Genomic DNA, 53,274 nt, shown 5'->3' on the forward strand with positions numbered 1-53,274 from the left:
GAAGGCCGGTGAGTGGTTCCGGCGGGGTCGTCTGCTCATGGTCTCTCCTGATTCGCGGGGCCTATCGTGCCCGCCGTCAGGCAGAAACTCCACTTAGCGTCCTGTGCAGATTTCCGGGACCGGCTCTCTTCGAGCACGGCACCGGCGCAGTTACTGTGACAGTGCACTCAACTGGCCAGATTGAGTGCACTGTCACCGTAATGCCGGATCACGACGGTTCTTTCAGGATTGGTGCACCCAGCTCATCGAAACGAAAGAGCTGAAAGATGCGCTGGCCGTCGAAGTCGAGGATTCTCAAATCATCGGTCTCCTGCAGATTGCTTTCGACCGCTTGAAAGTGCCCGCCGTAGCGCGCCTTGGCGAGCGACAAGGGAACCTCGAACGCGACGAACTTGCCGATCCCCTTGTGCCTGAGCACCTCAAGGAGCTTCTGGTCGTGCAGCGACTCGTGGGATGTGAGAATGAGCAACGGGCCGCTCGCCGTGAGCAGCAAAAGCGATTTCATCGGATCCTCCTTTGCAGGAAGCGTAGCCCGGATGACCCGACGGGTCGGCGCGAAGCGCCGCCCGATGATAGGCTCCGGAATTACGGTGCACCAAACCCCGAACCGTCTGACCTCCCCGACGATCAACCTGACGCCGACACACTAGCCCGTAGCATCAATTACGGTGACAGTGCACTCAACTGGCCTATCCATTTGGATTGAATGCACTGTCACCGTAATCGTGCGTAATCGTAGCTCAACGCGCGAAGGTGGAAGCAATACCCATCAATCTGGCAGAGCCAGAATTAGCCGAGGTCGTAACCCGCCAATCTCGCGAATGGCAGGTTACTGTTGTGCCCGTCAGTACTTTGGCGCTGTGCTCGTGCCCGACTTTGGCATTGTGCTCGTGCCCGTGGTTTGAGACTTTGTGCTCGAGCCGGTGGTTTGACCGGGCGCGTAATTGGACGCGCCGGCGCTGGTCTTTTTCGAGGCCTTCGCATGGTGCATCGCATGGTGCTTCTTGTGTCCAGGAGCGTAGCTGGAAGCGCCCGGCTCGCCCGTCTTGGAACCCATTTGCTGCATCTCGTGGCCCGGCGTCTTGCTCGATACGCCCTGAGCAAACACGGCTGGTGCTGTTGCCATGAGAATAGCAGCAGAGAGCGCAATGATCTTTGATTTCATGTCGTCCTCCTCCCGATACCCCCTCAAAGCAACGAAATAGATCAAGCCCCGTTCCCCTGAACGAATGTTCATAATGAGCCAGCATTTCGGTGACAGCTCGGATGGGTGGAGCCCTTGCGAAACCCATCATTCGACGATCGACGTTGATGGGTTTCGCTCCCGCTCTACCCATCCTACGGGCTACGAACGGTCACCCCCGAGCCCGCCATAATTTCTCCTTCGCACGCGCGTTGTGTTGGACAGCGGCGAGACCTATCCTTCCAACGATCGGACTGCCGCATTCCCATTGACGCCCGACTGGATCGAGAGCGCATCGGTGCCTGAGACCAATGACCCCAAGCCTGATGCGCTCAAGCCTGATGCGCCCAGGCCTGATGCCCCCAAGCCGGACGAGGTGCGCGCCGATGGCGGGCTGGCGCGAGCCTACGACCAGATCAAGAGCGCGGAGGAAGACCTTGCGCGGCTGGACCGGCTGGTTTCCGGAATGGAACGCGGCAGCGAAGGCCCACGGGCCTCGCAAGCAAGCGCCGGTGCGGAGGCAGCCAAGACTTCCGAGGACAAAACTTCCAAGGACAAGGCACCGGATAGCAGGGGTCGCGATCAAGGCCTGAAGCGAGATCGGCCCATGCTGCGCGCTCTGATTGGCCTCGTGCTGGCGATCGGCATTCTCGGTGCCGCCTTCGCTTCGCACTATCGCGATGAGGCCAGGTCGATCATGGCGCGATGGGTTCCGCCGGCCGCGAGCGAGCCTCCGCAAGCGTCCGCGGTTGAAAGTCCGGCGCAGCCACAGGCCATGCAGCTGGCTGCTGCGGATGAACCTGGTACGGTGCCCGCGCCGCCGATCGGCAAGGAAACGGAGAGCGCTCCAAGACCTGATACTCCAAGACCTGACGCTTCAAGACCTGACGCTGCAAGAACTGGCGCCACGACACCTGACCCGTCATCGTCCGATCTCGCGCAATCGCTCAAGGCCATCACCAACGAGCTTGCGAGCATCAACGGAAAGCTGGAACAACTGAAAAGCCGCAACGAGCAGACGCTGCACGAGCAGGCCGACACCATTCAACAGCTCAAGGCGGCGCAGGAGAAGGATGCGGCGGACAATGCGCGCCTCGCCGCACAGGTCCAGGCGTTGCAAACGCAACTGACGACTTCATCCGCATCTGCATCCGCGAAACCCGCCGCGCGGAACGTGTTGAACAACGATACGGCTGCGCCTGCACGGCCGCACGTGCAAGCGGCCGCACCTCGGCGGCCCCGGCCGTCGCGAGGACCCTGGATGCCCCCGCCCTATATGGTCGACCCCTACGGCGATCCGGATTGGTGAGCTCGCAGGGCGGATTCAGGCGGATGACGGAGATTAGATGACGGGGTTCGCAGACCGTAGGATGAGTGGAGCGACTTGTCCGCCGTAGCTCGACGGAAGCGACGCATCGACGCTGCGCGCGACGATCGCAAGAGCTCAACCCATCCTACGAGCTACGATCTACGCCCGCCTCACCGTATCTCGCTCATCGACACCTTGGCGGCGATCCCGCTCAGCTCGGGCTCTTGCGACGCAAACTCCTCTTCGGACGATGGGCCTACCGAGACTTCGACCATCCTGCGCTTGACCTGTTCGCATGTCTTGCGGACGTCTTCGGTGAACAGCGCGCATTCTTCGATGCGCTTGAAGATCTTGCGTCCCTCTTCACGATACCCCGCCGCCGTTTCTCGCATGAAGGCGATCGCATCATGGACCTGGGCTGTCAGCGCCTCGCATTTTTGCGCGGCGTCGATCAACTCGGTGCCCATCGACTCGATCTCTTTTGCAGCGGACTCATAGTCCCGAACGACCGCCTCTGCACTGAGCGCACCGACGCGCGTCACGCCCGCGGTGTGCTCGACGTAATCAGGCAGAGCAATGGAAGCAATAGAGCTTCCCGAGCGTACCGATGCAATGTCCGCCTCGAGTTGGACCAAGTTCACTCCTTCACGCCTGCGCAATTGTTCAACACTTGCCATGACTGATCCTCCCAATACGCACCCAGAACCCCAAACAGTATTGGGTTTATTACGGGGATAAGCTCCGTTCTACCCTGATGTATGCTTGACAGCCTCAGCTTTGCCACTTTTTCCCGGTCTCTGATGCCGCACGCAGCGATGGACTTGTGGGCGTTCAACCTCTCCTGGTGGCGGTGGGGGAAGATGGTAGGTTTCGCAAGAACTCGTCGAGCGCCTACCCGCGCCGCCACTTTCAGATGATGGCCGGCGAACGCCGCGGCGATCACCTCGTTGCAAGCTATGTATTACGGGTCAACGCGATGAAGCGGCAGCTTCAGCGCCTTGCCGCGAATGACGGCAACTAGCCCGTAGGATGGATGGAGCACTTGCGAAACCCATCATGCCATGACGGCTGCTGATGGGTTTCGCTGTCGCTCTACCCATCCTGCCTGCTCAGACCATCGCTTCGGTATCTGCCACTGAACGTTTCCCGCCGTCTGAATCTCCAGACCGACGGGTCCGGCTTCCGGCCGCGAAAATGTCGTGCACCAGCCCGAGCTTCCCGAGCCCGAGAATGATCAGGCCGTTGATGTCGATCTCGTACCAGGCGTGCGACAGATAGGCGTCGCGCGGAAAGCGGTGATGGTTGTTGTGCAGGCCTTCACCGAAGGTGAGGATCGTGGTCACGAACTCGTTGGTGGTGCCGTCGTCGAGCTCGAAGCGGCGGTAGCCGTAGCGACCGTCGCTATGGCAGACCGAGTTGACCAGCGAAGTGGCCATGGTCATGAGGTAGCTGCGAAACAGGCCGGAGAACAGGATGCAGCCGGTCATCGCGTGCATGCCGCCGAACGCGTAGCCGATCGCGCCCGGAATGATCACCGCCGAGAGCGCGTACCAGTACCAGCGCGTCCTGGTGAAGAACATGGCAATCGGGTCGGCCAGAATATCCTTGGCGTAGTATTCGGCATCGGTGGTGGCCTGGTCCCACACCCAGCCGCCTTGCGCATGCATCATCCCCTTGGCGAAGGTGACATAGCGGTTGCCGTCGCCGTCATAGTAAGGGCTGTGGACGTCGCCGGGCTGGTCGGAGTGAAGATGATGGCGGCGATGATTGCTCACCCACTTCAGGATCGAGCCCTGCACCGCCATCGTGGCGATGGCCGCGAACAACGTCCGCATCACCGGACCGCAGCGGAAGCTGCGGTGGACGAAGTAGCGATGCATGAAGCCGATCCCGACCGTGGACAGCGCAAACGTGCCGGCGAAGACCGCAATCTCCACCCAGCCGATGCCTTGCCAGAAGGCCCAGACCAGCGCCGCGATCGAACCTCCGATCATGATGACGAAGGAGATGTAGGAATCGCGAAACTTGGCGTCGACCACCGGACCTGCGAGAAGCACGCCCGGCGGCATTTTCCGCTCCGCACTTTCCGCCGACACCACGCCCTCGATTACGGTCATTTCAGCCGATCCATTCACGAAAAATTAACCCTGCTGCGGCGCACCATACAACCTCGGGTTACTTCTATCAAGGATTCGAGCTGCCGTAGGGAGCCCGGAGCGGCGACCTGAAAAGACGCGATCAGAGGGAAATCAAGCTGGATTTCAAGGCCTGGCGGACAGCGTTAACTAACTACAAAGTCTCCGCCATGCACTCCCACAAGAGCGATGCCAAGACAAGCAAGCGCCTTCCCCCTCTCCTTCGCAGCGTCCGACGTGGCGCGCGGTGGGTGCGAAAGAATTGCGCGCGCGCACCGCGGATGCTTCGGATCGCGGGTGGCGTGGCGATGGTGCTTGCGGCCGTCTTGCTGGTGAACATCGCCTATCAAACGATCCGCAAGCCGACCGAGCTGTTCGTCCTTGTCGGCAACGCCCTCGACAAGGATCCATCCGAGACTTGGCGGCAATACGGGCCGCTCTTCCGCACCTACTCCACCGCGACGATCACGCCCGAACTGCTGGCGGCCCTTGCGCAGGTCGAGAGTTCAGGCAATCCCGTGGCGCGCACCTACTGGCGCTGGCGATGGAGCCTCAATCCGCTCGCGATCTACCGGCCCGCCTCCAGCGCCGTCGGCCTCTACCAGATGCTGGACGCAGCCTACGCCGACGCCGCGCGGTTCTGTGTCCGTGACAACGCGGTCACGGAGATCGGTTGCGGGTCTACCTTCCTCTACATCCGCGCGATCCCGAGCCACGCCATCGAGCTGGCATCGGTGTATCTCGACCGCAATGTCACGCTGGTTCTCAGTCTCGCGGGCGATGCAAAGGCCAATGCGCAGCAGAAGCAGGATCTGGCCGCCTTCATCCACCTCTGCGGCGCCGGTCCCGCCACGGCCTACGCGCGCCGCAAGTTTCAGATGGTGCCCAATGAGCGCTGCGGCGATCACCTCGTCGCCAGCTATGTCGCCAGGGTCAACGCGATGAAGCGGCAGTTTCTGCGGCTTGCGGCGGATGACGGCGGCTAGCAAAGAAGCATTCCCGGATGAGCGAAGCGACATCCGGGAATGCTTCGGCAACGTCCCTGGATATCGCTTCGCTCATCCGGGCTTCAGGCTCCAATCAGTTCCGCGTCCGTCGGTGGCCTTCACCACCAGTACGGCCAGCGCCAGCCCTCATAGCGGACCCACGAGGACACCAAAGGCGGGCCGTAGGGATCGACCCGGTCGTCTTCAGGGCGATAACGATAGCGTGGAACAATATTGTAATCCCACGGCGTCGGCCTGAGCACCGGGACGTCCACCCTCAGCCGTGGTTCAGCAACCACTCGAGCCTTCCGCGCCCGGGCTTCGGCACCTGATATCCCGAGGTTGCACAGCACCAGGGCCGTGCCGAGCGCACACGCGACAGTCATGATCTTCATGCGTTGGTCTCCTTCCCCCAAGAGTGCAAAAGGACGCCAAGCAAGGCAAGCTGAATTCGTGGTCGGCTTGCTTGCATGACTCTGGCGGACTTTGGCGGACTGGACTTGGCTGCCGCGCGCACCCTACTCCCGCGCCCGGCGCACCGCCTCCGCCAGCTTGATCCTCTGCTTGTCCCACCGGCTCTGCTCGGCCTCGGCGCGCTGATCGAGCGCGGCGCGCTCGGCTTCGATCGCCTCCGCCCGTGCGTCGTGCTCGCGCCTCGCCTCGTCGAGCGCCGCCTGCGCTGTCGCGACCGCCTTATCCCGGCGCGCGCGCTCCTTGGCGCGGGCGGCCTCTTCCTTGCGGCGCTCGGCTTCCCGCCGCCGCTCTTCCTTCTCGAATGCCGCGGCGGCCTTGCGGGCTTGTTGATCGTCAACCTTGCGTGATTGCGTGCGTGCGGTCGTGGCCGGACGCTTTTGGGGCTTGGACTTAACTTTGACCTTGGCTTTGGACTTAGCTTTTGACTTGGCTTTGGATTTGGGCTTGGCCTCGTCGTCAGCGAGATCGGTCGGCAGCGCGGCGTGCTCGGTGAACGGGCCGTTCGATCCGACCGGACGCCTGAGCACGACACCGGGGCTTGCCATGGTCGCGGCGACGATGTCGGGGTCGTCGGTCTCCTTCGCGGCGCCCTGATGGAACAGGTTGGACCTGGCGCCCCAGGCGTCCAGCGCCGCCTTCATCGAGGGCGCGGCGACCGCCTGGTCGTAGAAGCCGAGCGAGGTCTGGTAGGTCTTGAGTTTTCTTTTCAGTGTCTTCGGCATGTCGCCCCACGGCCCGGCGAGGCACCATCACGCAACCTTCGCCACGATGCCATCATGCCCCTGTTTTGCCCGCCGGGTCAAACGGCTTTCGGTATCGCCGAAGTCGGCACGGGCATCGATCGTGGATTTTTCGGACTTGCAGAACTTTGAAATCGCTGGGGATTTCTACTGTGCATGGGGTTGTTTTCGACGTTTTTGTTCTGGGGTGGTGCCAACTACGCCGCGTCGACGTCCTCAGGCGCCGGGCCCGCGACGAGCCCGTCGAGACCGACCATCAGCAGATCGGCGATGTGCATCAGCTGGTAGAGCGGAATGTCCGCCTCGCCCTGCTCGGCCAGCGACACGAAGGCGGTCGTGGCGCCGATGAGCTCGGCGAGCTGCGCGTCGGTGTAGCCGCGCCTCTCGCGCGCGGCTCTGACCCGCGCGCCGATCCCGAGCCGGTGCCGGGACTGCTCGTCCGCGGTCATCATGACGGCCTGCTCATCCGCGCTCGCATAGCCCTCAGTGAACGCGCTGCCGATCAGCCTGCCTTTGCGCCAGGCGACCCGGCAGTCCTTGCGCAGGCCGCTGCTGAACACCAGCGTGAACTGCTCGGCGACCCAGAGCGAGGCGTTGAGGCCGAGACGAGCGCCGGTGCCCGAGACATCGCGGATCGTGCAGGGCGCGCTGATGATCTTGCCGGTGCCGTTGTCGAACTCGACAATGCCGGTCCGCAAAATGTGATGTCTGACTGCGGCGCGATGCTCGCTCATGACCAGGACGCTCCTCGCGGCGACGTCGACCGGACGCAGCCGTAAAACCCGGACCTCAATACCGCAGAATTTTTCCCGAACTCCTAAGTTTCCCCTGGGTTCGACCGGGACCGGAAGCCATGGTAAAGGATTTGCTCCCAATCCATCTTTTTCCGGCGGAATGCGTACGGCGCGCCCGTGACGGCGATGAGGCGAACGATGACCGACGCGATGAAATGCCCGACCTGCAACTCCGAGCACGCCTATCAGGATCGCGGCCTCTGGGTCTGCCCGGAATGCGGCCATGAATGGAGCGGCACGGCCGACGCAGCCGCGGACGCCGCGCAGGACGCCGGCGTGCGCGATGCCAACGGCAATGCGCTCGCCGATGGCGACAGCGTCATCGTGATCAAGGACCTCAAGGTCAAGGGCTCCTCCTCGGTCGTCAAAGGCGGCACCAAGGTCCGCAACATCCGCCTGCAGGACGCCACCGACGGCCACAACATCGCCTGCAAGATCGATGGCATCGGCGCGATGAATCTGAAATCGGAGTTCGTGAGGAGGGCGTAAGCCGAGGCCCGGAGGTCTACCGCTGCCGCTGCGCCAGATAGAATCCGCACAGCACCGTCACGAGCCCTGCCGCCTGCAACATGGTTGGCATTTCGCCGAGCAGGAGCCAGCCGGTGAGCAGCGTCAGCGCCGGCACGCAGGCGGGAAACACGGCGGCGCGGGCGACGCCGAGGCGCTGGACCGAGACGGCGTAAAGGTAGAGCGCGGCGGGGCCCGCAAGCACGCCCTGCGCCAGCGCCTGGATGGCGTTCTCGCTGACACCGATCGCCGCGACCCGCGCGAGCCCGCCGGTCATGAGGTAGATCGGCAACAGCAGCAGCGACAGCACGTTGATGACGAGCGCGGCCGACACGGCGGAGACACGCCAGTGGCGCAGCAGTGCGCCGAAGCACGCGAACATCAATCCGGTCAGCACGAAGGTCAGATCGCCGAGCACGCCGTCGGTGCCGATATGGCCGATCGATTCCGCGCCGATCACGCCGAGCCCGCCGACGATGACGAAGGCGCCCGTGAGGCGCGAGGCGGAGATATGTTCCTTCAGGAACACGGCGGCGAGCAGCAGGCCGCCGAGCGTCGCGCAGGAGGGCTGGATCACGCTGCCATGGCCGAGCGGCACGAACAGAAAACCGGTGTAGGAGATCAGCGACATCACGGGGCCGCCGAGCACCATCAGCGCAAGGCCCCTGCGCCAGCCGATGCCGCAGAGATCGGAGATCCCTGCGCGCATCACCAGCGGCAGGAACGCGATGCCCGACCAGACATAGCGATGCACGAGCAGATCGACCGGCGTGAAGCCGAGCTTGAGGCCATGCCGCGTGCCGGCAAAGCCGAGTGCCCAGAACAGCGCCGCGGCGAGGCCGCAGACGACGCCAAGCAGCGCCGTCGCCTGATCGTTCTTCTGAATGAGAGCGTCAGCGCTCGTTCGCTGATCCATGGGCAAGCCTTATGTCAGCGCGCGACGAGGCTCAACCCACGCGGTTGCAGGTCTGGCACGCGGCGGAGAAGCAGGGACTTTTGTCGTCCGGATGAGCGCAGCGATATCCGGGACTCGTCACGCCTCCTCTCCAAACACCATCTGCCACCCCTTGCGCGTGTCCATGTATTCCCGCACCTCGCGGATCTTGCCGCCGGCCACCGTGAACACGAAGCAATAGTCGTTCTCGTAACGCGCTCCCCTGGCAAGGGTGGCGCGCATCCGCTCCTCCACGATCACGACATCGCCGTCGGCATAGACGCCGCGAAAGGCGATATCGACATCTGAAAACATCCTGTGCATCTCCTGCGCAATGAAGCACGCGATCGCTTGCGCGCCGATCATGTGATCGGTGTGATCGAGCGCGACCGCGGTGGCGTTGCCCTTCGGCGCGATCCATTCGGCATCGTCCGTGAACAGCGCCGCGATGCGCGTCGCGTCGCGTGATGGAAAAATCTTCCAGGCGTTGAGGACGATGTCTTTCGGGCTGGTCACGGCGGGCTCCAAAACTGGCATTGAAGGGGGCTTGCATGAAACGAGGGCCGCCTTCTACGCCGCCCTGCGCGTCGCGGCTCGCCGCAATCGGACTCGGTCATCCCGCGGCACTTCCCGCAGCGCCTGCATGCGCTATTATCAGGCCATGCTGAGTTTTGATGTCTGCAATGCCGCGCGCCTGCGCCGGGATCCCCGCTATGACGGCCGCTTCTTCACGGCGGTGAGGACCACGGGCATCTATTGCCGCCCGGTCTGCCCGGCCAAGCAGCCGCTGACGCGCAACGTTGTCTATCATCCGACAGCCGCGGCGGCCGAAGCCGCAGGCTTCCGCCCTTGCTTGCGCTGCCGCCCCGAGACCGCGCCGTTCTGCCCGGCCTGGAACGGCACGCGCTCCACGGTCGCGCGCGCGGTGAAGCTGATCAACGAGGGCGCGCTCGACGAGGATTCGGTGGTGTCTCTCGCGCTGCGGCTCGGCATCTCCTCGCGTCATCTGGCGCGATTGTTCGAGCGCCACGTCGGCGCGACGCCGCAGCAGCTTGCGAAGACGCTGCGCGTTCAGCGCGCAAAACGCCTGCTCGATGCCGGCGATCACACCATGACTGACATTGCATTCCAGGCCGGCTTCGGCAGCCTGCGCCGTTTCAACGCCGCGTTCGCAGAGCTCTACGGCCGCTCGCCGTCGAGCCTGCGCTTATCGAAGCGTGCGTAGGCCGCTCAGAAAAACCCCGGGCTGAGATCGAGCCCGATTCTTGGCTGCTCAATAAGCGGCGCCCGCATCAAGCGCCCCGATCTGCAAAGCAACTATTAAAGAGATCACACTCGCTTTGAACCGCCGTACACAACCGGCGCGCGACGTCGATTTTTCTTGGATTTTTCTTGGATTTTTCTTGCCGCAACTTTCTCAATCCGCGCACCGCCGCGCCAGGTCATGACTCGCTCCGCCAAAAAAAAGACCGCGCTCCCGAAAGGGAACGCGGTCCGCGCCGGCTCGGGAGGAAACGAGCCTGCTTCATGTTTTCTTGAGGCGAGTTCAGATCAACGGGCGGTGCCCGTCGTGACATCAGCGGTCTTGACCTTGCGCGGTGTCAGCACGCGGGTCTGGTGGACCGAAGCGACAGTGGTCGGCGCCGAGGCCTGCTGCTCGACATGCGCGGCACCGAGCACGCGCACCTGCATCGGGGAGACCGGAAAACCGTTGGCCTCATAGGTCGGCAGCTCGGCGGCGAAAGCCGCGGTGCTGCCCGCGATGGTCAGGATGGCGGCGGCGATCGACAGAGTCTTCTTGTTCATTGGTGATGCTCCTGAGTGAAAGGTCGGAGCACATTTAAGCCTGTTTTGCTGCATTGCGACATACGTCGCTGCATTGCAACATCGCACGTAGCGCATAGCAATATGTTTAATGCGCGCAAGGCCTTGGCCGAATCGCCGCCGGGCGCGACATGACACTTTTATGGGCGGTGATCAGCCGCCGAGCACATTGCCCCAGCCGTCGAAGACGTAGACCTTCCAGGTCACCGTTCCGTCCCCGCCCGGTCGGCTGGCGCGGCGATAATCGTCGGCCTCCTCAGCGGTCCAGGTGACGATCGTATCGGAGAGCAGGTCGTGCAGGATGGCGGGCTCGGTGGGGTCGAAGGCATCCATGGGACGAAGCGAGGAATGGGTCATAGGCGCCCAACGCGCCGGCCGCGGCAAGGTTGCGCAATGTGTCCAGAAAGATACGTCAAAGCCGCCCTCGCCAAAAATATTTGTCTTTACCGAATTTTGCGCAGCGCCGGTGGCATCGCCTCCCATGGAACCGCAATGGAACCCGCGTTGCACCTCGGCAACACCCGCCGAAAAAGCCCTTTTTCGCCGAATTGCGCCATTGCGCCGCCACACCGTCCTCCGAACAATCGACGCGCGGCGTGCCTTTTCGTGCAAGACTGTCTGGTCAAGACTGTCGGCATCAAGACTGTTCGAACAAGACGAGGTTCAAACAGAACCGTTTGGGGGCAGGGATCATGAATGATCGGCGGTCTCTTCTGGTGGCGGTCTCCTGCCCCTCGGCGGTTCTCGCAGGCTGGCTGGCGCTCTCTTTGTCCTCCTATGCCCCTGCCCTCCTCGAGAACAGCGGCGCCAATGCTTCTGCCGTCTCGCGCGCGAAGGATCTTGGCCGGCTCGACCTCGCCGACATTCCGCATGCTGCGGCCATCGAGGACGGCGTCGCCCTGACCGCCGATATCGCGGCCGCGGTCGCTGCGACACCGAGCCTGGTCACCGCCGAAGCGGCAACGCCCGAGGCGCCAACTCCCGCCATCAAGCTCGCCTCGGCCGATTCAGTGCTGATCTTGCCGACCGAGGCGCCGCCCGCGCCGCAGATTTCGCCCGAGCCGACACCGTTCGCCAGCGAGGTTGCTCCGGCTCCGGCGTCGGAGCCCGCGATAAAACTCGCATCGGCCGATCCCACCGAGATCGTGACGACGGACGCGCTATCCCCCGCGACGATCGTGAGCGGACCGACGGCTGCCGCGAGCAAGGCCTCGCCGTCCGCGGACACCGTCGCCGTGCTCGACGAATGCTTCGTCATGGAAGCCTGCATCGACCGCTATCTCTGGGCGCTCTACCAGCGCACGCCCAAGGAAGACTCGATCAAGGTCGAGGATCGCCGCGCCGTCACCGTCAAGCGCAAGGGCAAGACGGTGACCGTGATGCGCAGCTTCACGAAACTGGTCGACGAGGATTTTGGCTGGAAGGATCCGAAGGCGGCCGACCACGCCGGCATGCCGATGATGGACTACGTCATCGGCGGCATGGACAAGAGCTTTAAGCAAAAGCTGTTTCGAACGCTGCTCGCTGCCGAAGCCGCCGGCCTCTCGCCGGGCATCACCAGCGCGTTCCGCGACGACTATCGCCAGTCGATCGCGAGCGGCCTGAAGGCCGCCTCCGACCGCTCCTATCACGGCGGCAGCACGCGCGGTGGCTACGGCCACGGCATGGCGGCCGACATCGTCAGCACCAAGGGCGACAACCGCGCGCAGCGCTGGGTCTCGACCGAGGTGCTGTGGAAGTGGGTCGACGCCAATGGCAAGGCGCTCGGCATCGGCCGGCCCTATCTCGGCCGCGATCCGCCACATGTCGGCCCGATCGACGGCGCGGAATATGTCTCGAAGCGTGGCTCGGCGGACCGCAGGGAAGCCGCCAACGCCAGGCCGAAGAAGATGCGGGCCATGGCCAGCGCCAAGCCGCCAAAGGCACAGGCCGCGCGTGAGCAGAAGGCCAAGTCGCAGAAGTCGGCGCAATCGGCCGGCAAGCGGGCGACCTGAACCGTTACGGCTTCCGCGTCGGCAGCGGCACGAGACGCATCTCGGCTGATCCCGCCTCCTGCGTGCGCACCAGCACGGCAAAGATGGTCTCGACCGCGAGCCGCACCGCCGCCTCCATTGCCTTGCCTTTGGCGAGATGCGCCGCGATCAGGCCGGTGAGGAGATCGCCGGTGCCATAGGGCCGGATCGGCAGGCGCGGCGTCGCAAAGCGCGACAACTGACCGTCGGCGCACAAGATCGTCTCCACCTGCCCTTCCGCCGTGTCGGCGAGCGTGCAGCCGGTGGCGACGACGTCGATGCGGCCGGTCCCGGCCAGCGCCGCGCACGCCGCGCGCAGGCCCGGCGCATCCGCGATAGCGTGGCCGGAGAGCAGCTCGAGCTCGAACTGGTTCGGCGTGGTCAGGTTCGCGGCCGGCAGCAGCCGGTGCCGGACCACGTCCAAAATGCCGTCGGCGACATAAACCCGGCCGTCATCGCCGATCACGGGGTCGCAGAGATAGACGAGCTTCGAATTGCGGGTCAGCGCCCGCTCGACGAAATCGGCAATGACAGCGGCATTGCCGGGCGAGCCGAGATAGCCGGTGACGAGCACCGCGGCCTCATCGACGAGATCGCGCTCCTCGAGGCCTCTCAGGAGATCGGCGACGAGCTCTGTCTCCAGCACCCGCCCGCGCAGGCTCGGATAGCGCGGATGGTTCGACAGCAGCGTCGTCGGCACAGCCGCGACGTTCACCCCCTCCGCCTGCATGGCATAGGCGGCGGCACTGTTGCCGACATGGCCGTGGACCACTTGGCTTTGAATGGAGATGACGAGCATGAAAGAAGTCCGTAGGGGCAAACGCTGGATGTGGCAAGCGTAGCCCGGATTACGCTGCAAGCGACATCCGGGAATGGTGCCCGTGCACTCAGACGCCGGATTTCGCGGAGCCTGTCATCGGGCGGCGCTTTGCGCCGACCCGTTGGCTGCATCGGGGCTACAAGATTGCGGCATCTCAGGCCAGCAATGACTCAGCGCCGCGCCAGCCTCGCAAGATAGGCGCAGAACATGTCGGCCATGGCCTCGGCATAGGCTGTGATCTCCGCCTCGCTCCGCGCCTCCTCCGAAAAATTCTTGCCGACCTCGCTCAGCGTCGTCGTGATCAGCTCGCCGGCGAGGGTGCGCGTCGCATCCGAGGCCTTTGGCAGCGCCTCCCGCATGAACGCTGCGACGATGCCTTCGCCGGCCGCCCGCGCGTCCTGCGCCTCGGGCGCGTCACGATAGAGCGGTGCGGCGTCGCTGAGCGCGACGCGGATCGCAGCCTCCTCGCACTCGGAGCCAATGAAGGCGTGGACCAGCGCACGCAGCCGCGCCGGCGGCGGCTTCGCGCGGTCGGCGAGAATGTCGCGCAGGAGCTCGCTCGTGCGCCGCCACTCGTCGCTCTGGAGGCGGAACAGGATCGCCGCCTTGTTCGGAAAATATTGATAGAGCGATCCGACGCTCACCCCCGCTCGCTCCGCCACCCGCGCGGTGGTGAAGCGCTGCGCACCCTCCTTCGTCAGGACCTGAACAGCAGCATCCAGAATGGCGGCCACAAGCCCGCTCGATCGGGCCTGTTGCGGCTGTTTTCGCGAGGAAATTGAACGACTTCGACGATTGGCCATGGTGCGCCCGGGCAATGCGAATAGGAAATGCGACGAATTAGTCGTATTTCAGCATCCAACGCAAGCACGCGTTTTACCGCGAACCCCGGAGACATCGAATGACCACCCCAGCCATCACAACGCTGACGCCGCTGCTGGATCGCCTGTTCCTCGAGGCCGAAGCAACAAGAGACGCCGCTCACGCCGCGGTCGCCGATTTGTCCGACGCCGACCGGGCGCGGATGATGCGGAGCAAGACCGATTACCGCGACCTCTACGGACGCCTGAAAGATGCACCGCTCGCGGTCTCACGCCAGACCGGTACGCTGCTCTACATGCTGGCGCGCAGCTCTCGCGCCAAGGTGATCGTCGAGTTCGGCACATCGTTCGGCATCTCGACCCTGCACCTTGCAGCGGGCTTGCGCGACAATGGCGGCGGCCGCCTGATCACAAGCGAGTTCGAGCCGTCCAAAGTGGCGCGGGCACGGGACAACCTTTCGGCTGGCGGGCTGATCGACATCGTCGAAATCCGCGAAGGCGATGCGCTGAAGACGCTCAGCGCCGATCTGCCTGATACGATCGATCTCGTGCTGCTCGACGGCGCCAAGGCGCTCTACCCCGACATCCTTGATCTGGTCGAAGACCATCTCAAGCCGGGCGCGATCATCGTTGCCGACAACGCCGACTTCAGCCCCGACTATCTGGCGCGCGTGCGCACGCCTGCAAACGGCTATATGTCCACGGCCTTTGCCGAAGACGTCGAGCTATCCGTGCGGATCAACTGACGCCGCACCGAACTCCCGCCCGGGGCCGCCGCACGATTCGTCGCGCGGCGGCTTCGGGCCGTCGACTTCACGTTGTCGCAGGCTCGTCACTCACTCGTGATACCGGTTCCCGGCAAAAGCCATCCCCGCATGCTAAACATACCTACCGCGCGGTATCTTTCGCGCTACGTTCGAGTTCGCCATGACCTCCGCCTTCAGTGCCTACGCAGCGCTTGCCCTCGCCATCGTCTTGGAGGTCACGGCGTCCGCCTTCCTCCAGCAATCCGCGCAGTTCACGCGGCCGTGGCCGACACTGGCGATGGTGCTGTTCTACGTCGCCTCGTTCTACGCGCTGTCGGTCGCGATCCGGGTCATCCCCCTGAGCATCGCCTATGCGATCTGGGGCGGCGTCGGCATCATCCTGACTGCAACCGTCTCCTTCGTGCTGTTCCGCCAGATGCTCGACGCCGCGGCCTTCGTCGGCATCGCGCTGATCGTGTCCGGGGTCGTGGTCATCAACCTGTTCTCGGGGACCACGGTGCATTGATGCCGACAAGCGCCTACACCCGTGCCAAGCAGCCCGAGCAGGTCCGGCGGGCCCTACTCGACTGCGCCGCAGCCATCGCCATGGACCATGGCGTCGCTGGCGTCACGGTGCAGGCGGTGGCGGCGGCGGCTGGGGTCACCAAGGGCGGCCTGTTTCATCATTTCGGCAGCAAGCAGGCGCTGATCGAGGCCCTGTTCGCCGATCTGCTCGCGCGCGTCGATGCCGAGATCGACGCCGCCATCGAGGCCGATCCAAAGCCGCGCGGCAGCTTTACGCGCGCCTACGTGAATGCGGTGTTCACCGGCAAGGCCTTCGGCTTCGCGACACCCTGGGCGGCGCTGAGCATGGTCGTCGTCACCGATCCGCCACTGCGCCGGCTCTGGAACGACTGGATCAAGGCACGGTTGAAGCGCCACCATGCGACAGACGGCACGCCGGAGCTCCACGTCGTCCGCCTCGCCGCCGACGGCGCTTGGCTGTCCTATGTCACGACCGGACAGACGCGCATGAGCGCCGACCTCCGCGCCGTCCACGCAGGGCTGCTCGCGCAGACTTATCGACGCGCGTAGCCGGCAGCCGGCTCGCGCCTATTGGCTTTGCAACGGCTTGGGCGGGTGCGGCGCGGATCGCTTCGCGCCAGGCTTGGCCGCAGCCCGCGGGGGCGGCGTATCGACCGATTCAAGATAGGCGGCAAGCGCCTTGGCTGTATCGGAACTGGTCGCGTAATGGTCCTTCAGGAACCAGGACAGCGTCAGGTTGAAGCGCCCCTTGGCCAAGCCGCGCGGGCTGCGATGGCAGGTCGCGCAACCATCGGCGAAGAGCCTTTGCGGCGACTTGCCGGCATCGAGATTTTGCGCGGCGGCAACTGTCGCCGTCAGGACCACGGCGGCTGTCAGAGTCATCAGAGGCGCGATCAGGTCGCGCCCCGGTCGAAATAGCGAAATCAATGTCGTCCCCTAGCCCCATCTTGCGGTCAGGCCGCCAATAGCTGATCGAATTCGGGCGGCGCGTAGGCCTTGCCGTCCTGGTCGGTGATGACGACCTTCCACCCCTCGCTCGCCCAGACCTTTGCCTTCGCCACGATGAGCAACCGGCTCTCGCGGGCATAACTGCACTTCTCATTGTCGCGTTCTGCGACCATCTTATAGGCCAATGCGCATCCCCTTGCGGTGCCCTGCACCCGTTCTCCTCGTGGCAGCGGGCTTTGGCCGCAATTCGCCGGGAGCGTGGCAATTTGATGCCATCCACGGCAGCATTGTGCTTGGTTCCGGCCGAGCGAGGGAGGTTGATCGTGCGCCGCATCATCAATGCGATTCTGCTTGTCGCGGGCTTGCTTGGTGCGGGCCTGCTCGGCGCCGCGCCGACAGCAGCGCAGACCTACGATCCGCGCTATCCCGTCTGCATCGAGATCTACACCGTCGACGGCCGCAGCGTCGATTGCAGTTTTGCGACGATCGCGCAGTGTGCCGCGACCGCCTCCGGGCAGTCCGCTCAGTGCTACGCCAATCCTTATGCCACGCGGAGCCGGCAGCGCAGCCCGGTTCCGTCGCCGCCGCGACGAAGCCGATAGCATCAGGTCTTCGCGCCGATCAGTGGACGCGGATGATGTGGGGACGGCCGAGATCGATCAGCCCCTGCACCGCGGAGAGGCGGTCGTCGAGGGCTGCGATGGTGAGCAGCAGATTGTTGCGGCGCTCGTCGAGAAGGCCCATCTCGGCGCCGGAGAGTTTTGTGCTCGACCGCTCCTTGTGAATCCCGTCGAGGGATTGGCGCAATCCGGCAATCAGGGCGGACAGCTGCTTGGCTTCTTTGGTCATCGACCGCTTCGCGACATTTTGGCGGCGCGTCTCCGCCTGGTTCTGTCTCATCGTCATCCTCCCGTGCCCCGCTGCCCCGAGTGGAATGCTTACAGCTTTGAGTAGACATCTTACGATCGATGAAATCTGCCCGCGAAGAACTTTCTTAAATTGTACGCGCAGGGAACCGGTCCGGATCAAGCAGAAAGCCCGGCGCGAGGGCTGGGCTTTCATTAGTGAATCTAGTGCTTCTGGTGGTCGCCACCGGGGCCGCCAGCCGGCGCACCGCCGCCGCGTGGCGCGGCGTTCACGTGAGGAGCGCCACCGCCGCCGCCATGCGGCATCGCGGGCGCAGCCGCGCGCGGCGCCGGCATCTGGGCGTGAGCATTCATCGGCGAGCCGTGGCTCACATTGGGCTGGGCCACATGCGGCATCGCGGGCCGGCTCGCGGGCGCGGCCGATACACGCGGCGCCTCGTGTGCGCGCGCCGCTTCGCGTGCGCGCCCCATAGGCTGCTCACGCACAGCGGTGCGGTGTGCGGCTGGCTCGTGCATGATGCGGGCCTGTGCATCGCGCGGATTGCGGCTCTGCACATTGGTCCGCTCATGCGCGATGCGCTCGCTTCGTCCGGCGCGGGTCCGGTCGGTCGCAACCGCAGTGTCGCGCCTGGCGATGGCGGCGTCGTGCCGTGCCGTCGCGGCATCACGGCCGGAGACCGCGGCCGCGCCCTTAACATTCTCCTTAACATTCCCCTTGGCGTTCGCACCGTTGCGTCCGAGCGCAATCGCCGCATCGCGCGTTGCCGCCCGGCCGATGCGAGCCGCGCGCGGATCGATCGTCATCCGCGTCGCGACGCTCTGATGCGAGCTCCAGTAGCTATTCCAATAGGCATGCCGCCGATACCAGGGCCGCCCCTCATAATAGCTCGACCAGTACGAGGTCAGCACGAAGGGGACGATGGGCACGTCGATCTCGTCAACATAGTCGGGGAGATAGACGTAGTGATTGCGGTAGAGATATTCGAGATATTGCGACGACACCCAGCCACGGTCATCCGAGAAGCTCACGTCGCACCAGGCGTTGCCGCGCAGGCAACCATGGATGTTGACGCGGGCCCCCCCGGGGATGCGATCGACCAGCGGAAAGCCCGAACCCGGCCCGGCGCGCAGGCCGGTCGAGACGGTGACCATGCCCGGTGCGGCCAGTGCAGCCGTCGGGGCGAGCAGCAATGCGGCAACCAAAACGCTTTTGAATCTCATGGCGTATTCCTCCTCGTTCGAGTTGGAACGCGCAAGCCAAACGGGCGTTCCGCGTAGGATGGTCTCCTCCGTCGAAAGATCGACACGGATGCCGCGCGCGGTTCAATATTCATGCGCCGTTCATCGACGCAGCGCGCAAGAGAGTATGTGCGCGCTGCCAGCCCGTCAGTTCGCTTGCAGCATGAAGGCGTCGAAGTACGCAGCAAGCGCAGCAAAATCATCGAGCGGCAGCACCGTCGCGACATACTGATCCGGCCGCACCACGACCATGCAGCCAGCCTTGCGATCGATGCCGCGCATGGCGAAAACGTCGTGACCATTCTTGAGGTCCGGACAAAACATCTTCTCGTAGTCGATCAAGCCGTAGCGGCCCTTGCGCGGGAGCAGCAACGACGGCATCGCCGCGACGGCGAGTTCGCGATGATCCTGCTGGAAGACCGCCCGCAGGTCGATCACGCTGTCGATGTCGACGCCAACAGGCGTATGGCGCCTGACCGGAGAGTCCCGGGTTTCGCCGAGGAAATCGCACAAGGCGCGAATGGCCGAGCCGGCTGCTGTCGGATCCTCCGCGCCAGAGAACGCGTAGATGCGGAAGCGGCCATCCGCCTGCGCGGCGTGACCGAGATGCACCGGCTTGGCATCCGCAAGCCGGATCACTGGCGCGGAATGAAAGCGCGTGCCAATGACGAGGCCTTGCGCGAGATGCTGGTGGGGCGTCGCTCCGGTCAGAACCGACGGGCGGTAATGCGTCGCCGTGCCCGCGGTGTAGCGACCGTGCCTCACAAAATAGTCCTGCGTCCTCGCGGCATCGGCGCCGCCGGCCTTGGCGGCGGACGCAAGAATCCCCGCCCATTCGCGGTCGAAATCGATCAGCTCTTTCGCAACCGCCTGGCGCTCCGCCGAATAGGAATGCAGCAGGCTCGGCGCAGACCGCTTCCGCAGAACGGCGGCGAGCTTCCAGCCGAGATTGAAGGCGTCCTGCATCGAGACGTTCATGCCCTGCCCCGCCTTCGGGCTGTGGGTGTGGCAGGCATCGCCGGCGATGAAGATGCGCGGCAGCCGCGCAGCGACCTCGGTCTCCGGCACGTCGTCGAACTTGTCAGTCAGGCGCTGGCCGATCTCATAGACCGACCACCACGCGATCTCCTTCACCTCGAGCGTATGCGGCCTCAGAATCCGTTGCGCTTTCGCGATCACGTCATCGGCGGTGATGTTGCGATTGGCGACGCGCTCGCCGATGTCGAGCTTGGCGAGCTCGACATAGAGGCGGACCATGTAGCCGCCTTCGCGCGGAATGATCAGTAGGCTGCCGTCCTTCGCCGACTGGATCAGGGCCTTGAAGCGGATGTCCGGAAAATCGGTCACCGCCAGCACGTCCATCACGCCCCAGGCATGATTGGCGGAATCGCCGAGCAACTCGCGGCCGATCGATTTGCGTACCGTGCTGCGCGCGCCGTCACAACCGACGACGTAGCGCGCCTTGATTGTCTCGACCCTGCCCTCGTTCGCGGCATCGACCCGTTCGAGCCGCACCGTCACGGCATGGTCGGCGGGACCTGCGGCCGGATCGACCTGAAGATCGAGCAGGCGCCGGCTGTAATGGGGCTCGAGCCTGGCCGGCGCTTTCCGCATGATGTCGAGAAAGCCGTCATGGATGCGCGCCTGGTTGAGGATGACGTGCGGGAATTCCGACAAACCGTCCTCGACGTCCTGCACCCGGCCGCTGCGGATGATCTTTTCCGGCATCCGCTCGTCCGGCTTCCAGAACGTCGTCTCGTTGACCCAACAAGCTTCCTTCAGAACGCGCTCGCTGAAGCCGAAGGCGTGGAACATCTCCATGGTGCGGCAGGCGATGCCGTCGGCCTGCCCGACCAGCAGCCGCCCCGGCTTCTGCTCGACGATGCAGGTCTTGATGTCAGGAAATTGCGCTAGCTGGGCGGCGAGCGTCAGACCCGCAGGGCCACAGCCGACGATGAGGACATCGACCTTTTCAGGCACGCCCCCCGCCGCGCCGGAGGCCTGAATGCGCGCGGCGGGATCGGCGATTTCAGGGTCGCCCGGCTGAAATCCATTGAGATGGAATTGCATGAGCACCTCTCCCGCCAACGTTCTGTTTGGATATTGATCAGTATGCTGACTATCAGTATACTTGTCAACGACGGCGCGCCCTCCCTACCTCCGAGGAGACTTCGGTGAAAGACAACAACGACATGCCCGGGCACCTGGCGCGCCGGTTCCAGCAGATCGCGGTGGCGGTGTTTCTGGCCGAAGTCGGGGATGCCGGCTTCGACCTCACACCGGTACAATACGCTGCGCTTGCGACCATCAAGGCCAATCCGGGGCTCGACCAGGTGACGCTTGCGGGATTGATCGCCTACGACCGCACCACCATCACCGGCGTGATCGACCGCCTCGTGCAGAAGGGACTCGCGGAGCGCCGCGCCTCGAGCCGCGACCGCCGTGCCCGCGAGCTCGAGATCACCGACGAAGGTCGCCGCACGCTGCGCAAGATCACGCCGGCCGTGGAATCCGCGCAACGCATCATGCTGGCCGGCCTCAGCGCGAAGGAAGGTGAGGAGCTGATGAGGCTGTTGCACAAGGCCATCGCCGCCGGCAACCAGCTCAGCCGCGCCCCGCTACGCGAGGTGCAGGCATAAGCCCCGCATTTCTATCCGTAATTGTCGCAGGATCGCGAAACCAGGAACTAACCTTCGGCTGCTACGGTCGGCAGCATTCGGCGTTTAACGCGCGATTAACTTTGCCGTTCGGGAGTTTCGGATGTTCAGGTTCCTCATTGCGGCCGCGGCCATCGCGCTCTCGACCGTTCCTGCGCTCGCGAACGGCCATGGCGGCGGCGATGCCCCTCCTCCGCCGAAGTCCGAGACGACGACCTCACCGGCGAAAGTGATCCTGACCAAGCAGGGTCCAACGCTGGTCGACCCCAAGGGCATGACGCTCTACTATTACGAGCGCGACACCACCGGCAAAACGTCGAACTGCAACGGCAAATGCGTCGAGAGCTGGGTGCCGCTGCCCGCAACGGCCGACGCCAAGGCGATCGGCGACTTCACCGTGATCAGCCGCAACGATGGCAGCAAGATGTGGGCCTACCGCTATCGCCCGCTCTACACCTCGCCGGCCGACAAGGCGCCGGGCGAGGCCAACGGCAATGCCACGACGCTGCAATGGCGCATTGCCCGGCCTGAGAACTAGGGCGACCTCACCCGCGCCAGCTGGGCCTCGCCTCGACTTGGGCGTTCTGTCCGGGCGGCAACACCACGACCGTTGAATTGAGCTTCACCCGGTCATAGAGATCGATCACGTCCTCGTTGCGCATCCGGATGCATCCGGAAGAGATCGCCTGCCCGATATACTCCGGCTGGTTGGTGCCGTGGATGCGGTAGAGCGTGTCCTTGTTGCCGGCGTAGAGATAGATGCCCCGCGCGCCCAGCGGATTGGCGGGGCCGCCGGTGACGCGCGCTGGATAGGGTCCGAGCCGCGCCTGGATATCCGCTGTCGGAACCCAGTCCGGCCATTCCGCCAAACGGCCGACCCGCGCGACGCCGGAGAATGCCATGGCTTCCTCGCCGACTGCGACCCCATAGCGGATCGCCTTGCCTTCGGGCAGCACGAAATAGAGGTAGCGCGCATCGGTATCGACCAGGATCGTGCCCGGCTGCTCCTTGCGTGGGTAATCGACGATATGGCGGAGATATTGCTCGGGCACGTTCGCCTGCGCGTAAGGCGTGTGCGCAAGCAACTGCCGGTCGCGCGGCGTCATGCTCGCATCCGTCGATGGCGAAAGCGTCGTCTGCATGCAGCCGCCCAGCGGAAGCATGGCAACGACGAAGAGAGCGAAAAGAGATTTTGGCATCGCCGGCCCCGATAGCGATAGCACCCCCAGCGTCACCAGATGTTGCCCAAATCGTGCTGAAAACAAGGCACCGCGGAACACGTGCGCGTGTTTGATAAAGCGGGTTCCATCACCACAAAGGGCAGAAGAGCGTCGCACAGTCTCCATCCCCTCGCCTTGCTTTGGTCAAACCCGGCTGGACTCGTGCGTCATCTTGCCCGTGATGGGCTCACTTCAACGGATCGGATCGCGCCAATGCGGACGACGAAGGCATCAAAGGAGCTGCGATGCTCGCGACGCTGAACACCAGGCAAATCGTCGATGAGATCGTGAAGGACACGGTCACGAACAACGACCCGCACGATGCCGTGCAGATTTCGCCTGATATGGTGCTGACCTCGCGCCCCCTCGGCGTTGCGCCCGCGCTCGCGCTTGAGATCGCGACCCGTTCGGAGCCGAAATTCGCGCCGGCGCCCAAAGTTGGTCCGGAGCCGAAGTTCAGTCCTGTCATGGAACCGCAGGCGGCAATGCCTTCGGTCGACACCGCCGTGCGCGTCGCGGCCAGTGATGGTCGCAGCCGGCGGAAACGGTCCTCGGCCGGCAAGTGGCTGCGCGGTGCGTTCGTCACGATGCTGTTTGCGGGAGGCAGCGCGGCCGCCACTGTCGCCTGGGAGAAACACGGCGACACGGCCAGGCAGATGCTCGCTGAATGGACACCGGCATTGATGTCGCTGCTGCCTTCGACGTCGCAGACAGCACCGGTCGCCGCCGCGCAGGCCGAGCCATCCACAGAGCAAGCCGCGACGGATCAAACGGTCGATCAGTCCGCGGGGCAAGCTGCGGCCGATCAGCAGCCTGCGACGCCGCCTGCGACCCAGGTCGCAGCAGCAGCGCCCGCGCCAACCCAGCCCGAAGCAACGCAGTCGGTCCAATCGATGACGCGCGATCTCGCGGCGATGACGCAACAGATCGAGCAGCTCAAGGCCAACATCGCCGAGTTGAAGGCCGGACAGGAGCAGATGGCGCGCGAGATGGCGAAGCCGCCCGCGCCGAAGCCGCTGGCCGAGGCGAGGCCGCCCGTCGATCCGCGCGCACGCGTGTCCACGCTGCCGCCGCGGCCTCCGGCGCCGCCGGTTCGCAAACCGAGGCCGGTGTCGCAGACCTACATGCCGGCGTATTCGCCCGCCCCGCTCGCACCGCCGCCGCCTTCGCAGGCTGCCGCGGTCCCACCGCCAGTTGCGCCCGTGACGACGACGCAAGCCGTTGCCGACGACGATGGACCTGTCGTGCGTCCGCCAATGCCGCTGCGCTGAACGATCGTCACACGACGCTTCAGAGCGGGGCGCTAAGGACGCTGTCCGAGTCGACGTGATGCGTTGAGTCCGGGCGACTACGGAGATCGAAGATTCGATCGTTTTCCATCAAGAGAAAAGGCCGTCGGGATCTATGCCGGCGGCCTTCTCTTGCAGCTGCCGGTTCCCGGAGCCCGGTTCTGCTGCAATTCCATGCCTCATGATCGCGCTGACATATTTAATAAAATCTTAATGCGCCCGAACGCTGCACATCATTTCTGCGCCATAAGCACAGAGATTGCGCGGCTCGTTCATTCGATAAACGTCGACTCAGTGGTACCATCGGTCATGTGTTGAAAATTCCACTGAAGCTCAATTCGTCACACCGGGGAATTCGGATGCCGTACTACTCCTTCGATCTCGTGGTTGGTGAAGAGTTCAAGAACCAGGGCGGAATCATCCTCGAAGACATCGAGGTTGCTTCCGATCGCGCCGACCAATTGGCCACCGAGCTTTCGCAGGTGAAGCCGGAGCTGCAACGCAAGGGTTGCGCGGTGCGCGTCACCGATCGCGATCACAACGAGGTCTACCGCACGCCGCTCGATCCGGTGCCGGCCTGGCAACGCTAGCTCGCCGGCCGGCTTCGCGACCGCGCGCCATCCCCATTGCGGAGCGGCGCTCCAGCCGCTAGCCTTCCCGAAAATCTGGGGAGGTACCAAAGGATGCGCACTGGTTTTCTGATGACGGCCCTGTTGCTGCTGGCGGCGCCGGCCCAAGCGGCCGACCATCCACGTTCGACCTATGTCACGTTGGTCTTGCAGGCCTTCGCCGCCAAGGTCGAATGTCCTGGCACGGACATCGTCTACCAGGATCTGGTGCAGAAGGCGGAGCAGATGCAGCTGCCCGAAGGCACCACCGAGAAGGTGCGCAAGGCGATCGCCTGGATGCACACCGGCGGCAAGATGGGCGAGAAGCAGGACGACGATCTGATGGCTGAGGTCGCGGTGGCCACCCAGGCGACCGACCTCAACCAACGCCGCCTCGGCATGCCCGGCTGGTGCGAGGCCCAGAAGACCAACCTCGCCGGCCTGATCCGCAGTAAGGGCGGCTAGCGATATCGCGCGGCGTTAAGCACGCCGCGCAGGAACTTTTGCTCCGGCCAATAATCGTCACATTCCTCACCAGCATACGGCTCTCTTCGAAATTCGAACAGGGGAGCCCCATGCGGATCATTGATGTCGTTTTCGCCGGCGCATTTGCCGTCGCGGTGCTGACCGCGCCCGTGCTGGCGAAGAATTCCGACGCCCAGAAGGGCGAAGACAAATCGACCTCGTCGTCATCGTGCAGCGCTTATCAGCAGGCGCCGGACGGCTCGTGGGAACCGCTCCCCTGCAAGGAGACGGGCGAGCGCGGCCAGCCGCAGACCCAGAATCGCACTCCGCAGCAAGGCGCTGATCAAGCGGAGCATTGAGCGCGCTCGGGCCTGACGAATGTCAGCTCTGGTGCGGACCGCGTATGATCTTCATCGCGTCGGCGATGTGACGCCACTCTTTGGCCTCATCGGCCTCGCCGCGGCCCTCGCAAGCCTGGGCCTGCTCGGCGGCCTTCGCGATCGCCGCAAAACCATGCCGTTCCAGCATCTGGCGCGCGACGGTGTGGACCTGGACCTCGGTCATCATGGGCGCTCTCCCGTTTGACGAAACCGCGGTGCATGCTTGATGGACCCCGCGGGTTTCTTACAACGACCAGGTCGCGCCTCTCGTTCCGATCGCCCGCACCCGATCGCCCGCACCTACGACAAAGGCGGCCCGCTATGCCCAGCGGACCGCCTTCTCACCCACCCCAAATTTGAAGCGTCCCGGCCGAAATCCCTACCCGACCGCCGCGCGCTTGCGCTCGAAGTCGTTGGGCACCTCGATATCGACCTCGAGGGTCGATACCTCGTCGCCGCGATCGAGCCGGACGATGACTTTGGTCGGATCCAGCGTGACGTGCCTGGAGACGACCGCGAGAATTTCCTCACGCAGCACGCCGAGCAGATCGGGCTGGCCGCGCAGTCCGCGTTCATGGGCAAGCAGGATCTGCAACCGTTCGCGCGCGACGGGTGCAGAGGCCTTGTTGCCGCGGAGAAGCCGAAGCAGACCCATGCTCATGCAGCCCTCCGTCGCAGCAGGCGATCCATGAAACCCTTGCGTTCGGTCGGTACCTGCATCGGCACGGTATCGCCGCACAGCCGCCGCGCCGCATCGATATAGGCCCGCGCCGGGGCGCCTTCCGCGTTCGACAGCGTCACGGGGGTGCCGACATTGGAGGCGCGCAGCACGTCCTGGCTCTCCGGGATGATGCCGAGCAAGGGCGTCGCGAGGATCTCGAGGATGTCCTCGATGGTCAGCATCTCGCCGCGCGCGGCGCGCGAGGGATCGTAACGCGTGATGAGGATGTGCTTCTCGACGCGCTCGCCCTTCTCGGCCCGCACCGTCTTGGAATCGAGCATGCCGATGATGCGATCGGAATCGCGCACCGAGGAGACTTCCGGATTGGTGACGATCACGGCTTCGTCGGCAAAGCGCATCGCCATGGAGGCGCCGCGCTCGATGCCGGCCGGGCTGTCGCAGATCACCCAGTCGAAGCGGCTGCGCAGATCGTCGATGACCTTGCCCACGCCCTCTTCCGTCAGCGCGTCCTTGTCGCGGGTTTGCGAGGCCGGCAGCAGCCAGAGGTTCTCCAGCCGCTTGTCCCTGATCAGCGCCTGCGGCAGCTTTGCGACGCCCTGCACCACGTTGATGAGGTCGAACACGACGCGGCGTTCGGCGCCCATCACCAGGTCGAGGTTGCGCAAACCGACGTCGAAATCGACGACGACGACCTTTTCGCCGCGTTGCGCGAGCGCAGCCCCCAGTGCGGCGGTCGTCGTCGTCTTGCCGACGCCGCCCTTGCCTGACGTTACGACCAGTACCTTGGCCATCTCTAAAATCTCCTTCTGGTCAGTTCAGCGCAGTAATTCGCATGGTGTTGCCCTGGAGCCAGGCCTGGGCCGGCTTGCCGCGCAGGGCCGCGTCGATATCGTCGGCGGTCTGGTAAAAGCCATCGATTGCAAGCAGTTCGGCCTCGATCTTCTGACAATAGATGCGTGCGCTCGTGTGACCGTTCACGCCCGCCATAGCGCGGCCGCGCAGCGCGCCGTAAATGTGAATGGAGCCGCCGGCGACGACCTCGGCACCGGAGCCGACCGAGCCGAGGATGGTGACGTCGCCTTCGGGAAAGATCACGGTCTGGCCCGACCGCACCGGCGTTTCGAGCAGCAGTGAGGTCGGCTTTGCGTCGGTCTTGGTCTCGGCCTTCTTGGGCGCGCTCGGTTCGACCACGCAGCTCCGCCCGCCCGAGAGCAGCGGCGGCATCGACGGCGCCAACCGGCCCTCCTCCACGCCCTCGATGCCGAGCACGCGGATGTTGCGGTCCTGAAGGCTGGTGAGCAGATGGCCGATGCCGGACTGGCTGAGATCGACCGAGGACAAATCGATCACCACGGGCCTACCGGCAAAGAAGCCCGGCGACCGCGCGATCGTGGCGTCGATTTCCTGCAGCCAGTCCAGGATCGGAACCGTCGGCACGAACACGAAGGCCACATAGGAGCGTCCGCGCAGGCGCACCATTTGGCGTTGAGATTTTACTGCAGCCTCCATAGCGGCCGACTCGTTCCCTGTTATTGAATGGTTAACGATGCGGCGGATATGGTTAATGGCTGGTTAATTTCTCCGTGGGGTTACGTGGGGCGGGTTGGCTCCGGACGCTCTCGCCCCAATACCGCTGTCATGCCCCGGCTTGACCGGGGCATCCAGTACGCCGCGGCTTCTCCGTTCAAACTCGATCGCCTCTGGAATACTGGATCGCCCGCTTTCGCGGGCGATGACCGAGAGAGTACGGGGCGCCTCCGCCCCCTACTTCTTCACCTTGCTCGCATCCATCTTGACGGCGGGATCGAGCATCCTGGTCGTGAACGCCGTCGTCACGTCGAACGGCTTCTCCATGCCGAGATAGGTCTGGACCAACTCGTAGTCCTTCTTCATCCGCTCACCGTCGATCCAGCCGAGCGCCTGCGTCGTCGTGAATTCGTCGGTCATCAGGAACTTGATGCGCTCCCACTGGCGCTCCTGGTTCTCCTTGTCGAGACCGGAGACCTGGTCGAGCAGCGCCTTCAGGCAGGGTGCGGCGTCGGCGACGCAAGTCGCAAAGGCCTTTTGCGTGACCCGCACGAACTCCTCGACCAGCTTCGGATTCTTCTGCAGATAGCCGCCGTTGACGATCAGCGAATTGCCGTAGGGGTTCAGCCCGATGTCCTTCCAGTTGACGTAGCCGAGATCGGGCCCGAACTCGATCACCTTCAAATCGTGCTCGTTGTAGAAGTCGCTGATGATATCGACGGTGTGGCTCTTGAGCGCTGCGATCTTCGCGGTCGGCCCGATATTGACGAAGCTGACGGCATCAGGCGCCAGCCCTGCGGCCTTCGCAAAGGCCGGCCACATCACGCGCGAGGCGTCCCCGGGCGGATTGCCGATCTTGTGGCCGGCAAAATCCTTCACCCCGTTCACGCCGTAGCTCTTCAGCCAGTAGAAGGTCTGCCCGGTGTTGGCATAGACGCTCATCACTGCAACAGTGTCAGCCCCCTTGCTCTTCGCCACCAGCATGGTGGCGAGATCGGCGACGCCGAAGGGCGAGCCGCCGGAGCCGACCTTGGCGGCGGAGACGCCGGAGCCCTTGCCGACCTCGATGGTCAGATCGATGCCCGCCTTCTCGTACCAACCTTGCGCCTTCGCGTAATAATAGGGCGAGTGATCCGCCGTCGGCGTCCAGTTCAGGATCAGATTGACCGCCTCGCCCGCGGTCGCCGGCACCGGTGAACCGAGCATCAGGGCCAACACCAGGGCCGAGCCCGCCGCCTGCAAACGCTTCATCGCATCTCTCCTCGTTGCCCGCGACCCGGCTTGTCGCTCTCCCCCTGTGAGGATACCAATGCAACAAGGCCGCCCTCCACTTGTCAACTGTTTGGTTGGAAATGCCCGCAAAACGTTCAGGCGACACCGTGCCGCAGCGGCGCGACCCCGTCGCCACACGCAAGAAGCTGCTCACCGCGGCGCGCCAGGAGTTCGCCCGGCACGGCTTTGCCGGCGCCCGCGTCGACGAGATCGCGATGCGCGCCGGCGTCAACAAGCAGCTCGTCTACCACTATTTCGGCGACAAGGACGCGCTCTATCTTGCTGTCCTCGAATGGGTTTATGCCGATATCCGCGAGCAGGAGCGCGAGCTCAATCTCGAGGGCCTGCCGCCGGACAAGGCGATCCGGAAACTGATCGAGGCCTCGTTCGATTACCTCGCAACGAACCCCGATTTCATCGTGCTTCTGAACGACGAGAACCGCGGCGGCGCGCGCCACGTCCGCGGCTCGACGCGGCTGGAGGCGATGCATTCGCCGCTGGTGAAGAGCGTGTCCCACATCCTCCATGAGGGCGTCCGCGCCGGAATGTTCCGCAAGGGGATCGACCCGATCCAGCTCTATATCTCGATCGCCGGCCTCGGCTATTTCTATCTCTCCAACACGCCGACGCTGTCAGCGATCTTCGGCAAGGACCTGTCGAGCCGGGCCGCGCGCCGCGCCCGCCGCAGGCACGTCGTCGATCTCGTGCTGCATTCGCTCCGGCCGTAATCAACCAATTGGTTGAAACTTCCTCCAAGGCCGGTTAGGCTTGCGACCAGCGGCAAGGTGGCCGCTGGCAACAGGGAGCAACCGGTGGCAGGAGACGGCGCCCGCACCACGCGCAGCTTTGCGATCGTCCTGATCGTGCACCTCGCCGTGCTCGTGCTCTGGCAGGTCCTGGTCGATGCCTTCCACGTGCCGAAGTTCATCCTGCCCTCGCCGCTGGCGACAATCCAGACGCTGGGAACCGCAAGCTACGCCTGGGGCGCCAATACGCTGGTGACGGCGATCGAGATCCTCGGCGGCTTTGCGCTGGGCGCATTCGTCGGCGTCACGTTTGCCGTCATCTTCAGCTGGGTACCGCTGCTCAGCCTCGTGCTGCTGCCGCTATTCGTGACGCTGAACATGATCCCGAAAGTGGCGCTCGGCCCGCTCCTCATCGTCTGGTTCTCCTACGGCATCGTGCCGAACATCCTGATCGCCTTCAGCATCTGTTTCTTTCCGATCCTGCTCACCACCGCGCGGGGCTTGCGCGAGGTCGAGCCGGATCTGCTCGATCTCGTCAAATCGCTGCGCGGCTCGCGCTGGACGCTGTTCCGCAAGATCCAGCTGCCGGGATCGCTGCCTTATATTTTCTCCGGCATGAAGGTCGGCGCCATCCTCGCGGTCGCCGGCGCCATCGTCGGCGAGTTCATCGCCTCCGAGCGCGGGCTCGGCTACCTCATGATCCAGGTGCAGTCGTCGCTCGATACGCCCGCGATGGTGATGGCCGTCGTGCTGCTGACGCTGCTTGGCGTCGCGCTTTACGGCTTCGTGCTCACCCTCGAACGCATGTTCGTCGTCGGCGACGCAAGACAAACTTGACGCAAGACAAACTTGAAGACCAGGGACCAAAGCCATGCTCCTCACCCGCCAGAACCTGCCGAAGACGATCGCTGATATCGCGGCGCTCGACGATCTGCTGTGCCGGCCGAGCCAGGCGCTGATCGACGACCTCGCCCAGATCAACGGCGACATCATGATCCTCGGCGTCGCTGGCAAGATGGGCCCAACGTTGGCGGGGCTTGCGAAGGCTGCCGTGCCGGATCGCCGCGTCATCGGCGTGGCGCGCTTCAGCGACGCCAGCGTCAAGGACTGGCTTGACGCGCGTGGCGTCGAGACCATCAACTGCGATCTGATGGACGAGACGGCGATTCAGGCGCTGCCCAAGGCGCCGAACATCGTCTTCATGGCCGGACGCAAATTCGGAGCCGAGGGCGATCTGTCGCTGACCTGGGCGATGAATGCGCACGTGCCGGCGCTGGTCGCACAGGCCTTCCCGTCGTCGCGGATCGTGGCGTTCTCGACCGGCTGCATCTATCCTTTCGTCCCCGTCGACGGCAAAGGCTCGACCGAGGACATGGCACCGAACCCACCCGGCGAATACGCCCAATCCTGCGTCGGCCGCGAGCGCATCTTCGAATATTTTTCGCGCAAATTCTCGACGCCGGGCCGACTGTTCCGCCTCAACTACGCAATCGACATGCGCTATGGTGTGCTCCACGACATCGCAACGAAAGTGCTCACGGGCACACCGATCGATGTCAGCATCAGTCATGTCAATTTCATCTGGCAGGGCGATGCCTCGTCGCAGGCGCTGCGCTGCCTCGCGCATTGCACGGCGCCGACCTCGCCGATCAATGTCAGCGGCCACGAAATTTTGGCGGTGCGCGATCTCGCAGCAAGATTCGGCGCCCGCTTCGGCCGTGCGCCGGTGCTGACAGGAAACGAAGAGCCGACGGCGTGGCTGACCGACACGTCCAAGGCAGTCGAGCTGTTCGGCCTGCCGGTCGTCGACACCGAGCAGCTGATAGCCTGGACGGCGGACTGGGTCTCCCGCGCCATGCCGAGCCTCGGCAAGCCGACCAAATACGAGGTGCGCGATGGACGCTACTGAGATCACCGGCATCGTCAAGCTCGGCGTCGAGGATGCGATAGCCGGGCTCGCGCTGTCGGCGGAAGCGCGCTGGAACCAGACCGAGGAGGATTGGCGCGTCTTCCTGCACGAAGGCGTCGTATTCGGCATCCGCGACGGCGTGCGACTGGTCGCCACGGCGGCTTTGCTCCCTTATCCCGGCAACAACGCCTGGATCAGCATGGTGCTGGTGACGGCAACACATCGCCGCCGTGGCCTCGCAACGCGCCTTGTCGGTGCCTGCCTGGAAACGGCGCGCAAGAACGGCCTGACGAGCTGGCTCGACGCGACGCCCGACGGCGCCGCCGTCTACGGGCCGCTCGGGTTCACGCCGACGCTGCAATTGCGCCGCCTCAAGCTGGTGAAATCCGCTCAAGCGGCCGCGCGACCACCTTCATCCGCGACGCTCGACGCGCTTCGCGCGCGTGACCGGCGAGCCACCGGTTTCGATCGAACCGCTTTGCTCTCCACCTTCGCTGGGCGTCCCGGCTCAAGCATCGTCTCTGCGAACGGCGCCATCGCGCTGGTGCGGGACGGACGCACCGCGCGCCATATCGGCCCGTTGTTTGCCGACGACGCCGCAGCCGCGCTGACCCTGGTCGATACAATCGCCCGATCGGAGACCGGGCCGCTGCTGCTCGACGCTGTCGCGTCGCAAGCCGCATTCCCTGAAGGATTGACCGCCTCCGGCTGGACCATAGAGCGGCCGTTCCAGCGCATGCGATTCGGCCCCGCCACTGCCGCGGGTGAGGAAATGCCATTCGCCGTCGCCGGCCCTGAATTCGGATAGGACCTCATGCACCACAGCCAAATCAACAGCGAAGTCCGTAAGCTGATCGCCGACGGCACCGTGCTTCCGGCGCATCCCCTCGCGCTCACCGCCGAACGCCAGCTCGACAAAAAGCATCAGCGCGCGCTGACGCGCTATTACATCGATGCCGGCGCAGGCGGCCTTGCGGTCGGCGTGCACACGACGCAGTTTGCGATCCGCGATGTCGGCCTCTACCGTCCCGTGCTCGAGCTCGCCGCCGAGACAGCGGCGAACTGGACCAAGCGTCCGCTGGCGATGGTCGCGGGCCTTGCCGGTCCGACCCGGCAGGCGGTCACAGAAGCTCGCACCGCGCGCGACATCGGCTATCACGCAGGGCTGCTCAGCCTCGCCGCGATGAAGAGCGCCTCCGAGGACGAGATCATCGCGCATTGCACGGCGGTCGCCGCCGAGATCCCGCTGGTCGGCTTCTATCTCCAGCCGGCAGTCGGCGGCGTGATCCTGTCAAGCCGATTCTGGCAGCGCTTTGCCTCGATCGACAATGTCATCGCAATCAAGATCGCGCCATTCAACCGCTATCGGACACTCGACGTGCTGCGCGGCGTCGCGGCGGCTGGCGCGCTCGACCGCGTCGCGCTCTATACCGGCAATGACGACCACATCCTGCTCGATCTGATGCTGCCGTTCGACCTCCGCGACAACGGCGTCACCACGCGGACCTACTTCAAGGGCGGCCTGCTCGGCCATTGGTCGGTGTGGACCGCGAGCGCCATAAAACAGTTCGAACGCTGCAAGGCGGCGCGGCACAAGGACAGCGTACCGGCCGACCTGCTCGCGCTTGATGCCCGCGTCACCGACTGCAACAGTGCTTTCTTCGACGTCGCCAACGATTTTCACGGCTGCATCGCCGGCTGCCACGAGGTGCTGCGACGGCAGGGCCTGATGCAGGGCCTGTGGTGCCTCGATCCCGACGAGGGGCTGAGCCCCGGACAGAAGGACGAGATCGACCGCGTCTTTCGCGAGCATGCCGACCTCAGCGACGATGCGTTCGTCGCGGCCAACTTGAATAAATGGCTGGCATGAGCACAAACCCCTTCATCAGCCTGCAAGGCGTCCGAAAGGTCTATCGCAGCGGCGGCGCCGAATTCCTGGCAGTGTCCGACGTCACCATGGACGTGCAGGAGGGTGAGCTTGTCTCGCTGGTCGGCCCGTCCGGCTGCGGCAAGACCACGGTGATGAAGATTTTGGCCGGCCTGCACGGCGCAGACGGCGGCACGGTGACGATCGGTAATGCCGACAGCCGGTTCGATCCGACCCGCGACATCGGCATGGTGTTCCAGCAGGCGCTGCTGTTGAAATGGCGCACCGTCCTGGACAACGTGCTGCTGCCGGCCGAGATCGTCGGCCTGCCGATGAAGGCCGCGCGCGAGCGGGCGCGCGATCTGCTCAATCTGGTCGGGCTTGCCGGCTGCGAGCAGAAATATCCGCGAGAGCTCTCCGGCGGCATGCAGCAGCGCACCGCGATCGCGCGCGCCTTCATTCACGACCCAAAACTGATCTTGATGGATGAGCCGTTCGGCGCGCTCGACGCCTTGACGCGCGAGCAGATGAATCTGGAGATGCTGCGGATCTGGCGCGAGAGCGGCAAGACCATCGTCTTCGTCACGCACTCGATCCAGGAAGCCGTGTTCCTGTCCTCGCATTGCGCCGTGCTGACGGCGGGACCTGCGAAGATGGCCGATTATTTCGCAATCGACCTGCCCTTCCCGCGTGCGCTTCCGCTCAAGACGACGGATGCCTTCGGCGCTTATGCGCGGCGCATCTATGAGAAGCTGGGTTTGGGCGCAGCGTAAATGCCGCGCCCACCCTTCTCGCAATCAGGTCTTGTTGCGCATCTTGCCGAGCAGATAGTTGTCGTAAAAATTCTCCGCGATCTGCGTGTAGAACAGCAGCTCCTTCATATACGCATCGTGGCTTTCCTTGGTGCGCTTGAACAGGTCGCTCTTGGCGGCGAGCTCGTTCAGATGCTCCTGGGTCGCGGTGTAGCAGGCCTCCAGCACCGGCTGCGGAAACGCCTTCAGCTCCGCGCCATTGGCGATCAGCCGCTTCAGCGCCGCCGGATTCACGCTGTCGTATTTCTCGAGCATCCAGGCGCCCGCGGCCGACGCCGCCTGGTTGACGATCGCCTGGTACTGCTTCGGCAGCGAAGCCCACTTCTCGTCATTGACGATCAAGTGCAGCATGGCGCCGCCTTCCCACCAGCCGGGGAAGTAGTAATATTTGGCGACCTTCTGGAAGCCGAGCTTCTCGTCGTCATAGGGACCGACGAATTCGACTGCGTCGATCGTGCCTTTCTCCAGCGCCGGATAGATGTCGCCGCCCGCAATCTGTTGAGGCACCACACCGAGCCGCGCCAGCACGTGGCCGCCCATGCCGGCGATGCGGAATTTGAGACCCTTGAGATCGTCGACCGTCTTGATCTCCTTGCGGAACCAGCCGCCCATCTGGGTGCCGGAATTGCCGCAGAGGATCGCATGCGCCTTGAACGGCTTCAGCGCCTCGTTCGTGAGCTCGGCGCCGCCGCCGAAATGCCACCACGACTCCTGATGGCGATGGTTCATGCCGAACGGCGCGCCGGTGGCATAGGCCAGCGCCGGCTCCTTGCCGATGTAGAAATAGAGCGGCGTTTGCGCCATCTCGACGGAGGCCGTGCTGACGGCATCGAGCGCCTGCAAACCAGGGACGAGTTCGCCGGCCGCAAAAGTCTGGATCTGGAATTTGTTGTCGGTGGCCTCGGCGACGTATTTCGCAAAGGTCTGCGCCGTGCCGTAAATGGTGTCGAGCGACTTCGGAAAGCTCGAGGTCAGGCGCCATTTGATCTCGGGCGCGCCTTGCGCGATCGCAGGTGCGGCAACCAGCGTCGTTGCGCCGGCGACCGCGCCGCCCTTGAGGAATGTACGGCGTTTCATGATAGGTCTCTCCCTTGAGATCAGCTTGAGTTGATGGCCTTCGCCACGCGTCCTGGCGGACCGTTTGCCCGTTCCGGATGCGGAGTTCAAGCTGACAGAAAGGCCGGACCGCGGCGGGCGCCGAGGCTGCTCAGTCATCCTCAAGGAAGATCGACAGCGCCCGCTGCAATTCCTTGAACGGGCCAAGCCCGATCTTGGTCGCGAGAGCCGTTTCGCTTTCGGCGATCGCCGGCCGCAGCCGGCCGAGCAGCGCGGTGCCGCTCTCGGTCAGGTGCAGCACATAGTAGCGGCGGTTGATGGCGGAGGCCGAACGCTGCACCACGCCGCGCCGCTCCAGATGATCCACCAGCCGCCCGAGCCCCGCCCGCTCGATCGACAGGGATTGCGCGAGGGCGAGCTGGTTGACGCCCGGATTGGCCTCGATCACCGACAGCACGGAAAACTGCGCCGGGCTGATGTCGAACGCGGCGAGCCGGCGGCTGACATCCTTGAAGACCCAGAGCTGCGCCCGCCGGATGCGATAGCCGAGCGAACGGGACAGATCGGCCGAGGCCAGCAGCCTTGGCCGGGCCGGCTTTGCGGGCGGTGCGGAGCGCGGCGCGGGTCGCGACGGCTTGGCAACAGGCGCCCTGCGTTGTGCTGCCTTGGCGGATCGCTTCCTGACGCCAGCCTTCTCCCGCTCCATCGACGACCATCTTTCACACGCCGGCGCAGCGGCATCCGGCCCGGCTGTCCGAGATTCGTAGCGAGTCTATCGCAGCCGCCCCGGATCGAGAAGCGGAGCAGCGTTGCGCCTTTCGACTACAGCTTCGACGAGAGGTTGCATCGCGAACTCGCGTGCCGCGTCATGTTGACACGGCAACATCGCTCGCTTAAGGATCGGGAAAACCTGCCATCGCTCGCGCAGGCTTCAGGGGAGCTAACGTCCGTGCCTTCATCAAGGATGGGCAACGATCCGCATGCCATGGCGCATCGCGGCGAGACGATCGCGCATGTCCGCGCATTGCCTCGTGCTCCGCATGGCGGAGCTCCACGGCCTTTCGACGCCCCCGCATTCTCAATCGACAACGACATCGCTCGCAGCCTCGACGACGCCCGCCTGCACGGCCGGCGCCGCGCGATGTCGCGTGGACGACCGCTGCTCGGACAACATCAAACTGGGAGGGCATGACATGAAACGACTACTTCTCGCCTCGACCATCGTGGCCGGTTGGACGGCGCTCGGCCCGCAGGCCATTGCGAACGGACTGCCTCCGGGCGGCGTTGCCCCGCGCTCGTCCTGCACGGCCTTGACGGGCCTCACATTGCCGAACACGCAGATCCTGAGCGCAACCCAGAAATCGGGTTATTGCAACGTGATCGGCATCATCAACAAGCGCGTCTCGACCCAGGACCCCGACCACTTCACCTACGGAATCGGCTTTGCGCTCAACCTGCCCAATACCTGGCATGGCCGTTTCGAGATGATGGGCGGCGGCGGCACCGATGGCAGCCTCCAGGCCGACCCGCAAGGCGCCGCCGGCGTCGAGCTCGGCCAGGGCTGGGCCGTCGCGGCCGATGACGGCGGCCACGAAGACAGCGCCAGCAACGTCGTCGGCGGCCATCAGGACGACGATGCCAATGCCGGCGGCTCGGCGCATTTCGCGATCGACGCCCAGGCCCGCAGGGACTACGGCTACAACGGCATCGAGAAGACCGCGACGATCTCGAAGCAGATCATCGCCTATTTCTACGGCTTCGAGACCGTCCATTCCTACATCATGGGATGCTCCAACGGCGGTCGTGACGCGATGGTCGCCTCGCAGCGATCGCCCTGGTTGTTCGACGGCGTGATCTCGCAAAATCCCGGCTTCAACCTGCCGCAGGCAGGCATCGCGGAGGCCTGGAACGAGCAGGTGCTCGGCAAGCTTGCAACCAGCACCGACATCAACGGGCAGCCCTTCATTCCCGACACGTTTCCGCAGCAGGACCTCCAGGTGGCCTCGGCCGCGATCCTGAGTGCCTGCGACGCCCTCGACGGGTTGGTCGACGGGATCATCGACAATTATCACGCCTGCACGGCGAAGAAGGTGTATCCGGCGCTCGCCAATTACACCTGCGGCACCGGCTCGCACGGCAGCACGCCGCATGGCGGCACCTGCCTGACCGGCGCGCAAGTGGACACGTTGAAGAAGATCTATGCCGGGCCCGTCAACTCGAAGGGACAGCGGCTCTATTCGAACTGGTTCTGGGATGCCGGCATCTGGACGCCGCCCACCGCGCCGGGCGCGGGCTGGGGCTTCTGGAACGTCGTCACCGCGCCGGTGCCGGGCGTCAACACCGCGATCAATTTGACGCTCGGCGCGGGCGCGATCCCGATGATCTTCCAGACACCGCCCGTGGTCACGCCGGTCAATGGGCCGAACGGCCAGGAAGCCTTCGTGTTCCACTTCAATTTCGACACCGACGCGCCGAAGATCTTCACCAGGACACCGGCCTATCCGGAAAGCGCGATGGACTTCATGGCCGCGGTCTCGACCGATTTGCGTCCGTTCAGGGCGCGCGGCGGCAAGCTGATCATCTCCACCTCCGTCAATGACGGCATCTTCTCCGGCGCCGCGATCGCGCGTTGGTATCGCAACATGGACAGGCACACGAGCGGTCGCGCGACCGATTTCGCCCGGCTGTTCATGGTGCCGAACATGGCCCATTGCGGCGGCGGCGCGGCCACAACGAGCTTCGCCGTGAACGAGCTCAAGGCCATCACCGACTGGGTCGAGAACGACATCGCGCCGGAGCGCATCGTGGCGACCAATACCAACGCCACCTCGCCCTATCCGACCGGGGGAGTTTTCGATCCGCGCATTGCGATGAACTTCCCGACCGGCGGCACGCGGCCGCTGTGCGTCTATCCCAAGATCGCTGCCTACAAGGGCAGCGGCATGACCAATGACGCCGGCAATTTCGCCTGCATCGACCCCGGCTTCAAACCGGGTGGCGACCACGACTTCCATGACGATGACGACGGACGCGGAGACGACAGGCACTGACCGCGTGTGGATTGATTGACGAGCCAAACAAGCACGGCGCGCGGTTCTACCGCGCGCCGCATGCGTAAGAGTGCGCACGATCGCGCCCCAATCTCAGCAACGACGGGATGGAAGGAGCGCGCTCCTAGAGCAGCTTGGCGCTGACGAACAGCGCACGCACGGCGTTGGTCGCCTGCACCACGAGCATGGCGTTATCTGCAGCGCCTTCGAGCGCCGCGACCGCGTCTTCATGCAGCGAGCGGAATTCCATCCACTCGACCGATTTGAAGTTGGTGAGGAATTGATAGGCCTGGCCGACGGTCGCAATCGCCAGCGTGTCGCCGTTCAGCTTGATCTTGAACGTCGTACGCAGCGGGGTCTCGGAACTTTGCGGATCACTCATGGGCTGCTTCTGGACGATGACGGCTTAACGAAGGGAAAACGGCAGCCCCGCCGTGGCAGGCAAATATCAGGAGCCAATATCAGGAGTCGGTGCTCGCGCGCTGCGAGGCGGTCGCCGATCCGCTCAGGCGCGGCACCACGACCAGACGATTGAACTCACCGTTGTCGTAGGCCTTCATGAATCGATCATAGTCCTTGATCGAAACGCAGCCGTTGGAATCGCCGCGCGGCCCGAGCATGTAGTTGTGGGTGAGAAGGCCGACGCGGCCGAGCGCGCTGGTGCCCTCAGCCGGCGTCAAGCGCAGCGCACGGACGCCGTGGAACAGCTTTTCGCGCGGCTTCAGGTCGTAGGTCGCGGGCGGGGTCGCGCCAACCATCCGCTGGTCGACATGCTCCGGGTCGTCCATCAGCGCGCCCATGCCGGAATGCGCCTCCAGCGCGATGCCGCTCGGCAGGTAAAGCGCCTTGGCCGAGATGTCATAGACCGCCGTTCGCGAATCGTAGCCGAGTGCGACGAGATCCGGCGCCTTGCCGAACAGGCCGCTGTCGGGCGTCAGCGAGGCCAGCTTGATCTTGTCGGTGAATTTTTCGAAGAAGTTGCGGTTGTCGACCCTGGGGGTGGTCTCCGCATAAGCCTGGCTCGAGGCGATCTGGGCGGAGAAGTCCGCCTGAGACGGGCGCGAGCGCGGCATCGGGACGGCGTCAGCACGCTGCGAGGGCCTCGTCTCGTCGACCACGTGCCGGTCGTCGTCGGTCAGGGTCGAGCGCCAGTCGTCGCCCTGGAGCTTCTGGGCGAGCATCGCCTTGGCGTCGCGCAACTTGAGTTGGACCGCATTCACGGCGGAGCGCTCCAGCGTCCGCAGGCCGAACTCGCGGGCCGGCGGACTGCCAGACGCCGAAGCGAAACGATCATCGAACGAAGGGGCATTGGTTGGCGGCAGTGCGGCAGAAACCAGCGGGGCCGAATCGCCGATATCCGCGACCCAGGCGGCAGCGCCCAGCGCCAGCGCGACGGAAGCCAAAGCCAACAGTATCGTCTCGGCTCGCCCAATACGGCGGCGCGACAACAGCCTCTCGGCTTGTGCGCGGTCGGAAACCATCAGATCCCCACAATCGACCCCCGGGGGAACCCACCCCCACCCGGAGACTCTGTACCAGCTACCACATTGGGAGCCAAAAGTTAGGCATAATCGGGGCCGGCAAGGGCCCGGCAAGGGGTCCAGCAAGCCGTCCCAAGGTATCCAATGACCGATCCTTTCGATCTCGTACGCTTTGTCCGGGCCCAGGACCCGGTCTATCGCGACATCCAGGGGGAGCTGACCCGGGGCCGGAAGCAGAGCCACTGGATGTGGTTCGTCTTCCCGCAGGTCGCCGGCCTCGGCTTCAGCGCCATGTCGCAGCGTTATGCCATCGCCTCCCGCGCCGAGGCCAAGGCCTACCTCGCTCACCCCATCCTCGGTCCGCGCCTGACCGAATGCACGAGGCTCGTGCTCGCGGTCGAGAGTCGGCCCATCAACGCCATCCTCGGCGCGCCCGACGACGCCAAATTCCGCTCGTCGATGACGCTGTTCGACGCGGTGTCCGACGAGCCCGCTTTCGATCAGGCGCTCGCCCGATATTTTTCGGGCGAGCGCGATCAGGCGACGCTAGATCTGCTCGCGGCGCTTGACCAGAAGGCCAAGTGACCGCGGGGCATCGCGGCCACCAGCGTAAACCCGGGATTAACATCGCCTGCCTATTGTCCGGGCAAAATAATTCTCCCCGCGCCAATTGCCGGACAGATCATGAAAATCGGTACGCTCCTGACCACCGCCATCGTCTCGCTCTCGACCGTTGGCGGCGGCCTCGCCGTCTACGTCGCCGTGACGAAGTACCAGACGATCGAGCGCATCACCGAAGCCCAGGGCCGGCTGGCGATCGTCCGCGCCGTCAGCGACATCCCGCGCTATCTCAACCCCGAGCGCGGCTTTGCCACCAACATCCTCTATGGACCTGCCACCATCGACCCGGCGCAGCTCACCGAGCATGACAAGCTGCGCAAGCAGACCGACGGCGCGCGCGACAGGATGAACGGGCTGCGTAAGGACCTGCCCGGCCCGTTCGACGACGGCAACGCCCTCGGCGGCAACATCGACGGCATCAATGCGAAGTTCACCGCGCTGCGCGAGGCCATCGACAAGGCGATGGCGGGACCGGTGGAGGCGCGCAAGGACGCGGCCAAGAAGATCGTCGCCGACAACGCCGTGCTCAACGGCAGCGTGACCGCGTTGCTCAACGAGCAGGTCCGCCGCATGGCGATCCTCAACGGCGATGCCTACCGCCAGGCCAGCTACGCCAACATCGCGATGACATTGCGCGACGTGGGCGGCTTCAACTCCAGCCTGCACAAGAATCTCGTCGGGGGCAAGAAACCGGCGACCGACACCGAGAAGGCCGAGATCAGCCGCTCGCAGGGCCGCAACGATCAGATCGTGATGGCGCTGCTCGAGTTGCGCGGCAATTCCACAACGCCGGCGAACGTCGCCGCTGCCCTGGAGAAGTTCAACGCGGTCTATATCGAGGAGTTCGGTCGCGAGCTCAAGCTGGTGAAGGACGGTGCGGTCAGCGGCAAGTACGAACACGACATGGACACCTATTACGCCGCCACGCAGCGCGGCCTCAGCACCATCATCGAGGTCCGTGACGCGTTCTACGACAATGCCGAGCTTGTCCTCGCCGGTGCCTCCTCCGCCGCGCGCACCAGCTTCACGGTCGCGCTCGTGGGCCTTCTCGCCGTGCTGATCGCCAGCGCCGGCCTCATCGTGATGGTTCGCCGCCGCGTCTGCGCCCCGATCGTCAACCTGACGACACGGATGTCGCGGCTTGCCGACGGAGACGTTGCAGAGGACATCCCCGGCGCCGAGCGTTCCGACGAAATCGGCGCGATGGCCGCGGCTGTCCAGGTGTTCAAGGACAGCATGATCCGGGCCGACCGGCTTGCGGCGGAGAAGCAGGCCGAGAACGACGGCAAGATGCGCCGCGCCCAGGCGCTCGACGGGCTCACCCGCGCGTTCGAGGCCAAGGTCACCGAGCTTGTCGGCGGCCTGTCCCGCGCTTCGTCCACCATGGAAAGCACCGCGCAGTCGATGACCTCGACGGCGGCCCAGACCAACAGCCAGGCAGCGGTCGTCGCCGCCGCCTCGCAGCAGACCTCGACCAACGTGCAGACCGTCGCCAGCGCCACCGAAGAGCTGACCTCCTCGATCGCGGAGATCGGTCGTCAAGTGGCGCAATCCACCGTGATCGCGGCCCGCGCCGTCGACAACGCCCGCCGCACCGGCGACACCGCACGCGCGCTCGCCGACGGCGCGCAGAAGATCGGCGACGTCGTCACGCTGATCCAGAGCATCGCCGAGCAGACCAATTTGCTGGCGCTCAACGCGACCATCGAGGCCGCCCGCGCCGGCGACGCCGGCCGCGGCTTTGCGGTGGTTGCTTCCGAGGTGAAATCGCTGGCGGGCCAGACCGCCAAGGCCACCACCGAAATCTCCGAGCAGATTTCGGCGATCCAGGCCGCGAGCGACGAGACCGTGACCGCGATCCGCAACGTCGCCGACGTCATCGGCGAGATCGACCAGATCGGCACCGCGATCGCGGCCGCGATCGAGGAACAGGGCTCGGCGACCAAGGAGATCGCCCGCAGCGTCCAGGAGGCCGCGCGCGGCACCCAGGAGGTCAACACCAACATATCGGGCGTGCAGCGCGCCGCCGACGACACCGGTACGGCCGCACGGGAGGTGCTGGGCGCCGCCGAGCAGCTCTCGACCCAGTCGCGCGACCTCGCCGGACAGTTCGACCGCTTCCTCGGCGAAGTCAGGGCCGCGTAAGGCCGTTCAATAAGGCGGCGCCTTGCGCGCCCGCTGCGCCTTGGCGGCCTCGATCCACCATTCGAGATCGTCGGCGAAGCGCGGGAACGAGCGTTCCAGCGCCTTGCCGCCCTCGCCGATCGGCTCGCTCTCGGCCGACAGCGTCTGCGCGATCGGGCCGACGCCGATGGTGCTCGATACCACCACCATGCCCATCTCCGAGAGCGTGCCGTGCCATGCGGTCGAGGCGCGTGCGCCGGACAGCCGGCCGGCCGAATAGCTGACGATCGCGGCCGGACGCCAGAACCATTCCTCCAGGAAGTGATCGGTGAGATTCTTCAGGCCAGGCTGAATGCCCCAATTGTACTCGCCGGTGACGAAGACGAAACCGTCCGCGCCGCGGATCTCTCCGGCCAGCTTCTCAAGCGCCTCCGGGGCCGCGCCCTTGGGATATTCCTTGTACATGCGATCGAGCATCGGCAGGCCGATCGCCTTGGCGTCGATCAACGCGACCTCGTCGCCGCGCTGGCGCAGGCGATCGATGACGAAATTCGCGAGGCGGATGCCCATGCGGTCGGAACGGTAGGAACCGTAGAGGACGAGGATGCGATTGCTCATGGCCAGCAGGCTAGCACAAAACCGGAATTCGGCCCCAACCCATTTGTCGTGCTAGCGCCCGCGTCCGCGCTCGAGCGTTTGCGACGGCGTCTCGCCGAACTGGTCGCGATAGCTTCCGGAGAAGTCGCTGAGATGCCAGAAGCCGAACGCCAGCGCGACGGCCTTGACGCTGTCGGCACCGGCGAGCAGCCGCCGGCGCACCAGCCACAGCCGGCGCAGGCGCAAGTAACGGTGCAGGCTCATGCCGCGATAGCGGCGGACGACGTCGTGCATGGTGCGGACGGACAGGCCGAGCTTGCGCGCCATCTCCTCGCTGTAGATGGGCTGCGAGAGGTCGTCGGAGAGAAGCGCGCGGATGTCCTGAAAGATCTTGAAGTTCCGCTCGTCATTGGGGCGCAGGGTCCATCGCGCCGGAACGATGCTTTGGAAAATGTCGTCGACCGCGCCGAGCAGGGTCTCCCTCATGGCGGCTGCCTTCAACGGCACGTCTGGCGCGTCGACCGGTTCCGACGCCGCGGCCAGCACCTCCCGAACCACACCGCGGAGCCGGTTCAAGCCCGCGGCGGTCGTTTCGAAGATCTTGAAGCTGAGGGCCGCCTGTGGCCAGCCGCGATCGGTCACCTCCGGCCTGAACACTACCGAGGCGATTTGCCGCTGCACTTCCTCGATGGCGGTGTAAGCCGCGCCGCCGTTGCCGATGACGACGACGGGCCGCGCACGCTGCGTGCCGTTGAACCGGACCGGCACGTCGAGGTCGTCCATCGTGAATCCGATTGCGGTGCAATTATCGACGAGCTGGGCATCGACGACCCGCGGAAATGCCCGCGTCAAATTCACGTCGCAGCCGGGCAGCGACAGTATGGTCTGCTCGGCCGAAATCCTCCTCACGAACGGCGTGAACTCGAAATCCAGGCCTCGTATGGCATTTCGAAATTCATCGACGTCGGAGAAACGAAATACCTTTGGCGCCAACGCTGGCGCATCATCACTTCTGTTCATGGCAATGTGAAATTTCGCGTCGCAACAAACGCACGCCCGGCGACGATGCCGGCCCGATTTCCCCCTTTTCGGCGTTCCCCTGAATTCGAAGGAATCACTTTAACCCGTACGGACCAGTTGGCGAAGGTCGAAGTCCAAGGACAAGTCGGCGGATCAAATCTCGCCGAATTTCGATAGCGTTTCCCGCGGGGCCAGCGGTGCAGCAATACCCGGATGATCGAAATCAAAATTTCAAATTAACGTCTGTCGGGCGGAATAGACGCAGTTCGATAGTCCAAATTAATTTGAGTCAGGCCCCTGCCATGATGGCAAATTCGCCTGCTGATATTCTCGCTGACCTGGAAGAGGCGGTCGCAACGTGTCCGCCGGACCGTTGCGTACGCATTCTCTCCGGCATGGTGCAGTTGCTCACTGGCAGCCGCAACCAGTCCCGGGAATTGCTCGCCAACGTGATCGATGGTGTTCTGCTCCGATTGACGGAGCGGGTCGAGGCCAGTGCCCTGATTCGCCTCAGCACGGCGCTCGCCGAGCTGACCGTGGCGCCTCCGGAAACATTGCGGCGCCTCGCCTTGCACGACGATCCCGACGTCGCGTGTCCTGTACTGCTCAAGTCGCCGGCACTCTCCGCGGCCGACCTCGAAGCTGTCGTTTATTCCTGCGGCGAGCGGCATCGACGCGCGATCATCGCGCGCAGCGACATCGCGCCGGCCGTGACCGAGGCGCTGATCAAGCACGGCGGCGCGGTCTGCCTTGCCCTGATCAAGAACCCGGGAGCCAAATTCTCCGAGGCGGCCTATACCGCGCTGATTGCCAAGGCCGACCAGGACGGCGAAATCACGAAGGCGCTGGTGCTCCGGCCCGGCACACCCGACCTGATCGTGCGCAAGCTGCTCTCCGCCTCGCCAGGACGCAAGGCCCCGGCCGCGCCCAATCCATCCTCCGCGCCGCCGGCGCAGCAAGCCGGGCCGGCTCCGCAGAAGCAGCCTTGCCGGGCCGACTACGCCAGCGCGAGGCCCGAGATCGTCGCCCTCAACCGCATCGGCAAGCTCAACGATTCCACGGTAAACCGGTTTGCGATCCGCGGCGAGACGGCCAATTTGTTCACGGCGCTGTCGGTGCTTTCGGGCGCTCCCCTCGAAATCGTCGAACACGTCATGGCCGACGACGATTGCGAAGGCCTGGTCATGGCCTGCCGGGCTTCGCGGCTGAACTGGCAGACCACGCTTGCCATCCTGAGCAACCGCAGCGGAACGAGGCTCTCCTACGGCGAGCGCGAACGCGCGCAACTGATCTTCGAGACGCTGCTTCTGTCCACCAGCCAATGGACGGTGCGATGGGGCGAAATCGCAGCAAGCGCCAACACGAGCGATCCGGGAAATTGCGGCGCGAAAATGGGGAGGAGCAGATGAAGTTCGACGGTCGCAAAGCGCTGCGCGTGAAAATGGACCACAAGCAGCCAGTCAATCTGATGGGCTCGGACGGCACGTGGCGACGCAGTTGCGTTCTGCTCGACATATCGCAAAGCGGCGCCAAGATCGAGGTCGAGGGCACGCTCGACGTGCTCCAGGCCAAGGAATTCTTCCTGCTGCTGTCGTCGACGGGGCTCGCCTACCGGCGCTGCGAACTGGTCTGGATCGACGGCACCACGGCCGGCGTGCACTTCATCACCGCGGACGGCAAGAAGAAACCGGCAAGCTCACAGGCGGCGGCGACGCAAAACTCGGTTCAGAGCAAATAGGCTGGGGAACTCCTCCCACGAATTGAACTCCAGGAAAGTCCAGGTCGACCCGTGCAGAACGCGCGAACCCTACCAGGCCCCGTCAAGCGCGACGCCGGCATCCGAGAGCGGGAAGCGGCCCGCCCATTCGTTCATGTGCTGGCCGACACGTCCGACAAGCTGTCGGCCGTGTGCGCGATCGTCGAAGATAGATTCACCGTTGCGGGCGAACGGCTCGACGCTGATGCCAGGCTGTCACAGGTGCCGTTCGCCATCGTGATCCGCGCGGAACTGCGCGACGTCGGCACCATCGCAGCCATCAAAAAGCGGGCCGGCAACCTGGCGAAGGCGAAAAAGCGCATCTTCCTGCTCGATCACACGTCTCACGTCGGCATCTCGCAGGCCTACGCACTCGGAGCGACACTCGTCCTTCCCGGGCCGGTCAACCGGGGCAAATTGCTGGCGGCGCTGTCCGATCCGGCCGACCCGTCGCCTGCCTCGAGCGAGACCGCGCAATCCGGCAACGCCGTCGAGACCGCGGCGACCGCCATCGCCTCGATGTTCACCTCGGTGACACTGGGCCAGCCGGTCGACGTCGACGGCACCAGGGAAGCCGGCCGCCAGATCGCCGACCGCATCGCCCAGCATGGCCTGTCGGAATGGCTCACGACGGTGCGGCGCCATCACGAAGGGACCTATCAGCATTGCCTGCTCGTCACCGGCCTCGCCATCGACTTCGGCCTGAGCCTCGGCGTCGGCAGGCCCGATCTGGAGCGCCTGTATACGGCGGCCATGTTCCACGACATCGGCAAGGCCCGGATCCCGCTTGCCATCCTCGACAAGCCCGGCCGTCTCGATCCGGAGGAACGTGCCATGATCGAGACCCACCCGGCGTCGGGCTACGATTTTCTGAAAGGCCACGACAAGATCTCGCCGGAGGTCCTCGATGCCGTACGGCATCATCACGAATATCTCGACGGCAGCGGCTATCCGGATGCGCTCTGCGCCGAGAGCATCGGCGATGTCGTGCGCATCCTGACGATCTCGGACATCTTCGCGGCCCTGATCGAGCACCGGCACTACAAGCCGACGATGCTGCGCCCGGAGGCCTACAACATTCTCTGCGGCATGAATGGAAAGCTGGAGAAGGCTCTGGTTGCCTCGTTCAAGCAGGTCGCGCTCACGCGATGAGCGCGACAAACCCGTCTCGAAATGCCGGCCGTTAGCGTTTTCGAGCGAAGCGGATACCGGTTCGCTCAAAGAAAACGCGTCAAACTGAGAACCTAGTGCGTGGCCCGGTATTTGACGCGGTGCGGAATGGACCGGCAGGCCAGCCCCTCCGCCAGCAGCTTCATGTCCTCTCGTCTACCGCTACGAATGAGCCTGCTGAACTCTTCGGCTGTGAAAGGAAGACTTGGATCATCATCGATCGGGTGCCGCATTCGCGGACCGAAGAACCGTCGAACCAGGCTAGCCAGCCGCCGCATGTCAATTCCCTCGCGCCAGCAACAAACCTCTCAGTCCGCATATTGTTCCTCCCGCACGATCGAGATTGCAAGAGGATGTAACGAGTCCGCACCAAAAATTTCAGTGAGAGAATAATCTGCTTCGCGTCGTGCTAATCCGCAAAGCCGACGTAACGAACGAAATCGTCGTTGCCCTCGCGATCCGAGCGAACGGCGTTCGCGGCAAAGTTGTCGTCGGGATAGCCCATCGCGACGCAGGTCATGATCACCTCGTCCTCCGGAATGTTCGCGACCTCGCGCACGATGTCGGAGCGCATGATGCCCTGCCCGTTGATCACCGAACCGAGACCGCGGTCCCAGGCCGCGAGCACGATGCCGTAGCAGAGCGCGCCGAGATCGAAATGGCAGACCGCGCCGGGATCGAGCACGCGGTCATAGGTCAAGACCAGCGAGACCGGCGCGTCGAACTGGCGGAAGCCGCGCAGCACCCAGTCCTGGCGCATCGGTTTGTCGTCGCGCGCGATCCCCATCGCGCCGAATAATTGCTTGGCGATGTCGACCTGGCGGGTGCGGTGAACGCCCTGGTATTCGCCGTGGCTGATGATGTCGCGCTTGACCTTGGCGCCGCCAACCATTTCCTCCATGTTGCGTCGGCGCAGCTGTTCCAGCGGACTGCCTGTGAGCACGTGGACGTGCCAGGGCTGGGTGTTCATCGACGACGGCGCACGCTTGGCGCTGTCGATGATCGCCTCGATCACCGCGCGCGGCACCGGCTCGTTCCTGAAGCCACGCACGCTGCGGCGCGACTGGACCAGCGTTTCGAATTCCACCTCAAGACCTCCCTGCCCGTTCATCCCCGGCATTGCAACATGCGAGCGGTTGCCGATGCGGCGCGCAAAATCTATGCTACCCCGCAAGCAAGACCAAGAACCCTGTGAGGATCCCATGGCCGTACCGCTCGATCCCGTCATCGCCCAGATCATTCCGCTGCTGCCGATGCGCGATCCCACGACGATGACGCCACAGAGCGCCCGCGATTCCTTGCGTGCACTGGCTGCCGCGCGCGCGGCCATACCGCCGCCGCCGGTCGACACTGTCGCGGACATCAAGGTGAAAGGCGGCGCCGGCCCGCTCGATGCACGTGTTTACCGGATCGGCACCACGCCCGCCCCGACCGTGGTGTTCTTCCATGGCGGCGGCTGGGTCGCGGGCGATCTCGAGACCCACGACCGGCAGGCGCGCAACCTTGCGATCGAGACCGGCGCGGTCGTCATCTCCGTCGACTATCGCCGCCCACCCGAAACGCGCTTTCCCGGCGCGTTCGAGGACGCCTTTGCCGCGGTGAGCGACGTGTTTGGCCGCGTCGCGGAATTTGGCGGCGATGCAAAACGCCTCGGCGTTGCCGGCGACAGCGCCGGCGGCAATCTCGCGGCCACCACCGCGATCGCCTGCCGCGACGCCGGCATCGGGCTCGCCGCGCAACTCCTGGTCTATCCCGTGACCGAAATCGCAGGCCACTATGCCGACGCGCGCGAGAACGCACGCTTTCCCTCGCGCGCCGAGAATGCCGAAGGCTACTTCCTCTCCCGCGCCGTGATGGAATGGTTTTGCGGCCATTATCTCGCCGATCCCTCGCACGCGACCGACTGGCGAGTTTCACCGCTGCGCGCAGCCTCGCTTGCCGGCGTCGCGCCCGCGATCGTCACCACGGCCTGGTTCGATCCCCTGCGCGACGAAGGTGCCGCCTATGCGCGGGCGCTGGAGGCGGCCGGCGTTCGCGTAAAGCACCATGAGGGCGCCGGCCTGATCCATGGTTATTTTGGTCTCGGCGACGCCTCCGAGGTGGCGCGAGCCGAAGCGCAGCGTGCGCGTGCGGACTTCAAGGCGCTGCTCGCGCGTGGCGTATGAGACCTTAGGCGCTCCGCGCCCGCTGCGCGTCGGTGTGCCCCCACGTTTGGTCCCAATCCTGACCGGCGGCATCGACGACGCGGCCGTCGGATTCGAAGAACTTGTTCGGCACCTGGAAGATCGCGAGGATCAACGCGCCTTCCGGGCACCAGGCGGCATGCCGGCTGCCCGCCTCGCGCCAGATGAATTCGCCGGCCTTGCAGGCGATCCCCTTGGCTGGCCCCTCGTTGTCGACGAGAGCCCCCTCGATGACATAACTCTGCTCGACGCCGACATGCTCGTGATCGGGCAGCACCGATCCCGGCGCAAAGCGCATCAAGGCAGTCATCAGACCGCTGCTGCGATCGAACAGCAGCGTCTTGGCCTCGCAGCCCGGAAAGCGCGTCTTCTGCCATTCCATGTCTTGCGGCCGAACCAGGTGAGAATGCCGATCAGCCGCGGCATCCGGCACTTTCGCAATCAGGGTCTCCATGACGATGCTCCCTCCGGCTAACCTCGCCCGAAGCTAGCAGGATCGCCCGGCCCGGTCAGCGAGCAGTGCAGCAGGCCGTGGGCCCTGTCGAACTCGCCCTCGAAAAATCGCCAGGAAGACCGGACGACAGGCGCTCATCCAGCTTGATTGCGCCACGATTCCCGGCTCCAATCCGCCCGCCATCTTTTTTGGTTTAGGGAGACAATCATGATGAAGCGGATTTTCCTGGCTGCGATCGTTGCCACCTTCGCGGCGGGTTCGGCCTTCGCGGACGACACCTGCGAGAGCAAGGCGGTCGGCAAGGACGGCAAGGCGCTCGCGGGCGCGGCGAAGACGTCGTTCATGAAGAAATGCAAGGCCGAAGCCTGCACGCCCAAGGCCGTCAGCGCCGACGGCAAGCCGCTCGCCGGCGCCGCCAAGAACAGCTTCATGAAGAAGTGCGAGATGGGCGCGTAAGGCGCCGCGAATTCGCGGCTTCTTTAGCGAGCAATCGCCAAACGAACTGCGTCATGGCCGGGCTTGTCCCGGCCATTCGCGTGAGTGTTTCCGTATGCCAGCGCCCAAACCAGATCATCCGAAAGCATCGCCGCTCTGGACAGGGGGCCTCGACTGACTGATCATGCAGTGCTGAGCGAACCGGGGCGCATCGACAAAGCTGTCTAGAAAAGGGACGTCAAGATGTGGCAACTTCGAATGCGTCATCAGATCATGGCGACGGTGAGCTTGCTCTTCGCGCTGCTCATCAGTCTCGAAACCGCGAACGCCAGGGGCCCCGGTCTGCCCAATGTCATGGTTCTGGCAACCGGTGGCACGATCGCCGGCAGCGGGGCGAGCAGCACCACCGTGGTCGGTTACACCGCAGCCACGGTGGGCATCGAGACCCTCCTGAACGCCGTCCCCGAACTGAAAACGGTGGCTAACGTCAAGGGCGAGCAGGTTTTCCAGATCGCCAGCGAGAACATGAACAATGACTACTGGCTCAAGCTCGCAAAGCGCGTCAATACGCTCCTCGCGCAGGACGACGTTGATGGGATTGTGATCACGCACGGGACCGATACGATCGAGGAAACCAGCTATTTTCTAGACCTCGTCGTCAAGAGCAAGAAACCTGTCGTCATCGTCGGCGCGATGCGGCCGTCGACGGCGATCAGCGCGGACGGGCCGATCAACCTCTTTAATGCGGTGATCCTCGCAGGCAGTGACGAGGCCGTCGGCAAGGGCGTGCTCGTTGCTCTCAACGACCAGATCAACGCCGCTCGCGATGTCACCAAGAACAACACCTCGACGGCAGACACCTTCCGCACACCTGAACTTGGCTTTCTCGGCTACATGCAGGGAAACAAACCGTACTTCTATCGTCAATCGACGCGCCGGCACACGGCGGACTCCGAATTCGACGTCTCTAGCCTCGATGCCCTGCCGCAAGTCGACATCGTCTACGGCTACGCCAACATGAACCGGGTCGCGATCGACGCTTTTGTCGCCGCCGGCGCCAAGGGGATCGTGCATGCCGGCGTGGGCGACGGCAGCCTGGCTCGGCCCGCGGTCGAGCCGGCTCTCGACGAGGCCCGCAAGAAGGGTGTCGTGATCGTTCGCAGCAGCCGGGTCGGGAACGGCATCGTCGCACGCAATGGCGAGGCAAAGGACGACGAACACGACTTCGTCGTCTCGGATACGCTCAATCCTCAAAAGGCGCGTATTCTGCTGATGCTGGCGCTGACCAAGACGACCGACACCAAGGAGATCCAACGGATGTTCTACGCTTATTAGACCATCCGAAGCGAAGTCGCCCTACTCCCGCTTGAAACGGTAGTCAAAGGCGGCGCCGAGCGGCTTGATCAATCCGACCGTCGGCGCCGGAAAATGGATCGGCAGGATCAGCGTGTCGGTGTCGGCGACGGAAGCGAAGAACTTTCGCCGCGACACCGCCGACTGTTTCGCATCCCAATCAGGCCTGGCCGACCAGTCCGGCTCGCGGCACTGGATCTGGTGATGCATGAGGTCGCCGGCGACCACCGCGCGGCTACCCTTCGAGAAGATGTTCACGCAGCAATGGCAGGGCGAATGCCCCGGCGTCGGCGTCAGCGTGGCGGTGTCATCCAACGCATAGTCATCATCGACCAGCAGCGCCTGCCCCGCCTCGACGATCGGCAGGCAATTGTCGCGGAAGACGGTACCCGGCGGGTTGCTACCCCTGGCGCTCTCGGCCTCCCAGGCCGCATACTCGCCCTTGTGAAAGACGTATTTCGCATTCGGAAACGTCGGCACCCAACGACCGTCGCGCAAGGTCGTGTTCCAGCCGGTGTGGTCGATATGCAGATGCGTGCAGAAGACGTAGTCGATCTGCTCGAAGCCGATGCCGAGCGCGAACAATTCGTTGCGCCAGCGCTCCTTGCCGGGAAAATCGAACGGCGGCGGATGGCCCTTGTCCTCGCCGGTGCAGGTGTCCACCAGAATGGTGTAGCGCGGCGTGCGCACCACGAAGGTCTGGTAGGTAATGACGATCATCCCGCGGGAGGCGTCGAACACCTCCGGCTCCATCGTCGGCAGATGGCGTTTGAACACGCCCTCGTCATAGGCCGGGAAAAAATCCTGCGGCCGCCGCCACGGTCCTTCCCGCTCGATCACAGCATCGATGGTGACATCGCCGATCCTGAGCTGCTTCATGCGCGTTCCGCTCCCGCTTTTTGGAGCAGCGTAGCGAGAGCCCCTGAAACGCGCAAGCAAGCGAATGGATTGCAAATCTCTCGATCTGGTTGTAGCCCGGATGGAGCGAAGCGTAATCCGGGAAGGTGCTCGCGTGGTTCGCTACCGGCGCAATCTTCTCCCAGGCGGGACCTTCTTCTTCACAGTGACGCTGGGCGATCGACGATCGTCCGCGTTGGTCGATCATGTTGACAAGCTGCGCCACGCATTCCGAACGACGCGCGCCGAAAGGCCATTCGAGATCGAAGCGATCGTCGTCCTGCCGGATCACCTGCATGTCATAATGACGCTGCCCGACGCAGACTCCGACTTCTCCGGCCGGTGGCGGCGCATCAAGAGTATCTTCACGCATCAACTGGCCACTGCAGGCGCCCCCATCACCCGCAACCATCGAGGCGAGTTCTCTCTGTGGCAACGGCGATTTTGGGAGCACACCATTCGCGATGACGCGGACTTCGAACGCTGCGCCGACTACATCCATTTTAACCCGGTCAAGCACGGCCTCGTCGCGTCGCCGGCAGACTGGCCGCATTCATCGCTTCATCGCTACGTCCGCGAAGGCCTGCTTCCGCTCGATTGGGGAGGATCTGGAGAGATTGTTGGCACCTTCGGCGAACGCGAAGACTGACCCGGATTGCGCTACGCTCCATCCGGGCTACAAGATTTCAATGGGCTCCTGTAGCCCGGAGGGAGCGAAGCGAAATCCGGGGCCGGACCAACCGCATTGCACGACTGTCC

At 64.5% G+C, this 53,274-nt stretch carries 65 protein-coding genes; 32 read left to right on the forward strand and 33 right to left on the reverse strand.

Annotation, left to right across the window (positions count from 1 at the left end):
- Positions 1-208: 208 nt before the first annotated feature.
- Positions 209-493, reverse strand: a complete 285-nt coding sequence (locus QCM77_RS31435; RefSeq protein ID WP_279686163.1) for a cytosolic protein — start codon at positions 491-493, stop codon at positions 209-211.
- 351 nt (positions 494-844) lie between these two features.
- Positions 845-1,165, reverse strand: coding sequence for a hypothetical protein (locus QCM77_RS31440; RefSeq protein ID WP_279667273.1), 321 nt, complete (start codon positions 1,163-1,165; stop codon positions 845-847).
- A gap of 316 nt (positions 1,166-1,481) precedes the next feature.
- Between QCM77_RS31440 and QCM77_RS31445 the strand changes: the two genes are divergently transcribed.
- A complete protein-coding gene (locus QCM77_RS31445) occupies positions 1,482-2,492 on the forward strand; it encodes a hypothetical protein (RefSeq protein ID WP_279667272.1) in 1,011 nt (336 codons plus the stop codon).
- 170 nt (positions 2,493-2,662) lie between these two features.
- Here the strand turns inward: QCM77_RS31445 and QCM77_RS31450 are convergent, their stop codons facing one another.
- Entirely contained in the window at positions 2,663-3,169 is a 507-nt protein-coding gene (locus tag QCM77_RS31450; protein WP_279667271.1) for a hypothetical protein, read from the reverse strand.
- 146 nt (positions 3,170-3,315) lie between these two features.
- Here QCM77_RS31450 and QCM77_RS31455 point away from each other — a divergent pair, with 146 nt between their 5' ends.
- The gene (locus QCM77_RS31455) at positions 3,316-3,513 is read left to right on the forward strand and encodes a hypothetical protein (RefSeq protein ID WP_347882403.1); all 198 of its coding nucleotides are present in this window, start codon (positions 3,316-3,318) and stop codon (positions 3,511-3,513) included.
- Between the two features lie 88 nt (positions 3,514-3,601).
- On the opposite strand, the gene QCM77_RS31460 is transcribed toward QCM77_RS31455, so the two are convergent.
- The gene (locus tag QCM77_RS31460; RefSeq protein ID WP_279667270.1) at positions 3,602-4,609 is read right to left on the reverse strand and encodes an acyl-CoA desaturase; all 1,008 of its coding nucleotides are present in this window, start codon (positions 4,607-4,609) and stop codon (positions 3,602-3,604) included.
- A 299-nt stretch (positions 4,610-4,908) separates the two neighbouring features.
- Between QCM77_RS31460 and QCM77_RS31465 the strand changes: the two genes are divergently transcribed.
- The gene (locus tag QCM77_RS31465; protein ID WP_279667269.1) at positions 4,909-5,613 is read left to right on the forward strand and encodes a transglycosylase SLT domain-containing protein; all 705 of its coding nucleotides are present in this window, start codon (positions 4,909-4,911) and stop codon (positions 5,611-5,613) included.
- A 119-nt stretch (positions 5,614-5,732) separates the two neighbouring features.
- Here QCM77_RS31465 and QCM77_RS31470 read toward each other — a convergent pair whose 3' ends face one another.
- The 3 genes from QCM77_RS31470 to QCM77_RS31480 form a co-directional block, all read right to left on the reverse strand.
- A complete protein-coding gene (locus QCM77_RS31470) occupies positions 5,733-6,008 on the reverse strand; it encodes a hypothetical protein (protein ID WP_279667268.1) in 276 nt (91 codons plus the stop codon).
- Between the two features lie 123 nt (positions 6,009-6,131).
- Positions 6,132-6,809, reverse strand: a complete 678-nt coding sequence (locus tag QCM77_RS31475) for a cell envelope biogenesis protein TolA (RefSeq protein WP_279686164.1) — start codon at positions 6,807-6,809, stop codon at positions 6,132-6,134.
- Between the two features lie 215 nt (positions 6,810-7,024).
- Positions 7,025-7,561 carry a helix-turn-helix domain-containing protein gene (locus QCM77_RS31480; protein WP_279667266.1) on the reverse strand — a complete coding sequence of 179 codons (537 nt, stop codon included), beginning with the start codon at positions 7,559-7,561 and terminating at the stop codon, positions 7,025-7,027.
- Between the two features lie 198 nt (positions 7,562-7,759).
- On the opposite strand from QCM77_RS31480, the gene QCM77_RS31485 reads away from it, so the two are divergent.
- Positions 7,760-8,110, forward strand: coding sequence for a zinc ribbon domain-containing protein YjdM (locus QCM77_RS31485; RefSeq protein WP_279667265.1), 351 nt, complete (start codon positions 7,760-7,762; stop codon positions 8,108-8,110).
- A 16-nt stretch (positions 8,111-8,126) separates the two neighbouring features.
- Here the strand turns inward: QCM77_RS31485 and QCM77_RS31490 are convergent, their stop codons facing one another.
- Entirely contained in the window at positions 8,127-9,044 is a 918-nt protein-coding gene (locus tag QCM77_RS31490) for a DMT family transporter (protein WP_279686165.1), read from the reverse strand.
- 117 nt (positions 9,045-9,161) lie between these two features.
- On the reverse strand, positions 9,162-9,578 hold the full coding sequence (locus QCM77_RS31495; protein ID WP_279686166.1) for a nuclear transport factor 2 family protein: 417 nt from the start codon (positions 9,576-9,578) through the stop codon (positions 9,162-9,164).
- 127 nt (positions 9,579-9,705) lie between these two features.
- Here QCM77_RS31495 and QCM77_RS31500 point away from each other — a divergent pair, with 127 nt between their 5' ends.
- Entirely contained in the window at positions 9,706-10,287 is a 582-nt protein-coding gene (locus QCM77_RS31500) for a bifunctional transcriptional activator/DNA repair enzyme AdaA (protein WP_279686167.1), read from the forward strand.
- Positions 10,288-10,613: 326 nt separating this feature from the next.
- Here the strand turns inward: QCM77_RS31500 and QCM77_RS31505 are convergent, their stop codons facing one another.
- Positions 10,614-10,868, reverse strand: coding sequence for a hypothetical protein (locus tag QCM77_RS31505; RefSeq protein ID WP_279667261.1), 255 nt, complete (start codon positions 10,866-10,868; stop codon positions 10,614-10,616).
- Positions 10,869-11,039: 171 nt separating this feature from the next.
- On the reverse strand, positions 11,040-11,243 hold the full coding sequence (locus QCM77_RS31510) for a hypothetical protein (protein ID WP_279686168.1): 204 nt from the start codon (positions 11,241-11,243) through the stop codon (positions 11,040-11,042).
- Between the two features lie 335 nt (positions 11,244-11,578).
- Here QCM77_RS31510 and QCM77_RS31515 point away from each other — a divergent pair, with 335 nt between their 5' ends.
- Positions 11,579-12,880: a M15 family metallopeptidase domain-containing protein gene (locus tag QCM77_RS31515; protein ID WP_279686169.1), complete on the forward strand. Its 1,302-nt coding sequence runs from the start codon at positions 11,579-11,581 to the stop codon at positions 12,878-12,880.
- A gap of 4 nt (positions 12,881-12,884) precedes the next feature.
- On the opposite strand, the gene pdxY is transcribed toward QCM77_RS31515, so the two are convergent.
- On the reverse strand, positions 12,885-13,697 hold the full coding sequence (gene pdxY, locus QCM77_RS31520; RefSeq protein ID WP_279667258.1) for a pyridoxal kinase: 813 nt from the start codon (positions 13,695-13,697) through the stop codon (positions 12,885-12,887).
- A gap of 191 nt (positions 13,698-13,888) precedes the next feature.
- Entirely contained in the window at positions 13,889-14,521 is a 633-nt protein-coding gene (locus QCM77_RS31525) for a TetR/AcrR family transcriptional regulator (RefSeq protein WP_279686170.1), read from the reverse strand.
- 98 nt (positions 14,522-14,619) lie between these two features.
- On the opposite strand from QCM77_RS31525, the gene QCM77_RS31530 reads away from it, so the two are divergent.
- The 3 genes from QCM77_RS31530 (at position 14,620) to QCM77_RS31540 (ending at position 16,380) form a co-directional block, all read left to right on the forward strand.
- Positions 14,620-15,285: an O-methyltransferase gene (locus tag QCM77_RS31530; protein ID WP_279686171.1), complete on the forward strand. Its 666-nt coding sequence runs from the start codon at positions 14,620-14,622 to the stop codon at positions 15,283-15,285.
- Between the two features lie 181 nt (positions 15,286-15,466).
- Positions 15,467-15,811 (forward strand): DMT family transporter, encoded by a 345-nt coding sequence (locus tag QCM77_RS31535; protein WP_279667255.1) that lies wholly within the window; start codon positions 15,467-15,469, stop codon positions 15,809-15,811.
- Positions 15,811-16,380: a TetR/AcrR family transcriptional regulator gene (locus QCM77_RS31540; RefSeq protein WP_279686172.1), complete on the forward strand. Its 570-nt coding sequence runs from the start codon at positions 15,811-15,813 to the stop codon at positions 16,378-16,380. Before QCM77_RS31535 ends, QCM77_RS31540 begins: the two co-directional genes overlap by 1 nt.
- A gap of 18 nt (positions 16,381-16,398) precedes the next feature.
- Here QCM77_RS31540 and QCM77_RS31545 read toward each other — a convergent pair whose 3' ends face one another.
- Both QCM77_RS31545 and QCM77_RS31550 read right to left on the reverse strand, forming a co-directional pair.
- Entirely contained in the window at positions 16,399-16,713 is a 315-nt protein-coding gene (locus tag QCM77_RS31545) for a hypothetical protein (protein WP_279667253.1), read from the reverse strand.
- Between the two features lie 71 nt (positions 16,714-16,784).
- Complete coding sequence (locus tag QCM77_RS31550; RefSeq protein WP_347882404.1) at positions 16,785-16,991, reverse strand: hypothetical protein; 207 nt, start codon at positions 16,989-16,991, stop codon at positions 16,785-16,787.
- 111 nt (positions 16,992-17,102) lie between these two features.
- Here QCM77_RS31550 and QCM77_RS31555 point away from each other — a divergent pair, with 111 nt between their 5' ends.
- A complete protein-coding gene (locus QCM77_RS31555; RefSeq protein WP_279686174.1) occupies positions 17,103-17,381 on the forward strand; it encodes a DUF3551 domain-containing protein in 279 nt (92 codons plus the stop codon).
- Between the two features lie 19 nt (positions 17,382-17,400).
- Here the strand turns inward: QCM77_RS31555 and QCM77_RS31560 are convergent, their stop codons facing one another.
- The 3 genes from QCM77_RS31560 to QCM77_RS31570 all read right to left on the reverse strand — a co-directional run bounded on the left by QCM77_RS31560 (position 17,401) and on the right by QCM77_RS31570 (position 20,954).
- On the reverse strand, positions 17,401-17,628 hold the full coding sequence (locus QCM77_RS31560) for a hypothetical protein (RefSeq protein ID WP_279667250.1): 228 nt from the start codon (positions 17,626-17,628) through the stop codon (positions 17,401-17,403).
- Positions 17,629-17,849: 221 nt separating this feature from the next.
- A complete protein-coding gene (locus QCM77_RS31565) occupies positions 17,850-18,866 on the reverse strand; it encodes an SH3 domain-containing protein (protein WP_279667249.1) in 1,017 nt (338 codons plus the stop codon).
- Between the two features lie 165 nt (positions 18,867-19,031).
- Positions 19,032-20,954: an FAD-binding monooxygenase gene (locus QCM77_RS31570; protein WP_279686175.1), complete on the reverse strand. Its 1,923-nt coding sequence runs from the start codon at positions 20,952-20,954 to the stop codon at positions 19,032-19,034.
- 104 nt (positions 20,955-21,058) lie between these two features.
- On the opposite strand from QCM77_RS31570, the gene QCM77_RS31575 reads away from it, so the two are divergent.
- The gene (locus QCM77_RS31575) at positions 21,059-21,523 is read left to right on the forward strand and encodes a MarR family winged helix-turn-helix transcriptional regulator (protein ID WP_279667247.1); all 465 of its coding nucleotides are present in this window, start codon (positions 21,059-21,061) and stop codon (positions 21,521-21,523) included.
- Between the two features lie 121 nt (positions 21,524-21,644).
- Positions 21,645-22,079 (forward strand): COG4315 family predicted lipoprotein, encoded by a 435-nt coding sequence (locus QCM77_RS31580; protein ID WP_279686176.1) that lies wholly within the window; start codon positions 21,645-21,647, stop codon positions 22,077-22,079.
- Positions 22,080-22,086: 7 nt separating this feature from the next.
- On the opposite strand, the gene QCM77_RS31585 is transcribed toward QCM77_RS31580, so the two are convergent.
- Positions 22,087-22,740 carry a L,D-transpeptidase gene (locus QCM77_RS31585; RefSeq protein WP_279667245.1) on the reverse strand — a complete coding sequence of 218 codons (654 nt, stop codon included), beginning with the start codon at positions 22,738-22,740 and terminating at the stop codon, positions 22,087-22,089.
- Between the two features lie 266 nt (positions 22,741-23,006).
- Between QCM77_RS31585 and QCM77_RS31590 the strand changes: the two genes are divergently transcribed.
- The 4 genes from QCM77_RS31590 to QCM77_RS31605 all read left to right on the forward strand — a co-directional run bounded on the left by QCM77_RS31590 (position 23,007) and on the right by QCM77_RS31605 (position 25,482).
- Complete coding sequence (locus QCM77_RS31590; RefSeq protein WP_279667244.1) at positions 23,007-24,032, forward strand: hypothetical protein; 1,026 nt, start codon at positions 23,007-23,009, stop codon at positions 24,030-24,032.
- Between the two features lie 377 nt (positions 24,033-24,409).
- Entirely contained in the window at positions 24,410-24,640 is a 231-nt protein-coding gene (locus tag QCM77_RS31595; RefSeq protein ID WP_279667243.1) for a DUF6894 family protein, read from the forward strand.
- Between the two features lie 93 nt (positions 24,641-24,733).
- Positions 24,734-25,123: a hypothetical protein gene (locus tag QCM77_RS31600; protein WP_279667242.1), complete on the forward strand. Its 390-nt coding sequence runs from the start codon at positions 24,734-24,736 to the stop codon at positions 25,121-25,123.
- Between the two features lie 110 nt (positions 25,124-25,233).
- Entirely contained in the window at positions 25,234-25,482 is a 249-nt protein-coding gene (locus QCM77_RS31605) for a hypothetical protein (protein ID WP_279667241.1), read from the forward strand.
- 22 nt (positions 25,483-25,504) lie between these two features.
- On the opposite strand, the gene QCM77_RS31610 is transcribed toward QCM77_RS31605, so the two are convergent.
- The 5 genes from QCM77_RS31610 to QCM77_RS31630 all read right to left on the reverse strand — a co-directional run bounded on the left by QCM77_RS31610 (position 25,505) and on the right by QCM77_RS31630 (position 28,963).
- Complete coding sequence (locus QCM77_RS31610) at positions 25,505-25,690, reverse strand: hypothetical protein (protein ID WP_279667240.1); 186 nt, start codon at positions 25,688-25,690, stop codon at positions 25,505-25,507.
- Between the two features lie 192 nt (positions 25,691-25,882).
- Positions 25,883-26,164: a cell division topological specificity factor MinE gene (gene minE, locus QCM77_RS31615; protein ID WP_211385525.1), complete on the reverse strand. Its 282-nt coding sequence runs from the start codon at positions 26,162-26,164 to the stop codon at positions 25,883-25,885.
- Positions 26,161-26,976: a septum site-determining protein MinD gene (gene minD / locus QCM77_RS31620; RefSeq protein WP_279667239.1), complete on the reverse strand. Its 816-nt coding sequence runs from the start codon at positions 26,974-26,976 to the stop codon at positions 26,161-26,163. Before minD ends, minE begins: the two co-directional genes overlap by 4 nt.
- Before the next feature lie 19 nt (positions 26,977-26,995).
- Complete coding sequence (gene minC, locus QCM77_RS31625) at positions 26,996-27,694, reverse strand: septum site-determining protein MinC (protein ID WP_279667238.1); 699 nt, start codon at positions 27,692-27,694, stop codon at positions 26,996-26,998.
- Positions 27,695-27,949: 255 nt separating this feature from the next.
- Complete coding sequence (locus QCM77_RS31630; protein ID WP_279667237.1) at positions 27,950-28,963, reverse strand: ABC transporter substrate-binding protein; 1,014 nt, start codon at positions 28,961-28,963, stop codon at positions 27,950-27,952.
- Positions 28,964-29,064: 101 nt separating this feature from the next.
- Here QCM77_RS31630 and QCM77_RS31635 point away from each other — a divergent pair, with 101 nt between their 5' ends.
- From QCM77_RS31635 to QCM77_RS31660, 6 genes are all read left to right on the forward strand, one after another.
- A complete protein-coding gene (locus tag QCM77_RS31635) occupies positions 29,065-29,712 on the forward strand; it encodes a TetR family transcriptional regulator (protein ID WP_279667236.1) in 648 nt (215 codons plus the stop codon).
- A gap of 84 nt (positions 29,713-29,796) precedes the next feature.
- The gene (locus tag QCM77_RS31640; RefSeq protein ID WP_279667235.1) at positions 29,797-30,567 is read left to right on the forward strand and encodes an ABC transporter permease; all 771 of its coding nucleotides are present in this window, start codon (positions 29,797-29,799) and stop codon (positions 30,565-30,567) included.
- Between the two features lie 34 nt (positions 30,568-30,601).
- On the forward strand, positions 30,602-31,639 hold the full coding sequence (locus QCM77_RS31645) for an NAD-dependent epimerase/dehydratase family protein (RefSeq protein ID WP_279667234.1): 1,038 nt from the start codon (positions 30,602-30,604) through the stop codon (positions 31,637-31,639).
- A complete protein-coding gene (locus tag QCM77_RS31650; RefSeq protein ID WP_279667233.1) occupies positions 31,626-32,447 on the forward strand; it encodes a GNAT family N-acetyltransferase in 822 nt (273 codons plus the stop codon). The genes QCM77_RS31645 and QCM77_RS31650 overlap by 14 nt, the downstream gene beginning before the upstream one ends.
- A gap of 6 nt (positions 32,448-32,453) precedes the next feature.
- The gene (locus QCM77_RS31655; RefSeq protein ID WP_279667232.1) at positions 32,454-33,509 is read left to right on the forward strand and encodes a dihydrodipicolinate synthase family protein; all 1,056 of its coding nucleotides are present in this window, start codon (positions 32,454-32,456) and stop codon (positions 33,507-33,509) included.
- Positions 33,497-34,279: an ABC transporter ATP-binding protein gene (locus QCM77_RS31660; protein WP_279667231.1), complete on the forward strand. Its 783-nt coding sequence runs from the start codon at positions 33,497-33,499 to the stop codon at positions 34,277-34,279. Before QCM77_RS31655 ends, QCM77_RS31660 begins: the two co-directional genes overlap by 13 nt.
- Positions 34,280-34,303: 24 nt before the next feature.
- Here the strand turns inward: QCM77_RS31660 and QCM77_RS31665 are convergent, their stop codons facing one another.
- Both QCM77_RS31665 and QCM77_RS31670 read right to left on the reverse strand, forming a co-directional pair.
- Complete coding sequence (locus QCM77_RS31665; RefSeq protein WP_279667230.1) at positions 34,304-35,395, reverse strand: TRAP transporter substrate-binding protein; 1,092 nt, start codon at positions 35,393-35,395, stop codon at positions 34,304-34,306.
- 130 nt (positions 35,396-35,525) lie between these two features.
- On the reverse strand, positions 35,526-36,080 hold the full coding sequence (locus QCM77_RS31670) for a MarR family winged helix-turn-helix transcriptional regulator (protein WP_279667229.1): 555 nt from the start codon (positions 36,078-36,080) through the stop codon (positions 35,526-35,528).
- A 487-nt stretch (positions 36,081-36,567) separates the two neighbouring features.
- Between QCM77_RS31670 and QCM77_RS31675 the strand changes: the two genes are divergently transcribed.
- A complete protein-coding gene (locus tag QCM77_RS31675; RefSeq protein WP_279667228.1) occupies positions 36,568-38,424 on the forward strand; it encodes a tannase/feruloyl esterase family alpha/beta hydrolase in 1,857 nt (618 codons plus the stop codon).
- 124 nt (positions 38,425-38,548) lie between these two features.
- On the opposite strand, the gene QCM77_RS31680 is transcribed toward QCM77_RS31675, so the two are convergent.
- Positions 38,549-38,806: a hypothetical protein gene (locus QCM77_RS31680; RefSeq protein ID WP_270171602.1), complete on the reverse strand. Its 258-nt coding sequence runs from the start codon at positions 38,804-38,806 to the stop codon at positions 38,549-38,551.
- A gap of 79 nt (positions 38,807-38,885) precedes the next feature.
- The gene (locus QCM77_RS31685; protein WP_279667276.1) at positions 38,886-39,836 is read right to left on the reverse strand and encodes a DUF2778 domain-containing protein; all 951 of its coding nucleotides are present in this window, start codon (positions 39,834-39,836) and stop codon (positions 38,886-38,888) included.
- Between the two features lie 213 nt (positions 39,837-40,049).
- Here QCM77_RS31685 and QCM77_RS31690 point away from each other — a divergent pair, with 213 nt between their 5' ends.
- Positions 40,050-40,490 carry a DUF1810 domain-containing protein gene (locus QCM77_RS31690; RefSeq protein WP_279667227.1) on the forward strand — a complete coding sequence of 147 codons (441 nt, stop codon included), beginning with the start codon at positions 40,050-40,052 and terminating at the stop codon, positions 40,488-40,490.
- A gap of 99 nt (positions 40,491-40,589) precedes the next feature.
- Entirely contained in the window at positions 40,590-42,671 is a 2,082-nt protein-coding gene (locus QCM77_RS31695; RefSeq protein WP_279667226.1) for a methyl-accepting chemotaxis protein, read from the forward strand.
- A 6-nt stretch (positions 42,672-42,677) separates the two neighbouring features.
- On the opposite strand, the gene QCM77_RS31700 is transcribed toward QCM77_RS31695, so the two are convergent.
- On the reverse strand, positions 42,678-43,268 hold the full coding sequence (locus QCM77_RS31700) for an NADPH-dependent FMN reductase (RefSeq protein WP_279667225.1): 591 nt from the start codon (positions 43,266-43,268) through the stop codon (positions 42,678-42,680).
- 51 nt (positions 43,269-43,319) lie between these two features.
- Positions 43,320-44,267 carry an AraC family transcriptional regulator gene (locus tag QCM77_RS31705; RefSeq protein ID WP_279667224.1) on the reverse strand — a complete coding sequence of 316 codons (948 nt, stop codon included), beginning with the start codon at positions 44,265-44,267 and terminating at the stop codon, positions 43,320-43,322.
- Between the two features lie 302 nt (positions 44,268-44,569).
- Between QCM77_RS31705 and QCM77_RS31710 the strand changes: the two genes are divergently transcribed.
- From QCM77_RS31710 to QCM77_RS31720, 3 genes are read left to right on the forward strand one after another with little or no spacing between them, the layout of a single operon-like run.
- Positions 44,570-45,676 (forward strand): DUF2336 domain-containing protein, encoded by a 1,107-nt coding sequence (locus QCM77_RS31710; protein WP_279667223.1) that lies wholly within the window; start codon positions 44,570-44,572, stop codon positions 45,674-45,676.
- Positions 45,673-46,005 (forward strand): PilZ domain-containing protein, encoded by a 333-nt coding sequence (locus tag QCM77_RS31715; protein WP_279667222.1) that lies wholly within the window; start codon positions 45,673-45,675, stop codon positions 46,003-46,005. Before QCM77_RS31710 ends, QCM77_RS31715 begins: the two co-directional genes overlap by 4 nt.
- 51 nt (positions 46,006-46,056) lie before the next feature.
- Positions 46,057-47,175, forward strand: a complete 1,119-nt coding sequence (locus QCM77_RS31720; protein WP_279667221.1) for an HD-GYP domain-containing protein — start codon at positions 46,057-46,059, stop codon at positions 47,173-47,175.
- Between the two features lie 427 nt (positions 47,176-47,602).
- Here QCM77_RS31720 and QCM77_RS31725 read toward each other — a convergent pair whose 3' ends face one another.
- A complete protein-coding gene (locus QCM77_RS31725) occupies positions 47,603-48,280 on the reverse strand; it encodes a nitroreductase (RefSeq protein ID WP_279667220.1) in 678 nt (225 codons plus the stop codon).
- A 115-nt stretch (positions 48,281-48,395) separates the two neighbouring features.
- Here QCM77_RS31725 and QCM77_RS31730 point away from each other — a divergent pair, with 115 nt between their 5' ends.
- Positions 48,396-49,358: an alpha/beta hydrolase gene (locus QCM77_RS31730; RefSeq protein ID WP_279667219.1), complete on the forward strand. Its 963-nt coding sequence runs from the start codon at positions 48,396-48,398 to the stop codon at positions 49,356-49,358.
- Between the two features lie 4 nt (positions 49,359-49,362).
- Here QCM77_RS31730 and QCM77_RS31735 read toward each other — a convergent pair whose 3' ends face one another.
- Positions 49,363-49,830, reverse strand: coding sequence for a cupin domain-containing protein (locus QCM77_RS31735; RefSeq protein WP_279667218.1), 468 nt, complete (start codon positions 49,828-49,830; stop codon positions 49,363-49,365).
- Positions 49,831-50,037: 207 nt separating this feature from the next.
- On the opposite strand from QCM77_RS31735, the gene QCM77_RS31740 reads away from it, so the two are divergent.
- Positions 50,038-50,286, forward strand: coding sequence for a hypothetical protein (locus QCM77_RS31740; RefSeq protein ID WP_279667217.1), 249 nt, complete (start codon positions 50,038-50,040; stop codon positions 50,284-50,286).
- A gap of 252 nt (positions 50,287-50,538) precedes the next feature.
- Positions 50,539-51,600, forward strand: coding sequence for a type II asparaginase (locus QCM77_RS31745; protein WP_279667216.1), 1,062 nt, complete (start codon positions 50,539-50,541; stop codon positions 51,598-51,600).
- A 21-nt stretch (positions 51,601-51,621) separates the two neighbouring features.
- Here QCM77_RS31745 and QCM77_RS31750 read toward each other — a convergent pair whose 3' ends face one another.
- Positions 51,622-52,497, reverse strand: coding sequence for an MBL fold metallo-hydrolase (locus QCM77_RS31750; RefSeq protein WP_279667215.1), 876 nt, complete (start codon positions 52,495-52,497; stop codon positions 51,622-51,624).
- Between the two features lie 133 nt (positions 52,498-52,630).
- Here QCM77_RS31750 and QCM77_RS31755 point away from each other — a divergent pair, with 133 nt between their 5' ends.
- Positions 52,631-53,164 carry an REP-associated tyrosine transposase gene (locus QCM77_RS31755; RefSeq protein ID WP_279686177.1) on the forward strand — a complete coding sequence of 178 codons (534 nt, stop codon included), beginning with the start codon at positions 52,631-52,633 and terminating at the stop codon, positions 53,162-53,164.
- Positions 53,165-53,274 lie beyond the last annotated feature (110 nt).

This window comes from Bradyrhizobium nivariense, from assembly GCF_029846695.2.
Taxonomy (GTDB): domain Bacteria; phylum Pseudomonadota; class Alphaproteobacteria; order Rhizobiales; family Xanthobacteraceae; genus Bradyrhizobium.

Excerpts from the sequence above, each read along its gene's own strand:
- QCM77_RS31440 (WP_279667273.1), bottom strand. The coding sequence starts at position 1,165 with ATGAAATCAAAGATCATTGCGCTCTCTGCTGCTATTCTCATGGCAACA.
- QCM77_RS31450 (WP_279667271.1), bottom strand. The coding sequence starts at position 3,169 with ATGGCAAGTGTTGAACAATTGCGCAGGCGTGAAGGAGTGAACTTGGTC.
- QCM77_RS31460 (WP_279667270.1), bottom strand. The coding sequence starts at position 4,609 with ATGACCGTAATCGAGGGCGTGGTGTCGGCGGAAAGTGCGGAGCGGAAA.
- QCM77_RS31465 (WP_279667269.1), top strand. The coding sequence starts at position 4,909 with ATGCTTCGGATCGCGGGTGGCGTGGCGATGGTGCTTGCGGCCGTCTTG.
- QCM77_RS31470 (WP_279667268.1), bottom strand. The coding sequence starts at position 6,008 with ATGAAGATCATGACTGTCGCGTGTGCGCTCGGCACGGCCCTGGTGCTG.
- QCM77_RS31475 (WP_279686164.1), bottom strand. The coding sequence starts at position 6,809 with ATGCCGAAGACACTGAAAAGAAAACTCAAGACCTACCAGACCTCGCTC.
- QCM77_RS31480 (WP_279667266.1), bottom strand. The coding sequence starts at position 7,561 with ATGAGCGAGCATCGCGCCGCAGTCAGACATCACATTTTGCGGACCGGC.
- QCM77_RS31485 (WP_279667265.1), top strand. The coding sequence starts at position 7,760 with ATGACCGACGCGATGAAATGCCCGACCTGCAACTCCGAGCACGCCTAT.
- QCM77_RS31490 (WP_279686165.1), bottom strand. The coding sequence starts at position 9,044 with ATGGATCAGCGAACGAGCGCTGACGCTCTCATTCAGAAGAACGATCAG.
- QCM77_RS31500 (WP_279686167.1), top strand. The coding sequence starts at position 9,706 with ATGCGCTATTATCAGGCCATGCTGAGTTTTGATGTCTGCAATGCCGCG.
- QCM77_RS31505 (WP_279667261.1), bottom strand. The coding sequence starts at position 10,868 with ATGAACAAGAAGACTCTGTCGATCGCCGCCGCCATCCTGACCATCGCG.
- QCM77_RS31510 (WP_279686168.1), bottom strand. The coding sequence starts at position 11,243 with ATGACCCATTCCTCGCTTCGTCCCATGGATGCCTTCGACCCCACCGAG.
- QCM77_RS31515 (WP_279686169.1), top strand. The coding sequence starts at position 11,579 with ATGAATGATCGGCGGTCTCTTCTGGTGGCGGTCTCCTGCCCCTCGGCG.
- pdxY (WP_279667258.1), bottom strand. The coding sequence starts at position 13,697 with ATGCTCGTCATCTCCATTCAAAGCCAAGTGGTCCACGGCCATGTCGGC.
- QCM77_RS31525 (WP_279686170.1), bottom strand. The coding sequence starts at position 14,521 with ATGGCCAATCGTCGAAGTCGTTCAATTTCCTCGCGAAAACAGCCGCAA.
- QCM77_RS31530 (WP_279686171.1), top strand. The coding sequence starts at position 14,620 with ATGACCACCCCAGCCATCACAACGCTGACGCCGCTGCTGGATCGCCTG.
- QCM77_RS31535 (WP_279667255.1), top strand. The coding sequence starts at position 15,467 with ATGACCTCCGCCTTCAGTGCCTACGCAGCGCTTGCCCTCGCCATCGTC.
- QCM77_RS31540 (WP_279686172.1), top strand. The coding sequence starts at position 15,811 with ATGCCGACAAGCGCCTACACCCGTGCCAAGCAGCCCGAGCAGGTCCGG.
- QCM77_RS31545 (WP_279667253.1), bottom strand. The coding sequence starts at position 16,713 with ATGACTCTGACAGCCGCCGTGGTCCTGACGGCGACAGTTGCCGCCGCG.
- QCM77_RS31560 (WP_279667250.1), bottom strand. The coding sequence starts at position 17,628 with ATGACCAAAGAAGCCAAGCAGCTGTCCGCCCTGATTGCCGGATTGCGC.
- QCM77_RS31565 (WP_279667249.1), bottom strand. The coding sequence starts at position 18,866 with ATGAGATTCAAAAGCGTTTTGGTTGCCGCATTGCTGCTCGCCCCGACG.
- QCM77_RS31570 (WP_279686175.1), bottom strand. The coding sequence starts at position 20,954 with ATGCAATTCCATCTCAATGGATTTCAGCCGGGCGACCCTGAAATCGCC.
- QCM77_RS31580 (WP_279686176.1), top strand. The coding sequence starts at position 21,645 with ATGTTCAGGTTCCTCATTGCGGCCGCGGCCATCGCGCTCTCGACCGTT.
- QCM77_RS31585 (WP_279667245.1), bottom strand. The coding sequence starts at position 22,740 with ATGCCAAAATCTCTTTTCGCTCTCTTCGTCGTTGCCATGCTTCCGCTG.
- QCM77_RS31590 (WP_279667244.1), top strand. The coding sequence starts at position 23,007 with ATGCTCGCGACGCTGAACACCAGGCAAATCGTCGATGAGATCGTGAAG.
- QCM77_RS31595 (WP_279667243.1), top strand. The coding sequence starts at position 24,410 with ATGCCGTACTACTCCTTCGATCTCGTGGTTGGTGAAGAGTTCAAGAAC.
- QCM77_RS31600 (WP_279667242.1), top strand. The coding sequence starts at position 24,734 with ATGCGCACTGGTTTTCTGATGACGGCCCTGTTGCTGCTGGCGGCGCCG.
- QCM77_RS31605 (WP_279667241.1), top strand. The coding sequence starts at position 25,234 with ATGCGGATCATTGATGTCGTTTTCGCCGGCGCATTTGCCGTCGCGGTG.
- QCM77_RS31610 (WP_279667240.1), bottom strand. The coding sequence starts at position 25,690 with ATGATGACCGAGGTCCAGGTCCACACCGTCGCGCGCCAGATGCTGGAA.
- minE (WP_211385525.1), bottom strand. The coding sequence starts at position 26,164 with ATGAGCATGGGTCTGCTTCGGCTTCTCCGCGGCAACAAGGCCTCTGCA.
- minD (WP_279667239.1), bottom strand. The coding sequence starts at position 26,976 with ATGGCCAAGGTACTGGTCGTAACGTCAGGCAAGGGCGGCGTCGGCAAG.
- minC (WP_279667238.1), bottom strand. The coding sequence starts at position 27,694 with ATGGAGGCTGCAGTAAAATCTCAACGCCAAATGGTGCGCCTGCGCGGA.
- QCM77_RS31630 (WP_279667237.1), bottom strand. The coding sequence starts at position 28,963 with ATGAAGCGTTTGCAGGCGGCGGGCTCGGCCCTGGTGTTGGCCCTGATG.
- QCM77_RS31635 (WP_279667236.1), top strand. The coding sequence starts at position 29,065 with ATGCCCGCAAAACGTTCAGGCGACACCGTGCCGCAGCGGCGCGACCCC.
- QCM77_RS31645 (WP_279667234.1), top strand. The coding sequence starts at position 30,602 with ATGCTCCTCACCCGCCAGAACCTGCCGAAGACGATCGCTGATATCGCG.
- QCM77_RS31650 (WP_279667233.1), top strand. The coding sequence starts at position 31,626 with ATGGACGCTACTGAGATCACCGGCATCGTCAAGCTCGGCGTCGAGGAT.
- QCM77_RS31655 (WP_279667232.1), top strand. The coding sequence starts at position 32,454 with ATGCACCACAGCCAAATCAACAGCGAAGTCCGTAAGCTGATCGCCGAC.
- QCM77_RS31660 (WP_279667231.1), top strand. The coding sequence starts at position 33,497 with ATGGCTGGCATGAGCACAAACCCCTTCATCAGCCTGCAAGGCGTCCGA.
- QCM77_RS31665 (WP_279667230.1), bottom strand. The coding sequence starts at position 35,395 with ATGAAACGCCGTACATTCCTCAAGGGCGGCGCGGTCGCCGGCGCAACG.
- QCM77_RS31670 (WP_279667229.1), bottom strand. The coding sequence starts at position 36,080 with ATGGAGCGGGAGAAGGCTGGCGTCAGGAAGCGATCCGCCAAGGCAGCA.
- QCM77_RS31675 (WP_279667228.1), top strand. The coding sequence starts at position 36,568 with ATGAAACGACTACTTCTCGCCTCGACCATCGTGGCCGGTTGGACGGCG.
- QCM77_RS31680 (WP_270171602.1), bottom strand. The coding sequence starts at position 38,806 with ATGAGTGATCCGCAAAGTTCCGAGACCCCGCTGCGTACGACGTTCAAG.
- QCM77_RS31690 (WP_279667227.1), top strand. The coding sequence starts at position 40,050 with ATGACCGATCCTTTCGATCTCGTACGCTTTGTCCGGGCCCAGGACCCG.
- QCM77_RS31695 (WP_279667226.1), top strand. The coding sequence starts at position 40,590 with ATGAAAATCGGTACGCTCCTGACCACCGCCATCGTCTCGCTCTCGACC.
- QCM77_RS31700 (WP_279667225.1), bottom strand. The coding sequence starts at position 43,268 with ATGAGCAATCGCATCCTCGTCCTCTACGGTTCCTACCGTTCCGACCGC.
- QCM77_RS31705 (WP_279667224.1), bottom strand. The coding sequence starts at position 44,267 with ATGAACAGAAGTGATGATGCGCCAGCGTTGGCGCCAAAGGTATTTCGT.
- QCM77_RS31710 (WP_279667223.1), top strand. The coding sequence starts at position 44,570 with ATGATGGCAAATTCGCCTGCTGATATTCTCGCTGACCTGGAAGAGGCG.
- QCM77_RS31715 (WP_279667222.1), top strand. The coding sequence starts at position 45,673 with ATGAAGTTCGACGGTCGCAAAGCGCTGCGCGTGAAAATGGACCACAAG.
- QCM77_RS31730 (WP_279667219.1), top strand. The coding sequence starts at position 48,396 with ATGGCCGTACCGCTCGATCCCGTCATCGCCCAGATCATTCCGCTGCTG.
- QCM77_RS31735 (WP_279667218.1), bottom strand. The coding sequence starts at position 49,830 with ATGGAGACCCTGATTGCGAAAGTGCCGGATGCCGCGGCTGATCGGCAT.
- QCM77_RS31740 (WP_279667217.1), top strand. The coding sequence starts at position 50,038 with ATGATGAAGCGGATTTTCCTGGCTGCGATCGTTGCCACCTTCGCGGCG.
- QCM77_RS31745 (WP_279667216.1), top strand. The coding sequence starts at position 50,539 with ATGGCGACGGTGAGCTTGCTCTTCGCGCTGCTCATCAGTCTCGAAACC.
- QCM77_RS31750 (WP_279667215.1), bottom strand. The coding sequence starts at position 52,497 with ATGAAGCAGCTCAGGATCGGCGATGTCACCATCGATGCTGTGATCGAG.